The organism is Stackebrandtia albiflava (assembly GCF_007994225.1).
In the GTDB taxonomy this organism is placed as follows: Bacteria; Actinomycetota; Actinomycetes; order Mycobacteriales; family Micromonosporaceae; genus Stackebrandtia; species Stackebrandtia albiflava.
On record NZ_VLLL01000010.1, the window covers coordinates 115,344 to 172,654 of the forward strand.

Genomic DNA, 57,311 nt, shown 5'->3' on the forward strand with positions numbered 1-57,311 from the left:
GTCGCAGCCGCCGTCGGCGGCCCACCCGATGGGTACCGACACGCTCGGCCGGGACCTGTTCGCGCAGACGCTGCGGGGACTGCAGCAGTCGCTGCTGATCGCCACCACCGTCACCGTGGTCGCGTGCCTCATCGGTGTCACCCTCGGCGTGATCGCCGGCTACTTCGGCAGATTCGTCGACGCCGCGGTGATGCGCCTGGTGGACCTGACGTTGACCCTGCCGACCATCGCCATCGCGGCCTTCCTGGGATCGGTGGTCCCCACCGGCGGCGTCAACTGGCTCGCCCTGTCCCTCGTCCTCGGTGTGCTGATGTGGACGCCGGTGTCGCGGCTGGTGCGGGGGATCGTGCTCAGCCTGCGGAGCCTGCCGTTCGTGGACGCCGCGCGGGTCATGGGCGCGGGGAACCTCCAGATCATGACGCGGCACCTGATCCCCAACGTCGCCGACCACATCATCGTCGCCGCGACCCTGCTGTTCGGTACCGCGATCCTCGCCGAGTCCGGGCTGTCCTTCCTCGGGTTCGGAGTCCAGCCACCGGACACGTCACTGGGCCTGCTGGTCTCCAACGCGCAGTCGGCCGTGCTGACCCGGCCATGGCTGTTCTACTTCCCGGGACTGCTGATCGTGGTGATCGTGCTGGCCGTGAACTACGCCGGTGAGGGACTGCGCGACGCGGCGAACCCCAAGGCGGCGCTGGCGAACCCGCTGCGGACCGCGCGACGCCGCCGCGACGCCGACACCCCGCCCGACGACACCCCGCGCGGCGTCCTGGACGTGCGCGGCCTGACCGTCGACTTCGGCGACCAACGGGTCGTCAAGGGCGTCGACCTGCACATCGACGACGGTGAGGTCCTGGCGCTCGTCGGCGAGTCCGGATCCGGCAAGTCGGTGACCGCGCTGTCGGTGGTGGGCCTGCTGCCACCCGACGCGGTCGGCGGCGGATCGGTCAGGTTCGACGGCCGGGAGTTGACCGGCCTGAACTTCTCACAGTGGCGCGAGTACCGGGGCCGCCGCATCGCGGTGATCCTGCAGGACCCCTCGACCACGCTGAACCCGGTGCTGACGATCGCGACCCAGTTCAAGGACTCGATGCGGTTGGCGGGGCCACTCCCCGCCGACCACCGCGACCGGATCGTCGCACTGCTCGACGGTGTCGCCATCAAGGACCCGGCGCGCCTGCTGGACTCCTACCCGCATCAGCTGTCCGGCGGTATGCGGCAACGCATCGCGATCGCCTTGGCGATGGTCCACGATCCCGACCTGATCATCGCCGACGAGCCGACCACCGCCCTGGACGTGACCGTACAGGCCCAGGTGATGTCCACACTGGCGTTGGCGAGGGAACGCACCGGCGCGGCGATGCTGTTCATCACCCACGACCTGTCACTGGTGGCGGGCATCGCCGACCAGGTGGCGGTGATGCGCGCCGGTGAGGTCGTGGAACACGCCGACGTCGACACCGTCTTCTACCGGCCGCGCCACGAGTACACCCGCAGCCTGCTCGCACTCGCGCCCAGCCTCGCGCTGGCCCCGGCGTCCCGGTCGGCCGCCGCCGACATCGAGGAGGACTCATGAGCGAACCACTGCTGCGCACCGTGGACCTGGTCAAGCACTACCGGCCGCCGCGCCGCGCCCGCCGGGGCGGACACGAGGTCGTCCACGCCCTGTGCGGGGTGAGCGTCCAGGTCGCGCCGGGACGCACCCTCGGCATCGTCGGCGAGTCCGGTTCCGGGAAGACGACGCTGCTGCGGACCCTGCTGGGGCTGGAACGCGCCACGGCCGGAACCGTGGAGTTCGCCGGCCGGGACGTCACCGCCATGCGCGGCGACGCGGGCCGCATGTTCCGCGCCGACGTCTCGGTGGTGTTCCAGGACCCCTACACCTCGCTCGACCCGCGCATGACCGTCTCGGACCTGCTGAGCCAACCGGCGAGGATCCAGCGGCGGCGTTTCCCCGCCTCGCGGGTGTCGGAGCTGCTGGACCAGGTGAGGCTGCCGCGCGTGAGCGCCGGGAAGTTCCCGCACGAGTTCTCCGGTGGGCAACGCCAACGCATCGCCATCGCGCGGGCACTGGCCCTGGAACCGCGCCTGATCGTCCTGGACGAACCGGTCTCGGCGCTGGACGTGTCGGTGCAGGCGGAGATCGTGACCCTGCTGCGTGAACTCCAGGAGCAGCGGGACGTCTCCTACCTGTTCGTGGCGCACGACCTGGCGGTCGTCGCCGACCTGTCCCACGAGGTGGGGGTGATGTACGGCGGCCAGATGGTGGAGCACGGAGCGACATCGCGCGTCCTGTCCGAACCGGCGCACCCCTACACCCGGGCGCTGCTGGCGGCCGTCCCGGTGCCCGACCCCCGTATCGAACGGGCGAAGCCGCCGTTCCTGCGGCCGCTGTGGCCGACCGAGGACGACCGCCCGGAGCCCTGCCCGCACGGCAATCTGCTTTGAGAGGCCGACTGTTCCGCCGCGCGTCGCCCGGTCGGCGCCTCGCGGCGCCGGCGGAGGCCCCGACGTACCACCCGGTACGCACGGACCTTCCCAGAACATCGCCCCCTCCGCCTCGCGAACGCACTCGACCGGAACACCGCTCGCGACGAACGAGGCCCGAAGACGGCCTCCAACCCCGATGACACCTCCCGGTGTCGGAAAGGTCTGTGATGACCATCGATTTCGTGGTGGCCACCCCCCACGACGCCGTCGAGTTCAACGACGTCTACCGCAACACCACCGGAAGCGCCGGATACCTGGCGTGCAACAACATCTACAACCGGGTCGTGCTCAACGAGTGGTACGACATCAACCCGCACGCCGACCTGGCGACCCACTGGGAGTGCCTGGACGGGGCGCGGCGGTGGCGGTTCCACCTCAACCAGGCCGCGCGCTGGCAGGACGGCACACCGCTGACCGCGCACGACGTCGCCTACACCCACCGCCACGCCAAGGAGATGGGCTACACGGGTGGGATGTTCCTCGGTGACGTCGAGGAGATCGTCGAGGTCGACCGGTACACCGTGGACTATCGACTGTCCGCGCCGAACTCGGGTTTCCTACTCATGCTGGGGAACTTCATCTTCGCGCACATCCTCCCGGCGCACCTGTACGAGGGCACCGACTGGTCCACCAACCCGCACAACCTGAAACCGGTGGGTTCCGGCCCGTTCCGGTTGGTGGACTGGGTGCCGGGCGACCGGGTCGTGATGGAGGCGGTCAAGGACCACTGGGGGCCGCGCCCACAGATCGACCGCTTGATCCTGAAGATCGTGCCCGACCGTGACGAGTGCGTCCGGATGGTCGCCCGCGGCGAGGCGCACATCGTCACCCAGGACACTCTGACCCGCGATCGGTTGTCGCTCATGGACGACGCGGTGGACGCGGAGGTCCTCACCCGCCGCGGCCCCGGCATGGCGTTGCTGGACTTCAACCAGTCCCGGCCACTGTGGCAGGACGCGCGGGTCCGCCGCGCCGTCGCGCACGCGATCGACCGCTCCGCCATCGAGGAACTGGGCGACCCCGGGGTGTCGCAGGCGTGGCCGCACTACCTGCTCGCCTCGACCGAGTGGGCGTTCAACCCCGACGCGAAGGCACCCGGACACGACCTCGCCAGAGCCGAGGAACTGCTCGACGAGGCCGGCCTCCGCCGGGACGGCGACGGGACGCGGGCCGCGCTGCGACTGTACTACATGGACACGTTCCACGGTCACCTTCCGCTGGCGCGGATCGTGTCGGAGTCGTTGGGGCGGCTCGGTTTCGACGTGACCTTCGAGGGCCTCTCCTCCGTGGACTGGGCGCGACGGGTCCGTACCGACGGTGACTTCGACCTCATCGTCGTCGGCGGCGCCATGGCGCCCGACCCCGAGATCACCCGCACCAAGTACTCCAGCGGCGGCAGGAACAACATGGCCGGGCACCGCAATCCCGACGTCGACGCCGCCTACGCCGCCGCGCGCGCCGCCACCGGCCTCGCCGAACGCGGTGAGCACTACAAGCGGCTCCAGGAGATCTGGGCGCGCGACACCGAGTGGGTGCCGCTGTTCTGGTACGGCACGTACTACCCCCGCAGCACCCGCTTCTTCGGCTGGGCCGACCAACTCGGCTACTCCATCCCCTGGTGGCACTGGGGCCGGATCCGTCCGGTGGCCGCCGACGCCGCCTCTCCTCAGCAGTAGTATCCCCGACCGAAAGTGATGATCCGATGCGAGAACTGATCGTGGCGACGCCCGTCGACGCCGTCGAGTTCAACGACGTGTACCGCAACACCACCGGAAGCGCCGGGTACATGGCGTGCAACAACATCTACAACCGCGTGGTGTTGAACGAGTGGTACGACATCAATCCGCACGCCGACCTCGCCACGCACTGGGAGTGCCTGGACGGGGCGCGGCGGTGGCGGTTCCACCTCAACCAGGCCGCGCGTTGGCAGGACGGCACGCCGTTGACCGCCCACGACGTCGCGTACACGCACACGCACGCGAAGGAGATGGGCTACACCGGGTCCATGTTCCTGGACGACGTGGAACGGATCGTGGAGGTCGACCGGCACACCGTCGACTACCATCTGTCCACACCGAACTCCGGGTTCCTGGTCCTGTTGGGCAACTTCATCTTCGCGCACATCCTCCCGGCACATCTGTACGAGGGCACCGACTGGTCCACCAACCCGCACAACCTCAAGCCGGTCGGCAGCGGCCCGTTCCGGCTCGTCGACTGGATCCCCGGTGACAAGGTCGTCATGGAGGCGGTGAAGAACCACTGGGGGCCGCAGGCGCAGATCGACCGGTTGATCCTGAAGATCGTGCCCGACCGTGACGAGTGCGTCCGAATGGTCGCCCGAGGCGAGGCGCACGTCGTCCCGCAGGACACCATCACCAAGGACCGCCTCCACCTGTTGGACGGCGCCACCCACGCCGAACTGGTGACCTTCGAGGGCCCCGGCATGGCGCTGCTGGACTTCAACCACTCCCGGCCACTGTGGCAGGACGAGCGGGTCCGCCGCGCCGTCGCGCACGCGATCGACCGCGCCCCGATCGAGGCGCTGGCCGACCCGGGCGTCTCCTACGCCTGGGACCACTACCTGCTCGGCTCCACCGAGTGGGCCTTCAACCCCGACGCCAAGGCACCCGCCCACGACCTCGGCAAGGCCGAGGCGCTGCTGGAGGAGGCCGGCGTGACCCGGGACGCCTCGGGCCGGCGTGGCGCGCTGCGCATGTACTACATGGACACGTTCCACGGTCACCGGCCGTTGGCGCAGATCCTCTCCGACGCCCTCGACCGGCTCGGATTCGACGTCACCTTCGACGGCCTGTCCTCGGTGGACTGGTCGGCGACCGTCCGCCGGGACCACGACTTCGACCTGATCATCGTGGGCGGTTCGATGGCGCCGGACCCGGAGATCACCCGCACCAAGTACTCCAGCACCGGCAAGAACAACATGGCCGGGCACCGCAACCCCGACGTCGACGCCGCCTACGAGGCGGCGCGGCGCGCCACGACGCTGGCCGAACGCGGTGAGCACTACAAGCGCCTCCAGGAGATCTGGGCGCGCGACACCGAGTGGGTGCCGCTGTTCTGGTACGGGATGTACTTCCCGCGCACCACGAACCACTTCGGGTTCTCCGACCAGCTCGGCTGGTCGGTGCCGTGGTGGCACTGGGGCCGGGTGCGCCCGACGGCGTGACCGGCCGGTCTCGGCGGGCCGCCTCCGCGGAAGCGGCCCGCCGGGCGTGAACGACCCGGGTGGCCGACACGGCCGGCCCGGGAGGGGCGATCGCCGTCGGTCGGCGTCCCCGGGCCGGATCCGCCCCCGGCCCGGCGACGCGCCGCCGAGGACGCCCCGACGATCCGGCTCCGACCCCTCGGGGGACGGAGCCGGATCGCCGTCAGCCCCGTTCCGCCAGGTAGTCGGCGAACCGCTCCAGCCCGGTGACGTTCCTCGGGCCGCTGATCCCCTCGTTGTAGTCCAGGACGAAGAAGTCGTCCTCGACGACGGCCGGCAGGCCGGACGTGGCCGGGAAGGTCTTCAGGAAGTCGATCTTGTCCTGTGCGGACTGATCACCGTAGTCCAGGATGACGATGACCTCCGGTTGCGCGTCCACGACCGCCTCCCAACCGACCTGGGTCCACCGTTCGTCGAGGTCGTGGAAGATGTTGCGCCCGCCCGCGAGTTCGATGATCTCGTCGGGCGGCACCTGGTTCCCGGCGGTGAACGCCTGGTCGGTCCCGGAGTCGTACAGGAACACCGGCACCCGGTCCTCGTCGGCCACGTCGGCGGTGGCGGCGGTGACCCGGTCTCGCAGCGAGTCGATCAGCGCGGTGGCGGTGTCCTCGACCCGGAAGATCCGTCCCAGCCGTTCGAGGTCGGCGTACAGCGCCTCCATGGGACGCATCCGCTCCGGGAAGCCGGGGTAGTTGTAGCAGGACTCGGTGTGCATGAAGCTCTGGATTCCCAGGCCGTCGAGGATCTCGGGTGTGATGCCGCGTTCGTCGCTGAATCCGGACTGCCAACCGGCGACGACCAGGTCGGCGCGGGCGTCCACGACGAGTTCCCGGTTGAGGAGGTCGTCTCCGAGGAACTCGACGGCGGCGTAGTCGTCCGCCCAGGGGGACTCGGTGACCGGCGGGTTGGCGGGCGGCATGACGTACCCGTGGACGTGGTCGGCGAGACCGAGCGCGAACAGCTTGTCCGCGCTGCCGCCCTCGTACGCGACCGCCCGTTCGGGTACGCGGTATTCGACCTCCTCGCCGCACCGCGCGACGGTCACGGTGGTGTCGTCGGCGGTGTCGACCTGCGCGCCGCACGCGGAGACCGTGACGAGGACGACCGCGGACGCGGCCACCCGGTGGATTGGGGACGTCGGCATGGGATTCCTTAGGGGGTGAGTGAGTACAGCAGTTGTGGGACTCCGGTGTCCGGGTGGGCGACGACCGTCGCCTCGACACCGAAGACCTCCCGGATCAGGCCGGGGGTCAACACCTCGGCGGGGGTACCGGTGGCGACGATCCGCCCGCCCGACAGGACCGCGACCACGTCGCAGGCCCCGGCGGCCAGGTTCAGGTCGTGGAGCACGGTCAGGACGGCGAGTCCGGTGCGGCGCAGCAGTTTCAGCAGGCCGAGTTGGTGACGCAGGTCGAGGTGGTTGGTGGGTTCGTCGAGGACGAGCAGCTGGGGGCGTTGCGCGAGCGCCCGGGCGACCAGGACCCGTTGCCGTTCGCCACCGGAGAGGCCGAGTACGCCCCGCTCGGCCAGGCCGGCGACGTCCATGGCCTCCATGGCCTCCCGGCAGATCCGCCTGTCCTCGTCGGTCAGTGCGCCACGAGGCCGGTGCGGTGACCGGCCCAGCGCCACCATCTCCGCGACCGTGAAGTCCAGTTCGGACCGGTTGTCCTGGGTCAGTGCGGCGATGATCCGGGCACTGTGTGCCACCGAGACGGTTGCCAGGTCGGTTCCGTCCACCCGGATCCCACCCGAGTCGGGCCGCAGCGCCCGGTAGACGCACCGCAGGACGGTGGACTTGCCGGAACCGTTGGGGCCCACCAGTCCCACCACCTGCCCGTCGGCCACCTCGAGGTCCACCGCGTCGACGACCGTGCGGCCACCCAACGCGACGGACACGCCGTCGATCCGCAGTGTCATCGGTGTCCTCCGAACAGGTAGGCGCGGCGGCGCAGCAGCGCGATGAAGACCGGGACGCCCACCAGCGCGGTGATGACGCCCAGTGGCAGTTCCCGTGGCGCGAACCAGGTGCGGGCGGCGAGATCGACCCAGACCATGAACAGGGCGCCGACGACCGGTGCGACGGTGAGGACCCGGCCGTGCGAGGCACCGAAGACCATCCGGATCAGGTGCGGGAGTATCAGCCCGGCGAACCCGATCGCGCCGCTGACCGCGACCATCGCACCGGTCATGACGGCCGTGAGCGCGAAGACCAGGTTGCGGAGCCGCCCGGCGTCGACACCGAGTCCGGCGGCGGCCTCGTCGCCGAGGCTCAGCACGTCCAGGCGGCGGTGATTGGCGGCGAGGACGGCGATTCCGGCGACCACGATCGCCGCCACGGCGGGCAACTCCGTCCACACCGCGCCACCGAATCCGCCCATCAGCCAGAACAGGACCGTCGCGGTGGACTCTCCCGAGGGCATCAGGTAGACGACGACGCTCATCACCGCCTGGAAACCGAAGGACAGTACGACGCCGACCAGCACCAGCCGCAGCGAGGTGAGTCCGCCCCCGGACCTGGCGAGCAGGTACACGAGCGCACCGGCGAACATCGCGCCCGCGAAGCCGCCGACGGTGGGGCCGTGTCCGGCGAGCATCGGCAGTCCACCGAGCACGGTGACGGTGGCGGCGCCGGAGGCGGCTCCGGAGGAGATCCCGAGGACGTAGGGGTCGGCGAGGGCGTTGCGGACCAGGGCCTGCACCGCCACACCCGTGACGGCGAGTCCGGCGCCGACGACCGCGGCGAGCAGGACCCGGGGTGTCCTGATCTGCCAGATGATCTGGTAGTCGGTGATCTCGTCGGGGGTGATCCGGCCGCCGGTGATTCCGGCGAACAGGTACCGCGCGGTGTCCAGCGGTGCCAGTTCCGCGCCGCCGCTGCCGATTGCCAGGATCGCCGATCCGCACAGCGCCACCGTCAGGACGACGGTGGCCGTGGTGACGGCACCTGGGCGGTCCAGGCGTCGGGTCCGGGGTGGGGTGGTCATGTGGAGTCCTTATCGCAAATGAAAACCGTTGCCGATTAAATCGGTCATCTGCGATCCCGGCAAGCGGATGAGACGTGTCTCTCAACGCGCGACACTCGACATGCAGAAGTCGGCATGTGTTGGCCGCCATCGGTTCCGGGGGTGCCTGCCGCACGTCGTCCGGGCCCGGTTAGGGTCCCGAGGTTATCGAACTCGGGAATCGTTTTCAACAAAGGAGCGGCATGCCGGACAACCCGTGGCGTGACCCGGCCTTCCTGCGGCTGTGGGTCGGCACCACCGCGTCCGGGCTCGCCACCTGGGCACTGCCCTTCGTGCTCGGACTCGGCCTGCTCACCGGCGACCTCACCGCCGGCTTCCTCGGCGTCGTCCTCGCCGCCCGGACCGTCGGCTTCCTCATCGCGGTACCCGTCGCCGGAATCCTCGCCGACCGGTACTCCCGGCGCGGCGTCGTCGCCGTCGCCGGACTCACCGCCGCGGTCGCCGCCCCGGTCATGACGATCGGCCTGGCCGTACACCCCTCCCTGGTGCTCGCCGCCGCCGCCGTCACCGGCATCGGCCAGGGCGCGTGCCGTCCCGCGTTCCAGGCGCTCGTGGCCGAAGTCGTACCGGAGAAGGCCAGACAGCCGGCGAACGCGGCGATCACCCTGGCCGTCCGGGTCACCGTGCTGGCCGCGCCCGCCCTGACCGTCCTGGCCTCCCGGTGGTGGGAGGTGCCCGGCCTCATCCTCGCCACCGGAGTGCTGTGGTTCCTCGCCGCGGTCGTCCCGCCACGCGGCGCGCGGACACGTCCGGCGGTCCCCGCGCACCGCCCCGGCATCGTGGCCGACTTCGTCGCCGGCCTCGCCGAGGCCCGCCGCCACCCGTGGTTCCTCGCCGGACTCGGAGCGCTGGCGATGGTCACCACGACCGGCTACTCGGTGACCGCCATCGGACTCCCCATGGTCAGCCGCGACACCTTCGGCGGTGAGGCGCTGCTGACGGCGGCCACCACCGCCTACACCCTGGGAGCGGTGGCCGGTGCGGTGCTGTTGAGCCGGTGGCGCCCGCGCCGGGCGGGCAGGGCCGCGTTGACCGGGCTCGCCTGCTACGCGCTCGCACCCCTGAGCCTCGCGACCTCACCGTGGGAGTGGCCCGTCGTCACCGCGTACCTGGTGGCCGGACTCGGTATCGAACTGTTCAACGTCCCGTGGTTCACCGCCACGCAACGGGAGGTCGCACCCGACAAGCTCGCGCGGGTGTCCTCACTGGACTTCCTGCTGTCGTACGGGCTCGCCCCGGTCGGCCTGGCGCTGCTCGCGCCCGCGATGGCGGCGTGGGGACTGGTACCGGTGCTGATCGGTTGCGCGGTGTGCTGCCTCGCCGGTCCGCTGCTGGCCTCCCTCGCCCCCGGAGCCCGCCACCTCGCCACACCCCGCACGGCCGCGACACCCGCCGACAGGGTCCCGTGACCGCCCGGAGCGGAATTCCGCAGAAATCCTCACCGCGGATGTCGAGAAACCCGGCCCGGCTCCGTCACCGGGGTGTCGGCGGCGGAACCCGCCGCCCGAGACGGAGGATGACACCATGGCCAAGTACCTGTTGCTCAAGCACTACCGGGGCGGACCGCGACCGCACCCCAACGCCGAGGCGTCCATGGAACAGTGGACACCGGAGGAGATCACCGCGCACATCGACTTCATGAACCGGGTCGCCGACGACCTGCGCGAACGCGGCGAGTTCGTCGACGCCCAGGCCCTCGCCCCCGAAGGCGAGTTCGTGCGCTACGGCGGCGAGGGCAGGCCACCGGTCACCGACGGACCCTTCGCCGAGACCAAGGACCTCATCGCCGGATGGATGATCATCGACGTCGACTCCAAGGAGCGGGCCCACGAGGCCGCCGCGTACCTGTCCTCGGCCCCCGGCCAGGGCGGGAAGCCGCTGCACGAGTGGATCGAGGTCCGGCCGTTCCACGGAGGACCGCCGGTCGTCGAATGACGACAGCCCCTCGGAGGTGAGAGCGTGTGGCCGGTACCGGCCACACGCTCCGCCCGTTCGTCCGACCGTGACAGGAGACCGACCCCGATGATCACCCCTCGACTGCTGCGAGAACTGGCACCGCAGGTACTCGGCGTCCTGGTGCGGCGCGGCGCCGACTTCGCCACCGCCGAGGACGCCGTCCAGGAGGCACTCGTCGAGGCGGTGCGCCGTGACGCGGCCCCCGACGACCCCAAGGCCTGGCTCATCACGGTGGCCTGGCGCAGATTCCTCGACATGCGGCGCTCGGCGTCGGCCCGGGCGATGCGCGAGGTGACCGTGACGAGCCGCCCACCCGCCGGCCCCACCGAGCAGACCGACGACACCCTGCTACTCCTGAGCCGGTGCTGCCACCCCGACCTCACACCCGCGTCCGCCATCGCGTTGACCCTGCGCGCGGTCGGCGGCCTCACCACGGCGCAGATCGCGCGGGCGTTCCTGGTTCCCGAGGCCACCATGGCGCAACGCATCTCCCGCGCCAAACGGACCCTCGGCGGCGCGCGATTCCAGCGGCCCGGTGAGGTCGGGGCGGTCCTGCGGGTCCTGTACCTCATGTTCGACAACGGATTCGCCGGCGCCCGCGACCGGGGCGACGGAATCGGCGACACCGACCTGGCGGCCGAGGCCATCCGCCTCACCCGGCAACTGGCCGCCGCCGAACCGGGCGACCCCGAGATCGCCGGACTCCTCGCGCTGATGCTGCTGCACCACGCCCGCCGCGCGGCACGTTTCGACGCGGCCGGCGACCTGGTGCCGTTGCCGCGCCAGGACCGCTCCAGATGGGACACCGACATGATCGCCGAGGGCGTGGAGGTGCTGCAACACGCGCTGGCCCGCGACCGGCTCGGTGAGTACCAGGCACAGGCCGCCATCGCAGCCCTCCACGACGACGCGCCGACCGCCGAGGAGACCGACTGGCCGCAGATCCTGGAGTGGTACGACGAACTGGTGCGGCTCACCCCGGGCAACCCGGTGGTCGCCCTCAACCGCGCCGTGGCGGTCGGGCACGTCGACGGGCCGCTCGTGGGACTGCGACTCGTCGAAGAACTCGACCCCGGCCTGCCCCGCCGTGACGCGGTCGCCGCCTACCTGGAGGAACGCGCCGGAAACCACGCCGCCGCGGCCCGCCGGTACGCCGTCGCCGCCGAGACCGCCGCGAGCGTCGCGGAACGCGCCCACCTGCTGAAGCAGGCGGCCCGCCTGAACCGGCCCGCTCACTGACGGTCCGCCGTCTCCCGGGCGGCCTGCTCACACGTCGCATGTGGACCGGCCGCGCGGGCGGGCTCACGGGACCGTTCCGGTTCGACCGGGACCATGGGCAGCTCACATGTGACGTAGGTCACGGGAACCGTATCGGCTCCGTGGACAGGTACAGATGTGGAGACAGGTATGCGCGCGAGGCTTCGCGCCGGCGACTACGACGCGTTCGAAGAACTCTTCAACGAACACCTCCGATCGGTCTACCACCACGCGTATCGGCTCACCGGGAACCGCGCGACGGCCGAGGACGTCGCCTCGGTGACGTTCCTGGAGGCGTGGCGACTGCGCGAACGACTGGACGCCGACGACGACGCCGGGCCCCCACGCGCCTGGCTGCTGGGCATCGCCACCAACGTCGCACGCAACGTCCGCCGCTCCGCCCGCAGATACGGCGACGTCCTGGCGAGACTTCCGAAGCCCGAGGTCGCGCCGGACCACTCCGAGGAGGTCGTGGCGCGCATCGACGACCGGGAGAGGCTGGCGGCGAGCCTGGCCGCCCTGAAGAGACTACGAAGGCCCGAACGCGAGGTGCTGACGCTGTACGTCTGGTCCGAACTGGACTACGCGCAGATAGCGGAGGCGCTCGGCATCCCCGTCGGCACCGTGCGCTCCCGGCTGTCGCGGGCGCGCCGCAAGCTGGCCCGAATCGTCACCGACCGTGCCGCCACACCTTCAGAAAGAAACCGGGAACTCGAACCCCGCCCCGGACAGCTAAAGAGTGACCGCGCCACCGCGGTCCGGCCCGCCCAGGAGATCGCGCGATGAACACCGACCCGCAACACACAGACCGGCCAGACCGGGAGGAACTACTCCGGATGCTTCCGGGACTGGCGGAGCACGACCTGGGCCGGGGCCGCACAGACCAGCTACAGGAGTTCCTGATGAGTGAGATCAAAGATTCGGGTACCGCACCGAAACCGCGTAGGGGGTTGACGCCCCGATTCGGCTTCGCCGCCGCGGCGACGGCCGGCGTCGCCGCCGTGGCCGTGGCCGCCGTGGTGATCGGCACCGGTGCCCTCGGCACGGACGAACCGGCGCAAGAGGCGCAGGAGTCGTCGGACACCGCACTGACCCCCGTCGGTCAGACCTTCGAACTGGCGGCCTCGTACGCCGCCAACCAATCGTTCGAGACACCCGGCGAAGACCAGTGGATCTACGTCAAGACACGGGGCCTGGCCACCGGATCCGTCGCGCAGGACAAGGGACAGGACCCGGACACCGTCTTCGAGGAGTGGACCTCGGTCGACGGCACCGAGCTCGCCGCGATCGACCCCGAAACCGGTGAGCTGTCCGTGTGGGAGCAGGAGAACTACTACCCGTTCCTGTCCACACTGCCCACCGATCCGGAGCAACTGCTGGAGGTGTTGCGGGAGGACATCACGCAGAACACCGGAGACAAGGGTGATTCGCCCGCCGACTCCGGGGAATCGCCGGAGCCCGGGATCGACGACGGATCCGGTGGCGACCAAGAGGGCGCCGACGTGGGCGAGGGCACCGGCGAAGAGGCGCCGATGACCGAGGAGGACATCAACGCGGAGCTGTTCAGTCGTGTCATCGGTGCTCTCGGCTACAACCTGTTGTCGCCGGAGGTCACCGCGGCGCTGTGGCAGGCTGCGGCACTGATCCCGGGGGCCACCGAGATGGAGACGGTGACCGTCGACGGTCGCGAACTCCTCGCGGTCGGCCGTATCCAGGAGGGCTGGCGTTTCGAGCAGCTGCTCGTGGACCCCGAGAGCTACGAGTTCGTGGGTATCCGTTCGGAGGCGGTGAAGGACCACACCTTCGACGGCGGCAACGGACCGGTCGAGATCGCCGAGGGGGAGGTGCAGTTCGAGATCATCCGACTGGACGCCGCCGTGGTGGACGAGCCCGGCGAGACCGGCTGACCTTCGTGACGAGTGGCCGGTGAGTGGAATCGCCCACCCACCGGCCACTCCCCGTTCCGCCCCGGCTTGGAGAAAGCGGCCACCGGTGGGCGGCTCGTGTACGGCGTCCAAACTGTCATCCACAGAGGAACCCGGTTCCGCCTCGGCCACGCCCGGTCACCACCCCGGTCCGGAAATCCCCTGAGCGCCACGACCCGAGCGCCCGGGCGCGACGCCGGCGGAACGCGGCGCGTGAACGCCCCGGTACGGTCTCAGCCCGAACCCGGCCCGTCACCCGTATCCGGGTTCGGTGAGAGGGTAGGCGCGACAGTGACCGATGGATGCCATCCTTTGGATCTGAAAGCGGTTCTCCGGAACGGAATGGCCTGATCGGCTTTTCCCTCGTCGTGAAGACTCCGCTTGGAGGGCGGATCCGATGGTTAGAAACTCTGAAGTTCTTGACGTGATGGTGTCGGTGATTCTTGACCGGCGCCCATCGAACCGTGCCGTGGAGCTCGCCGGCCGTGGCATCACTGCGGAGGCGGCGAGCACTCAATGGATGCTAGCCGAAGGAAAGCCGTTGTTGAACGGCCATGAGTTGGCCGACGTCTTGATAGCCCAAGGTGAGATCGTGGACCGGTTTGTCGAGCTATGGCGGAAGTTCGACCAGGGAGAAATCTCCTTGAAAGGCTTCGAAGCCGATCTTGAGAATGTGGTGATTTCGTTTGAGGATTGGCTCCGTTCCGCCCGCGTCATGACGGCAGGAAGACGTTTACCAGCACGTGGCGACGCTGGAACGGTTGCCATAGGCAGCCGTCTGTTCAGAGAAGTATCCAAAGGCCGCACGAATGACCCACTCGGACATCGGGGGCAAGCCACGCGTTGAGCCGGTACCAGGACATCCCCAGGTGGGGCTATACCGCCACGCGGTCAGCGCGGTATACCCGGTACGGTGGCTCATGAGTTATCGGTTGTCTTCGGAAGGTGCCGTTCTGGGGCACTTCGACGAGGTGGACGGTTTCTTCGTCGGTCGTTCGAGTCCTTATCGGCCCTTCGATGAGTGGGAGGGCGAAGGGCCGTGGGAACGGGTCGTGACGTTGAGAGGCTTCACACCGGCACCTGGCTTCGACCCCGCCTCCCTGCTGGAAGAGGTCCGACTGGAAGTACTCGACTCCGCAGGCGAACTCATGGGTGGCTACTTGCTTTGGGGCGTCACGTTGATCGAGGCGGCCGGAGACGTCACCTTCAGCGGAATCAAGAGTAGATTTCCCGCTGCGGGCTGTCGCGATATCTGGGATCGCTGGAGAACCGAGCCCCGTGATGAACTGGGTGGGTGGGAGGCGCTACCCCTGAGTCGTCAGTCGGATTGGCTGGACAATGTCCGGGTCAGTGCGATGACGCGGCCGGGATTCTCAAGGCGGCCGGACTCCACCGACGCCGTATCGATCGATGGCGCATCGATCAGCGAGTCGACCAGTTTCTTTCTGGCGCTGGGTGAAGCGGTCAACGGGCCGCGCGGGTACTTCGGGGGCTGCCTGATGGCGCTGCGTGAGTGCTGCCATGGTGGTCACGGCGCTCCCCGTGGCTTTCGACTGGTGTGGCGGCGGGCTTCCCTGTCTCGTGCGCGAATGGTAGACCTCTTCGACACTGCTAGTGGCCCGACGACCGAGTTCGACATCCTGGTCTCCAACCTCATGACGGACGGGGTCGATCTTCTGCTGGAATAGACGGATTCAAGAAGGCGGCACATGCCCTGTGCAGTGTGGCGCATGATTCCTTCACTGCAGAGGAGCTCACGTGGACAGGGCGCGGTTGTCGCAGCTGCTCGTCGGTGATCACGAGGCCTATTCGATGGCGGTTGCGGCGCTGGAAGCGGGAGCGGCCTTCAAGGTCTGGGATATTGGGATGCCTCCTAAGGACCTGCTTGCCGTGCTCGTAAACAGGGAACGAAGGGCTCGGCGCTCACGGCAACCGACCATCGGCCTATCTGAAGCCATCGCCGCGCTCCGTGAATATTCCGGTGCTGAAGTCTTCCTCGGGTTCATAGATGACCGTGACCGGGATGGCTACCGCTACCAGGTGGTCCTGGATGAGACATCGAGCAGGGTGATCTGTTGCGTTGGAGTGAAGTTTTCGGACTCCGGTTCGATGGCTCACGGTCAGCGGTCGGACCTTGACGAATGAGACAAGAGACCGATCGGCATGACCGGGAGCAGGTTGCGCGATCATCTCGGCCGACAACGAGGCCGCAGCTGAGAGCCGCAACCCTCGGCATTCGCTCCGACGTCATCTGAACGGCTTGACTCGCAACGGAAGTCGAGTCCGCCGCTGCGCCGGTGTCCACGTACCATCTCGCAGGTGGCGGATCGGCGGTCCGGTACCCGGGCGTGTCGGGGAAGCGAGTGGCACCGTCGGACGTGAAAACGACTGGGGACGGGGGCTGGATTGGAAATGTTCAATGACGACATAACCTCATGGAGAGTGGTCAGGCCGTGACACCTAGAGGCCGGGAGTGTATTTTGTCCTTGGTCGTATACCCGGGAGGAAGGAAGCCTGGTAACGGAGAGGATATACTGAGGCATTTCGGAGTTGAGGACGGAAAGTCCTTGGGCAAGGAATTGCTTAGGGACGCGATCCTGAACAAGGATGCTATCGACGTCGAGTTGGCGCTGATTGTTGTTAATACGTTCGGATTTGAAGATGCGCATCGAGAGTTCTTGGTGGAGCTGAGTTATGCCGATTGGCATCATAGCCACGAAGACGTGGTGTCAGTGCTTGGTAGGCTCCGCCATCCCGATACGATCGATGCGATTTTTCGAGCGACTCAATGGATTCCCCGGTATCTTGATTACGATGAGAGTCGCGCATTGGCGACTAAGGCGATATGGGCGCTCTCGTATATGCCTGGAACACGTGCACACAATGCGTTGTGTAGCTTGTTGGAATCAGAGGATCAGATACTTCGGAACAGGCCGAAGCTCGGCTACGCGATCGCGCTAGGCGTGGCGTCGTTTAATGGAGTAACATAGCCGACTTTATGGTTTATTGCATATGCGGAGAGTTGTCTGTGTGCCTGGAGCTCCTGGTGTGCAACGCCACGCGCAAACGGTAGGTGGACGACCTGTTGAAAAGACACGGACCTCTCTTTGAGACGGAGTCCGCGCGAGCGGTCAATGGGCCACGCTAGTACTTCGCCTGGTCTCCAACCTCACGACGGACGGGGTCGATCTTCTGCTGGAATAGACGGATTCAAAAAGACGGCACATGCGTCCGCGGTGGGCGTACGAGTGCCTCACTACAGAGGAGCTCACGTGGACAGGGCGCGGTTGTCAGAGCTGCTCGTCGGTGATCACGAGGCCTATTCGATGGCGGTTGCGGCGCTGGAAGCAGGAGCGGCCTTTGATATATGGCATGGCGGGATGTCTCCTAAGCACCTGCTCGCCATTCTCGAACGTAGGGAACGAACAGTCCGGCGCTCACGGCAACCGACCATCGCCCTGCCCGAGGCCATCTCCGCGCTCCGTGAATATTCCGGTGCTGAGGTCTTCCTCGGGTTCATAGATGACCGCATTAGAGGCGGGTACTACTTCCAGGTGGTCCTGGATGAGACATCGAGCAGGGTGATCTGTTGCGCGGGTGTGAAGCCCTCGGACCCTGCTGCAAGGGCTCACGGTCAGCGGTCGGACCTCGACGAATGAGACAAGAGACCGATCGGCCTGACCGGGAGCAGGTTGCGCGATCATCTCGGCCGACAACGATGGCGCCGTCCAGAGCCGGAGCCGTCGGTAGTTCAAACCGGGGCTTGGCTGCGTACCTCCGCCGGTACCTGGGTCCAGGCCACTGCGATCGGCGCCTACGAGACCCGGACCCACACCTACAATCTCACCGTCGCGACCTTCCACACCTACTACGTCCAAGCCACCGACGACACCGCACCCTAGTCCACAACCGCGGCGACGGAGCAGAGGACCGTCTTAGTGCCATTGCCGGATAGTATCCGGGAAAGCATTATCAAACGGAAGCGTCTCGGGACGGTGAGTGAAAGTTTAGGTGGTCGGCCGTCTGGACTCTTGGTTGCGGTCCATCCGCCGTCTGGCGCGCCTGGGCCGATCCCGGGAAGGCCGGCCTGGTGTCGGCGTTGACAGCCTGTGGGTCTAAGCATGCCGGCCGTAGTGAGGCGAGTGGTGCCGAGAGCTCATGAAACTTGGCACGACCCGGTTTCGGTTACAACGGTCGGTATTCATTCCAACTGTATTGGTGCCATTGGCATAGGTAGGTCATGGCGCCATGTTCATCGAGTAGCCTTCTCCTTTCGGCTCTCGGCATGACATCGAGAGGTGGCTGATGAGCGTTACGGAAGGTCTATATATCGTTGACCGGCCAATGGAACTGTCGGAGCGAGCGCGTTCTTTCCTTCGTGTTTCGTCGCGAAGAGTGAACTTCGAAAGGGGATTGACGGGCCAAAGCCTCCAACGGGAGATTATCAAGGTCTATGGTCGTCCGAATGACGTAATGGTCAACCTGTTGGATCGCATACAGGAGCGATATGGCGGCCTCTCATACAAGAGTGGCTTCTTTGATTCCCCTGTCACCTTCGCACCGGTTTGTGACCCGGAAGATCCGGGCGATGACGTGGAAATACTGTATGCGGTCGAAACGGGAAGTCCATTGGGTGCTTCGGTTAAGCTCGATGGAGAGGTTGAAGTAGGTATCGACTTCCTTGGCATTAGGGAGTTCAGCGATCTCGACTCGTTGATCGAATGCGACGCGATGTTCTCAGCAGCTGAAGCTCTAGGCGAAGGTGCGCAGAGATACATGAGACGAAATACGGCGCGCGCTGCCGTAGACGCACTTCGGGTCGACCAGGAGTTGGGGCTCAAACTGGTGCCAACTGCTTGTGGGTACCATACTTTCTGGCTTGCGAGCGACTCGACGATGGTTTATGCGACGGACATATGGAGCATGTTGAATGGCATAATGCCACCGCTGCTGAAGGTCTGGACGACCAGTGCCGGCGCTGATGAAAGAATCACACGCATAGTGGGGTCTTTTGCGTAAGGTGGTCGGGCGCTCCCGGACAAACCGTATGAGCCTCTCACAGTAATGCACGTTTCGATACCAGAAAGTCAATGGAAGAGCAGGAATATTTCAATGGGACGTAGACCGGACTGGGACGCTCGTGCATGAGACATTTGAGGCGAGTCGAAGATAGTCGAGGGGTGTAGCAATGCGAGAGGTTTGGGCCAAACTCTATCCGGAGTCATTCTTTGAGTTCGGCTTTCCGTATTCGGGAGAGCTATCGTATGGATGGCGTACCGGCTTGATGGACACAAGTACGCTCATGCAGGTCGTTGATGAGCTGAACCGGAGAGGGCTGCCTCTGACCCGCGAGGAGTCGGAGATCTGCCTTCTGCTTTCGGAAGATATCGATTCGGCTAGAGGGTTTGCGGCTGACTTGCGGCGGCATGAGACAGGTGAATCCGGCGATGTCTGGCAGTACTATGTTTGTGTGACTATCGTCAGCGCTGTCGCCCACTTGCCGACTCGGTTCGATCTTCTTGACTCGGCGTGGGCAGACCTCGATTATCCCGAGGGGATGAGAGAACTGATCTATCCGGAAGGTGACTTGCCTTCTCATCTCCATGTGAGCGCGGGCAGTAGGGCGCTATCTGAATTCATGGACGCCTGGCAGAAGAGGCTGAGTGGGCGAATGCCGAGTAACCGAGTTCCGAATATTGAGTTACTGCGCAAAGGTGTCCATCTACCATCCCGGAGGAGCGGATCGGCGGCCCGGTATCGGTCGTGTCGGGGAAGCGAGTGGCACCGTCGGACGTGAAAACGCCCGATGAGGAACGGAGGATTGCGCGAAGGGTTGCCCTTCCGGGCGGGGACCAATCGGGCGAACCATGTGAAGCTGGACATTCCCGCATGTGATGGAGTCGGCCATGCACGACCATCGTGAGTCGTCGGAGGCGACGCACCGCTCTCCCCTGGGGAAGGGAACGTCACCGGCCGCCGATCCCGTCAAGAGCGAGATCCTGGCGTTGCAAATGCGCGCCGGAAACGCCGCCGTGCAGCGGTACTTCGGCGATAAGGGGTTCGAGAATCCTCCAACCGTCAATCTGGGTGCGGAACGCAAGTCGGTGGCGGGTTGGACGACCACTGCCGGGGCGAGCCTGTCTCAGAAGGACGTCGCGAACCTGTCGGCGGCGGTGGTGCGCCACGTGGGACAGTCGAGACAGACCGAGGCGGAGACGATCGTCACGGTGACGATCGCCGTCGACGTCAGTGGTAACCCGACGATGTCGGACGGGAGACCCCGCTACGTGCCCAAAGGGAGGTCGGTGACACGCCGGCCCAAGGAGCGGTGCGACTGCGCCGAACCGAAGACCTTGGCGCGGGTGAGGAAGCGTCTAAGGGAGATCCAGGCGTCATCCGGACCGAATCCCCGCCCGGTGGTTTATCTCTTCACCGAACACGGGCCTTGCAAATACTGCCGTAGCGCGTTTGACGAGTTTCGGGCTGGATATCCCTGGGTTGATCTGCGGGTGGAATGGAACCGCTGGTTCTACGCCGACTTCAGAGAGGCGGACGACTGGGCGGGGACAAGCGCTGACAACGGCGGAACTGCGAGCTTTGCCCACACGGCCGAGTTGTCTCCGCGACCGTGGCCCGATCGTCGCTCCGCCTCTCGCGAATCCGTGGCGGACCCACAAACGTTCAATCCTTACGCGGCCTTGCGGTTGCTCCGCGGGGAGCCCGGTGAGCCCGAGCCCTCCGGCCACGCACCGGACCAACCGGTGCAGGAGGCGAGCGCGAGGCAACTCGCAGAAGAGCTTGGAGCGCGCAGGCAGCAACAGGGGAAGCGGAGGAAACGGGAGGCGATCGACCGCCGGGCCGCCGCCTTGGTGAGTGAACGGAAGGGCCGTACCTACGTGGACGGTAGGGGCTTCATCGCGGCTGCCCTCGCGGTGGGGGCCATCACCCTGCTCGTCGCGGTGCTCCGCGCGATGTTCTACTCCGGTGGCACATCGGACTAGCGACTCCTGCGCCCGGCTGACTGGAAGGCACCGATCGTCCGGCATCCGGTGGTGCGAAGCCCGCCGGCGTCGCTATTCGGACGGCGGCCGGGAATCGGTGAGTGTTGTAGATTCGGTGTCCCGTGTGATCATCTCGGCAAGTGGTCATCGGTGGAGTTCCGGTGCGCGTCGGTTTCCGGAGTTCCACCGCCGTCGTGTCCGCTGCGAGCCGTCCCCTTCGCCAGTACAGATGAACCAGCCCCCGCCGATCCTCGTCAGGACGGCAGTCGGGAAGGAAGCCGAATGGGTGTCGCCTCCTCGTCGGTGCACGAAGTGAACCGACGAAGCAGAACGACATATGACACGGTATCGAGGTCACCGGCACGTGGTGTCGGAGGGAGTACTGATGGATGTACTGGCGACCGTGTTCGAGTCGATGCCGGGCCGGGTGGATACGCGAGTGGTTCCGCTTCCGGCTCCCGCCGGGATCGCGGGTCGCGTCGAACGCATGGCGGAGACCGGTTCTGCTTTGGTGGAGTGCGACGCGACAACCGGTGACATGCGGCCGTACTCGGGTGAACTGGGCGGTGAGCGGCTGATCGCGACCGCCGACGGCGCATCGATGTTGTGGATCACGCCGGACGGGTACGCACTGCTTCGGTTCCGCGCCGACCTGACGCCGGTGTACGCCCCGTCTGGTGTGGACGCGCTCAGGGCCGGCTTCGGTCGATACGCGCGGAAGGTGCGACGCGCCTTCCCGGAGGTCTCTCGAATCGCGGAAACGTACCCGCCCACGAACCACGCATGGCGGCATGTTGCCGAGGTCCCGGCCGAGTCGGGCGTCGGTCGTCAGCTTGCCGCGATTCGGAATCTGCTCGACGGGAGGATGACGTTGCCGGAGTTCAGCCGTGCCTGGTGGCACGCTCGTCGGGTTGCCGCGCAGAACGGTGAACGGACCATGGACCCGCTGGCATGGTTGCTGAACGAGGTCTTCCACTTGATGGACAACTATGCCGCCGATCCGGAATTCCGGAGTCCGAACGACCTCTCCGAAGAAGTGATCATCGAATCAATCAGGGCTCTGATGTCCTCCGAGGCGATGCGGTAGAAGTCCGCGTGAGACCGGCCGACGTATAGGAGCCAGCCATCTATCGGTGCGTGTTGTAGATTCGGTGTCCCGTGTGATCATCTCGGCAAGTGGTCATCGGTGGAGTTCCGGTGCCGTGTCGGTTTCCGGATCTCCACAGCCGTCGTGTCCGCCCCCGCTTGCCGCCGCGAGCCATCCCCTCCGTGAGTACAGATGCTCCCAGCCTCCCCGCCGATCGTCGTCACGACGGCAGTGGCCGCCCGGCCACGGCCGTGTGGCTTGTCGTACGAGTCTTCAGCGCTGATTCGACCACTCCTGGCGGGACGACGGATGTGAAGCAGGTGCGAAGGCGCCGACTGACGCCGTTCGGGGTCGTGCTGGCGTCATTTCTGGTAATCGTTCTGTCCGGGTGCGGGGCGTCCCCGCCACGGCTGGAAGCGGACCTGTTGATCGGTGAGTGGGATTCGGGGTCTGACGCCACCCTTATTCTCACTGAGAGACGGACATTCACGCTCGACAACTTTCCCGCCGATCTCTGGGATTACGGCGACGGAAAATTGAGCGATCGACTGACTGTCACAGGCACCTGGCAACTCTGCGCGAACGAGCCCAACACCTCCTTCCGCTGTGAACCGTCGAAGAACGGTGAGTTCTCTTCCGTGAGGCTTCGCTGGAGAGGGGTGTCCGTCAACGGTGGCGAACCACTGAGAGAGAACGGCACGATGGACAACATCGAGGTCACCGAAGAGAGTGGTGTCCTGGTGATATGGCTCAATCCGCACCCCGACATCCCCGAGGACGTTCGTACCAGGTTCGTGAAGTCGTAAGGCGATGACGATCAGACCGTTCCCGTCGCGAGTACAGATGAACCAGCCCCCGCCGATCGTGCCATGTGCATGAGTTCCGACTTCGCGGCGAGCTGCGCGCGTGCCGATGTGGTCGCCCGCCGATGCGTCGGGGCGGTCGTGGACCGGCTCGACGTCTCCGGGGCAGCCGGGAGCGGCGTCGTGGATCTGCACCTGGCGCAGGTGGCGGATGCCGGCGGGGTGGTGTTCCGGTTCGAGAGCGTGCGTGTCTTGTCGGTGTCGGACCTCGCACTCGTCGGTGAGGCGTTCGTGGACGAGATGTCCGTGATGCATCTTCCGAAGACGGGTGCCTGGCCACCGGGAACGGGATCGATCATCGACTTGCACGACGAGATGGGCGAGCAGGCGTGGGTGCGGCTGCATGGTCCGCTCGTACTGGCCCTGGTGTGCGGTGCGATCACCGTTGACGCGGCATGAGAAGTGGAAGGAGATCCGACGGATGACCGACGTGCGTGCGGGTTGGATGGCGGACGTCGGTTTTCAGGAGCTCGTGGCGAGGGCGCGACCGTTCCATGTTCGAGACGACATCGAGGGCATGATGCAGGCGGTCCGTGGCGCCGGCGGTGGCATGTTCGATTCGGTGAAGGTCCTCATGGTGCTGCGGGAATGTGGGCACGGTGAGGCACACCGCCTGATGCTGGACAGTGATGTGTGGTCGGACCGGCGCGAGGCGCACATGAGGTTCAACGAAGAGTTCTTCGACATGCTTGCGTACATCGCGGAACACCCGGAGCTTCTCGACGAGGTCGACGATTTCCGGATGATCCCGACCGGCCGGGAGAAGCGCAGCCGTTCGAGCCGGATGCGCAGTGAGGGCGTGACGGTTCGGCCGAAACCGGAAGTCGAGGCGGGCACGCCGACGGACCACGATGCCGGATGGAGTATGCCGCGAATGCCGTCTCGGGCTACTGAACTGGCCCTGATGCGCGGTGGGATGACTACGACACGGGTGACGTGATGAAGAGGGCCGACGTGTTGCGTTTGAGGAAGCGGGCCGCCGCAGTGTTGATGAGCGGTGCGATCGCATTGTCCGGTTGTGGTGCGGTCGCGGATCCGGATTCGCTGCATGAGTACGGCGAGTCGGTGTGGTGGGCGTCGGACGGCTCGTTGTACTTCACTGCGATGCCGGTGGATGACGAGCCGAATTCGTATGCGGCTTTCGAGGGCGTGAAGATGCCGTATGTGGTGTCGGGAGACGATGAGATGTCCCAGATCGACTTCCAAGCGCAGCGAAACTGTTGGGTGGCGGACACGGTGCAGGTGGTCGGTCCTGACCACATCGTGCTGGCGGGCGAGTGTGTCCACGACATGCGCTACATGGTGGTCTCGTACGACACGGCGTCCGGTGTAGCCGACGTGGTGGCGGAGTGGAACAAGGTCTTCGGCCTCGCCTATGGACAGATCTCGACGGCATGGGTGCCCGAACCGGACGGCGAGGTGAGGGACGGCTGGTTGTCCTATGACAGTGGCGACTGTGCGTCGGTGGCGTGGATCGAAGACGGTCGTTTCGTGCCCTGGGACGGGCTCGACGACGACATCGAGGTCGACGGCGAGGCCGATTTCGGCTACCAGGAGGTGGAGTGCTGGGCCGCGTTTCACGCCGGTCAGGTGGTCGTGTCCCCGGACGGGGTGATGGCGATGGTGGCGACGCATTTCGGCACGCCGTTCGTGTACGTCCATTCGCGGGAGGACGAGACGCTGTGGGAGTACGAGCTGCCCGCCGAGGCCACCGGCGTTTCCTTCTGCGGCCCTGACGGGAACCTCGCGGTGGCACTGCAAGGCGACGACCCGCGCATCGTGTTGCTGAATCCCGACGACGGCGACACTCGCGTCCTGGCTCAGGGCGCTTACGACGGAATCTCCTGCGCTCCCGACGGCGGGTCGATCGCGGTCGTGGAATCCGGCACCGGCTCCATGGTGCGAACCCTGAGCATCTGAGGCGCCGCCCGTAAGGCGGTTGGCGTGATGCCGGATGATTGCTGCCATGTCCGAAGACGGGAGCACGACCATGGTGCAGTTGAAGGTCACTTACGACGCGCAGGCGGACGCCGCCTACATCTACCTGACGGACGATCCGGCAACACGGTCGGCGCACACCTATCTCTGTGACCCGAACGGTGTCGACGGCATGATCAATCTCGACTTCGGGGCCGACGGGAGACTGCTCGGAGTCGAGGTCCTGGGGGCCAGCGAAAAGCTCTCCGCCCATCTGTTGAACGCCGCCGAACGCCTCGATGTGGTCGATTCCTGATGACGCCCGTCTCGAGGCGAAGAGCTCCGGGGGGGGAACCGGTGCGGGTCCGCGGTCACATCCGGGAAGCGGCGTCACCTCGATCCGAACGGGAACGTCATCGCCAAGAGGAGAGTCCGGTATGAGCTCACCTCGTGTGGAGGCGACGCTTCGGTCGACGCCGTCCGGGTCGGTCCGGGGTTCACGCCGCGGACACGGACGTGGAGCCGCGGTTCGACGACCGGGCGGCGTTGTTCTCCACCTGGGCGCACCGTCCACGAGGCGAGGGCATGCTCGTGGCATCGGGAAGGTCCGGCCGGTTACGCATCAACATGGAGTCTCGTCCGCTTTCGATGGCGACCGCGCCTGAATGGCGGCGGGTTCGTGTCGATCAGGCGTAAGCCGATACATGTGGAAAGGGGGCTGGCATGACCGATGCGCTTGGGGAGCTCGCCGAGCTGACCGGGATGCGGGAGAACTCGGGGAATCCGGTGGACTGGGCGGCGTTCGCTAGGACGTCCAGCGTCATTCCGCCGGAGGACTATCGCGAACTCGTCGACCGGTACGGGTCGGGCATGTTCGGTCTCTACCTCCAGGTGTTCGGCCCGGACGACGCGATGCACACCCTGAAAGACGGCGGTCTCTTCGGCGATTTCAAGACCGAATGGGAGGCCGAACCGGAGTTCACCGCCGCGCGTCCGGGTGTCCGAGACGCCGAGGTCGTGTGGTGGGGTGCCACGGAGGACGCTCACACCCTGGTCTGGCTGGCGGAGCCGGGTAGGCCCGCCGAAGAGTGGCTGATAGGTCTGCAGGGGCATGACGGTCCCGAGTGCGAGTTCTACGAGATGAGCACCGCGGAGTTCCTGCTCGCGTTCGTCAAGGACGAACTGGACAGCGACCTGTTGAGCTCCTTCGACCGGATCGAGGACGCCGCCTACCTGCAGTGGTCGCTGATCAGATCGATGTCGCCGTGAGACGTACCGTCGGGCCGGGACCCCGAGCTTCCGCAGAAAAGCGCTGTGAACACCCGCCGCGCCCCGACCGTCTGGCGGGATTTCGACCCGATTCAGTCGCACGTCCCGTACTGGCCCACTGGCGAAGTCCTCCCCGGTTCCGATACGGCGCGAACCGTGTGGAAGGTGCAGACGCTCGCGGACCTTCCGGACTCGACCGCGCCTCTCATCGCCTGCGTGGGGCGGACATCGCCGTCGTCGCCCATGTCGTTCACCTTCACGCTCACCGGTCCACGCACCTTCGACATGACGTGCGACGGCGCGAAGGACATCGAAGGTCCGTACCGAATCGGCATCGCCTCGGTGGTGTGGAGGCGCATCGACGAGCGGGTCGCTCGGATCTGGATGGCCGGCAGGTACCCGAGGTCTTCATTTCCGGCATTCATGACGCAGCGACGTGAGTTGATACGTCTCATCCCGCGCCGACTGCGTGCGCAGTGGCTCTGGCTCGCGTTGATCAGGTGCGCACCTCTACTGAGCAGGGTGTGCGGCGGCCGAAGTGAGGTCGGCGTGTTGTTGGACGGCCTTCAACGTGGCGATGAGTCCGGGCTACGCGAACACTTCGCGCGATATGCGTCGGTCCCGTCGATGTCGGTGCGTGAGTCGCCGGAACCGATCGAACGGCTTCTGCGTGCTGCGGTGGCTCACGGACTGCACGGCGTGGAGACGGGCGACGTGTCGTCGACGGCATACGCCACGGAGAGATTGCTGGATGCGCTGCTCCTTCCTCGCGGCTCGTCGCGAGAGCGTTTCGTGCGCGCGGCGATGGACGAGGACCGGGCGTGGTTCGAGGATGCGGTCTGTCTTGCCACGTCGATGCGGTCGGCGACCCCGATGACCGACCGTACGCGGCGGATCGGGATGCGGCTCGAAACGATCGTGGCGGCGTGGAACCTGGCGACTGACTGACGACCGGCGCCCCGGCGGGGTGTCGGGTGTGCGATGTCTGTTTGGGTCTGTTTCTTAATTCTGGTTCCGTTCGCGCCCGTTTTCTTGACCCTTGTTCGAGGTGGCTGGTAGTCATGCCAAAGGAAGCCATATATTCGGGCGCAAACGGGTGTCCGATGTCGACGGCCTGGCGTGGAACGGTTGTGCGCTGAAGGGAGAGACCGATGGGAACCATGGCGGAGCTACTGGCGAACCTCCACCACAAGGTGTACTCGCCCGATGGACAACTGGAGGCCGAACTGCGTGGGGACCGCGTGGTGAACCTGGCGTTCCGCGCGGGCACGTACCGGCACTACACCGAGCGGACCCTTGAGACCCAGCTCGCGCGCCTGGCGTTGCGGACCTGGACTGCCTACCAGCGCGGCTATGACGCCGCCCTGTCCGAGGCGACCGGTCGCGTCGTGGAACGCGGCCGGGAGACATGGGACGCCGGCCGACGCCGCTTCCGGGATGCGCAGGCCGCCATGGTCTCGAAGGGCATGTCGCCGGGTCGTCTCGTCTACGTCGAGACGACCGGGATGACGTCCTGGCACTTCGTGATCCGTGACGGGGCACTGAGGACGACGGAGGAACCGGCCTTCGTCGCCGAGGTGCTCGGCGCGTACCGGGCGGTGAGCCTCGACTACCGCGTGAAGGTCGGGCGGCTGCGCACCGCGCACTTCGGCAACGGCTTCCGACCGACACATGCCCCGACGAAGGAGGACCGGCATGAGTGACGACATACCCACCGATGTCACCGGTGGGGACCTCAACACCCTGTGGCGGGTGGCGAACATCCACTTCCCCAGGGTCGAGAACGCCTACAACGACCCGTTGACCGAGATTCACAAGGTCAACGGCACACCCGACGACCGGAAGTACGGCAGATGCCATCCATGGTGGACCACCGTGGCATGCCTGCTGGAACGGTCGATGTTCTCCACGGTGGGTTCGCTGTACGCCACAGAGGTGGCCCTCAACCGGGCCATCGACGCCTACACCCGCGTGGACGGTAACAACGCGAAGAATCTGACCGCGCTGGGCCAGGACATGCAGGCGATCATCGACAGCGAAGGCGGCGAGGCCGTCGATTGGGAGCTTCCGGGCGAATACGACGGCCCGAACTTCAACCAGCCGGACTCGTGGAGCGAGGTGCACGATGACTGATCCCGACGACGAGGCGATCCGGGACGCCGTGGAGAAGATGCTGAAGGCCGCCAAGGAGAAGGCCCTCGACGAGGCGACCGACAGCTGGATCGACGGCAACGGGCAAGGACACCACGAGACCCCCTCGGACGAGACGAAGCAGCGGATCGACGAGGAGATGGAGTCGCTCAGGAAGCGCTTCGAGGACGTCCTCACACCCCATCCCGACGACTTCGACTCCGTCATCGGCACGACGAAACGGGTCGAGGGCGCCCTGGGCGTGTTCGCGGCCTCCAAGGACCTCGACGAGAACTCCGACCGGATCGGCGGAGACGCCGACTTCGGCCTGATCGACACCGCCAAGGGGGAGATACAGAACGACTGGGACGGTCGACTGCGCAACGAACTCGTCGACAACTATTTGACGCCGCTGTACCCGAACATCATCGCCACTCAGGGAAGCCTGGCACGCTACCTGCGACAGCACGCGGAGATCATGCAGATGATCTACGTGCGCCGGCGCCGGGACGCGAAGAAGATCGCAGAGGACGCGGTCGCCGCGTTCGAGGCCATCAACGACAGCAAGGGAAGCGACCTGAAGATCCTGTTGTCGGTCATCAGCGGATTGATCGGCCTGGGCGCCGCGGTCGCGGGGCCCTTCGCCTCCGGGGTCGCCGGTCCGCTGGCCATCGGACTGTCGTCGGCCGCGTGGTCGGCGGGGAACGTGATCGGCGGCAACTTCATTCCGGACGACAAGAAGGACGTTCCGTTGGGGGCCGACACCGTCCACGGTGTCGTCGACAACGTCTACAAGGCGTTGGACGAGTCGGACAAGACGATGCAGGACGAGGAGGACGAGGTCCTGACGTCGCTCCAGAACGTCGAGCAGGTGGTCTACCCGTTGGTGATGGGTTCGAACGCGGAACTGGACAAGGGGAACGACCTGGTACCGATGCGTCCCGAGATCCTCGACGTCTCCGACCCCGAGGAGCTTCGGGACGGCATCACGGTCTACGGCGGTTCGGACGACGACCGTGGCGGACGCGGCAGTTACACCGGCGACGACCCTCCGGACGACTGGGACGGTGCGGTGTTCGATCCGCCGGGGGAGAACGGTTCCGTCATGCTCACCGGTCGTCTCGGGGTGAGGCGGCCGTGATGCGGCCGGGCGAGGTTCCCGGTCTCTCGTGAGGCGCGTCCACCGGTCGGTGTGTCCCCGCCGGGGCACACCGACCGGTCCGGTGGAGTGACACCCGTCGGGTTCAGGCCGGGGTGGCGTGGTTCGCGTTCTCCCAGGTGAAGCCGTCCGGGTCGGTGAAGGCACCCAGGTCTCCGCCGACGACGATCCGGTGTGATCCGCTGCCCTCGGGCGACACGCCGGCGACCTTGGCGAGTCCCTTGCGCTTGTACAACGCGAGCTTGACGGGGCTTCCCGAGGTGTCGAACTCGACGTACTTCTTCCCGAAGCTCTTGGCCACCGGGATGCCCCGCTCGGTGTAGAACTGTTTGGTCGCGGCGACGTCCTCGACGCCCAGCAGCAACACGATCTCGTCGACGTTCCGGCTGACCGGCGCGGTGTCCTTCTTGTTGGAGGTGCTGACCTGCCAGATCGTGCCGTCGGGCGCCTGCACGACCCCGCCGAACCCCCACAGTGACTTGGTGGCGGGCTTGAGTGAGGTGGCACCGGCCGCCAGCGCGGTGTCGATGAGGCTGACGGCGTTGGCCGGTTGCGAGACGATGAGCGACAGTGTGAAGCCCCGGAACCCGGTGCTCGCGGCGTCGGAGGCCCGGAACCGCAGCGGAGCGACACCGTCGAAGGCGTCGGCGTAGAACTTCTCGGCGGCGGCGGTGTCGGTCACCTCGAGGGTGATGTGGTCGATTGAAGTCATGCGATCCACGCTATGCGCGTGAACCGTCCCGGGCTTCTCGATTCGTGATCGATGCCGGACGAGTCGCGTCGCAGGTGCGGGCGAAGGCCCGGAATGGCAAGCGCTTGCCATACCGAGTCGCCTCCACCCTGCCTCGCCGTCAGCGCCGACCGGCGCGACTGTCACCGACACACGAGCACCACCCGCACGCATCCGGACACCGTTCACCCCGGGCCGGGAACGGGCCGACCCCTTAGGATCGGGGCTCGCCGTCGTGTCGAGGAGTTCGCGTGTCCGTTCCGGAGAAGAACCCGCCCCGCCCCGACGGTCGTGCGCTGCGGATCGGGATGTTCGCGATCTACCTCGTCCTGCTCACCTGGATCGTGCTGTGGAAGCTCGAAGTCCCGTACATCGGCGGTGGTGAGCTGCGCCTGGTGAAGTGGGTGCCGTTCGTGCCCGGCTCCGGAGCGGACGGCAGCGCGCCCCTGGAAGCCGTCGCCAACGTCCTGTTCTTCGTCCCGTTCGGTCTGTACCTGGGACTGCTCGCCCCGTCGTGGCGGTGGTGGCGGACGGCCGCGACCGTCGCGGGCGCGAGCCTGCTCCTGGAGGCGGCCCAGTACGTCCTGGCGCTGGGAAGTTCCGACGTCACCGACCTGATCACGAACACGGCCGGGGGACTGGCGGGGTTCGGACTGTTCGTACTGGCACGGCGGCGGTTGCGGGCCAGGACGGTGCCCGTCATGACCCGGGTATGTGTGATCGGGACGGTGGTGATCCTGTTGTTGAGTGGGATCGTGGTCGCCTCTCCGTTGCGGTACGCGCCGCCTCGGGACGCCGCGTCGACGTCCGAGGCGTACGGTGACCCGCTCGCGTCGTCGTTCCCGTCACGCGCGGCGTGACAGTCGCGCCAGGTCGGACTTCGCCCGCTCCAGCCAGCTCACCGAATCGTGCCGGGTGAACACCTCGATCACTGCGGTCAACACCTCCCGCGCGGTGTCGAGGTCGCCGTGGGCCTCGGCGACCAGCGCCAGGCCGCGTCGCCCGGTGGCCACGCCGACCGGGTCGCCCAGTGCCTCGAACGCCGCGACGGTGTCGGTGTAGTGGCCGGTGGCGGCGGTGAGATCGGCGCGCAGCAGCGCGATGTCACCGAGCCCTCGGAGCGTGTACGCGACCGCGACGCCGTCGCCCTCGTCGCGGGACACCGCCAGCGCCTCCCGGAACCTCTCGTCGGCCAGCGCGAAGTCCTGCCGCAGTTCGGCGACCCGCGCCAGGCCACGCAGCACGTAGGCGACCCGGCGTCGTTTCCCGGCGGCCTCGTATGCGGCGATCGCCTTCCCGTATCGGTCCTCGGCCGCGGCGTCGTCGCCGCGTAGTTGTGCGATCTCGCCGAGGCCGCGTTGCGCGTTGCCGATCCCGGGATCGTCGCCCACCGAGGTGGACACCTCCAGGGCGGCGCGGTAGTGGCCGTCGGCGGCGTCGAGGTCGCCGCGCAACCGTGCCGCCTCGCCCAGTCCCCAGTGTGAGTGGGCGACCCGGGTCCGGTCGCCGTGTTTCTCGTCGATGAGCATGGCGTGCCGGAACCCGACTTCGGCGGCGTCGCACCGGTTGTAGAGCACACCCCGGTACCCGAGGTAACGGGCGAGCCTGCCGTGTGCGGGGCCGGTCCCGGTCAACGCCAGGTCCCGGATGCTGTCGGCCTCGACGCCGAACCAGTCGTTGAAGTTGTCGCGGTTGTCGTCCAGCAGCCGTTGGAAGTGGTCGATGAGGGCGGCGCGGATCGCGGTCTTCTCGTCGGTGTCGCCGGCGGTCTCCTGTTCCGCGAGGTGGAGGCCGTAGGCCCGGATGAGGTCGTGTGCCCGGTAGCCGCGCAGGGTGCGGTCGCGGTGGCCGGTGTGGTTCCGTTCCGCGAATCCGGCCTTGTCGAGCCGTTTCATCCGGCGTTCGGCCTCGTGGGTGTCGCAGCCCATTCCGGCGGCGAGGCTCGCGAGGGTGGCGTCGTATCCGGGGTGCGCGCCCAGTACCCGCAGCGCGAACCGGGCGTCGGGGTCCAGTCGCCGGTAGGAGCCGGCGAGCCGGTCGAACAGGTCGCGTTGGTGATCGACGTGGGTGAGGACGTGCCGGGCCGACGACGGTTCCGGCAGGTCCTCGATGATCTCCTCCAGTGAGGTCTCGTGGTTGGCGACCTCCTCGGCGTGGGTCCCGATCAGCACCGGGACGTACAGGTCGCGCCGCACGAGTTCGGTCACGAGCGCGAGGGGGTGGTCGTCGCCGGCGATCATTCGGAACATCGCGATCGCGTCGGCCTCCTCGAGGATGCCCAACCGCATCGGCGGGATGTTGCCCTCGACCCGCAGCAGTTCGCGGCTGGTGACGATGGTGGCGCAGCCGTCGCCGCGGACGAGGAGCCCGTCGAGTTGGGTGACGCTGTCCACGTTGTCCCAGATCATCAGGAGGCGGCGTCCGGCGGCGGCGGCCTGCCAGCGGTCGACACGGGCCCGGTGGTCGAGTCTGCCGATCTCGTCGGCGGGGACGGCGCCGACCCCGACCAGCACGGAGCCGAGTGCGTCGGTGGCGGTGTCGGAGCGGCTGTCGCGGTAGGAGCGGAAGTCGTGGAACACCCGGCCGTCGGGGAACCCGGCCTTGAACCGGTTCCCGAAGGCCACGGCCAGCGCGGTCTTGCCCACGCCGCCGAATCCACCGATCGACTGCACCACGGCCAGCCCGCCGGCCCGGTCGAGCTGTTCCCGCAGTTGGGACAGCTCGTCTTCCCGTCCGACGAACCGGGTGCCGCTGTTGTCGGGGGCCCAGTAGTCCTGCCAGCCGTCGTCGTGGCGGCGGGTGAACGCGGCGTCCCACTCGGGGAACGCGGTCGTATCGGTGTGGAGCGCGATCACGGTTTCGGCGGGCAGGGTGGTGGCCAGCGCCGACAGGGGCGTGGCCACCGCACCGGAGGCGTGCCGCCTGTTGTTGACGACCGCGACCACCGTGCCGGTCTCGGCGTCCAGGAGCATCCCGCCGGACATGCCGCGTTGCGCGTGGCCGGTGGTCAGCCACCAGAATCCGTGGTCGTCGACGGTCTCCCAGATGAAGTCGACGCAGCGGAACCGTGGCGCGGACCGGGCGTCGTCGGGGTTGGGGCGGACCGCGACCACCGCGCGGTGACGGCGCGGTCCGGTGGGCGGTGACGGTGACAGGTCGACCCGGGGACACGGGTGCGTGGTGTGTGGGGCGCCGCCGGGGTCGCGTACCTCGATGAGCGCCAGGTCGGGCCAGGCCCACAGTCCGTCGGCTCCGGGCGCGGCGGGGGTGCGGCCCCGCACCACGCCGCGTAGTTCCCGGGTGGAGGCGCCCGGGCCGGCTGCCAGGTTCACGGTCGCACCGTCGGGCAGCTTCGCCACGACGTGCGCGCAGGTGAGGGCGTAGCCGGGCGCGACGAAGAAGCCGGATCCGAGGAATCCGGTGGCGGGCGATTCGATCCGGACGGCGAATCGGTACAGTCGCAGGTCGTCGATGGCGGTGGGAGACAACGGGAACCTCCCGTCGAGGTCATTGACCGTCTGGTATGGACGTCCATTTGAGAGTGATCTTCAGCGACGCCGACGCGCCGCCGCCCACGAGCAGCCCCGTCAGTCGTCCCGACTTCACGTCGGCGGTGACGCCGAACTCGACGGTCGCCTCCTGGGGCTTGACCCGCTCCCACACCGTGGTCAGTTCACCGGCGACGGCGGCCACCATGTCGCGGACCCGGTCGAAGGACTCCGGCTCCAGCGATCCGCTGATCGGCGTCAGGCCGTCATAGGTGTCCGAGGGCGACGCGACCGTCTCCATCAGGAACTCGGTGTCACCGATCTTGACCGGAACCACTTCACGCACGGGCGACTCACAACGGTAGGTGGGGACGGGATGCCTCCACGGTAACAAGTCGCCGCCAACACCGGAAGGGATCACTTGGCGATCAACAACACCAGCGACCTGCCGTGGACGTCGTACCCGGTTCCGGCGCCACCGATCAGGTCCTCGGTGCCCGGCGCGGCCACCTGGTCGCCGCCTTCGGCCCAGGCGGCGGTGTCGGTCACCCGGTACCACTGCCTGCCCGCGCCGGGATCGGGCAACGTGAAACCGACCTGCCCCGACCAGCCGTTGTAGGCGACGTACAGCGCCGCCGCCGGGTCACCCAGCTCGGTGCCGTCGAGCCGCCAACCGAGCGCGTGGTTGCCGGGATCGTTCCAGTAGGCGGCGTCGGGTGTGACTCCGGCGGGGGTGAACCAGTCCAGTTGGCCCATGCCGTTGCCGTTGCCGTCGGTCGAGGTGTAGAAGCCGCCGGGCCGCAGCGCCGGGTGGTCTGCCCGGAACGCCAGCATTCCGGCGGTGAACTCGGCGAACTCGGTCTGGTCGGTGTCGGGGGACCAGTCCAGCCAGTTCGCGGAGGAGTCCAGATTGTACGGATTGTTGTTGCAGCGCAACGACCGCAGGTGCTCGTCGCCACCGTTGAACATCGGGGTCCCCGCCGACAGCGCCGTCAACGCCATGCCGTTGCGGGCGGCCTGGCGCTGCGCGGCCGGGTCGCCGCCCTGGTCCCAGGACAGGTTGTGGTCGCTGCCGCCGTCGGAGGGACCGTACGGCCACGGCTGGGTGTTGTGTTTGGCGTTGCAGGAGTACAGGTCGGAGAGGGTGAAACCGTCGTGCGCGACGATGAAGTTGACCGAGGCGGCCGGAGTGCGGCCGTCGTCGCCGTACAGGTCGGACGACCCGGCGATCCGGGTGGCGAGCTGCCCGGGCGTCACGGCGGTCACGCCGAGCTTGTTCTGGTCGGCGCGGAAGGTGTCGCGGAACGTGTCGTTCCATTCCGACCACTCGGCCGGGAAGTTCCCGACCTGGTAGGTGCCGGGGCCGATCGCCCACGGTTCGGCGATCCAGTCGGTGCCGGTGCCGCCGCCGGTCGGCCGTGGTGGTAGGGCGGCGGTGATGGCGTTGAGCGCGGTGGCCGGGTCGTCGCGGTCGAACCGGAAGCAGCCGTGTTGGCAGGTGTTCCCCAACACCGAGGCCAGGTCGAGCCGGAACCCGTCGACGCCGAGCGTGTCGCGCCAGTGCCGCAGCGATTCCACGATGAGGTCCCTGGCGACCGGGTGGTAGGTGTTGTAGTTCCCGCCGACGCCGGTGTTGTCGAAGGAGTGCTGCCGGTCGGCGGTCAACGAGTAGTAGGTGGGGTTGTCCAGTCCCCGCCACGACAGGATGTTGTAGGTGCTCGCGTCGCCGGCCCGCCAGGCGTAGCCTTCGCCGGTGTGGTTGTAGACGACGTCGACGAACACCTTGATCCCGTTGTCGTGGAAGGACTTCACCATCGCCTGGAACTCCGCGGTGGGGCCGCCGGGGCTCTTGTCGGAGGAGTACCGGCGGTCGGGGGCGAAGTAGTTGAGGGTGGCGTATCCCCAGTAGTTGTCGCCTTCGGTGCCGGTGGCGTCCACGTCGTTGGCGTCGTTGGGGGTCTCGGCGACCGGTAGCAGTTCGACGGCGGTGACACCGAGCGCGGCGAGGTGCCCGGCCTTCATGCCCGCGCCCCGGTAGGTTCCCCGGTACTGTGCCGGGACGGCGGGGTCGTCGGCGGTGAAGCCCCGGACGTGGACCTCGTAGACCACGTCGTCCTTGAGCGGCCGGGTGGGTTTCACACCGGTGTCGGCAGTGGATACCGGTAGCACGATGCTCTTGGGCGCGACGAGTCCGCTGTCCTTGAGGCGGTGCAGCGGTCCGGAGGCGTAGACCGTCTGGTCGGTCATGCCGGGCCGCAACGGATCGTGGCTCAGTTCCCGGGAGTACGGGTCGGACAGCAGTTTGTTGGGGTTGAACCGGTTCCCGGCGGCGTCCACGTCGGAGACGAAGCCGGCCGCCGAGCCGGGCGTCCACTGCGGATCGTGTCGCCAGTTCGGCCCCCACGCCCGGTATCCGTAGTAGACGGTTCGGGTGATGCCGGCCGCCGCCAGTTCCGCCGTCGTGAGGGTCGCGGTGAAGACGTCGCCGGTGTCGGTGAGGGTGCGGCCGAGCCGGTGGGCGGCGCCGGTCGGATCACTGTAGAGGTAGACGTCGATGCGTTCGGCGGCGGAGGAGTACACGGCGAAGGTGACGGCGTCGCCTGCGGCGGTGTAGTGGCCGCCCAGCGGCACGCTGGACGCGGCGTGTCCGGCGGAACCGGTGAACAGGAACGCGGTGACGAGAAGCAGGGCGCAGGCGGCGACGGCCGCCCGCCGGGGGAGGCGGGGCGACATGGCGATGTCCTTTCGGGCATGGGGACTGCCGTAGCGCGGACGGTACCAACCTTCGCATTCGGTGGCAAGACGCCGGAAACGGAACGGTCTACGACACCGCGGTGAGACGCCGGTCACAGCGGGAACCCGGGCCGGTCGGCCAACGACTTCTATGGCACGTAGAAGTTCGGGCTCGTGCCCGGAGACGAGGAGAACCAGTGACCATGTTCCGACGCCGGACCGCGTTGCTCACCACGGCATTCGCGGGTGCCCTGCTGCTGACCGGATGCGGTGGCGAGACCGCCGCATCGCCGCAGACGACAGACACCGGAGAAGCCGAGACCACCACCGCGCTGACCGTCGAGGACGGTTGGGTCAAGGCCGCCGACGAGGGGATGACCGCCGTGTTCGGCGTCCTCGGAAACCCCGGCGACACCGACGTCGTCATCGTCTCGGCGGAATGCGCGGTGTCCCCGATGGAACTGCACGAGATGGCCATGGCCGACGGCGAGATGATCATGCGGGAGAAGGCCGACGGGATCGTCGTCCCCGCCGGCGGCGAATACGTCCTCGAACCCGGCGGCGACCACCTGATGCTCATGGACCTCGCCGAACCGGTCCTCCCCGGCGACGAACTTACCGTCACGCTCACCTTCGACACCGGCGACGAGTTCGAGTTCACCGTGGTCGCCAAGGAGTTCGCCGGCGCCGACGAGGAGTACCAGGGCGACGGGCACGCCGAGTCGGGGACGCACCGGTGACCGATCGTCGCACCCGGGTGCCCCGCCGAACCCTGCTGACCGGTGGACTCGCCGCCGTCGGGGGAGCCGCCGCGACCGCCGCCGCACTGTGGGACCGGAATCCCGAGCCGACACCGCCCACCGCGCCCGACACCGTGGAACCGTTCCACGGCGCCCGTCAGGCCGGCATCGCCACCCGGCCACAGGGGCACGCGGTGTTCGTGGCGTTCCGGCTGCGCGACGGTGTCACCGCGGACCGCTTCGCCGCCGTCCTCCGGCTGCTCGGCGACGACGCCGAACGGTTGACGGGCGGCGTCGCCGCCCTGGGAGACACCGAACCGGAACTCGCCCCGTACACCGCGCGCCTGACCGTGACCTTCGGCTTCGGGTACGGGATGTTCGACGCCCTCGGCGTGGCCGACCGCAGGCCGGAGGGCTTCCGGCCGCTCCCGGCTTTCGAGACGGACCGGCTCGACCCCGCGTTCAGCGGTGGTGACCTGCTGATCCAGGTGTGCGCCGACGACCCGACCACCGTGGCGCACACCGTGCGGATGCTGACCAAGGACGCCCGGTCGGTCATGACGGTCGCCTGGGCGCAACGCGGGTTCCGGCAGACGACACCGGTCATAGGGGAGGACGCGACGCCGCGAAACGTCATGGGGCAGTTGGACGGCACGACCAACCCGCACCCGGGCGAACCCGGATTCGAGGACGTGGTGTGGCGGCGGGACGGGTCGTCCCCTGGCTGGTCGACACTGGTGGTCCGGCGGATCCGGGCGGAGATGGAGACCTGGGACGCCGTCGACCCGCTTTCCAAAGAGATGGTGATCGGGCGGCGGCTCGACACCGGGGCGCCGTTGACGGGGGAGAAGGAGAGCGACGAGCCCGACTTCGACGACGTGGACGGCCTCGGGCTGTCGGTCATCGCGCCGAACGCCCACATCAGACGGTCTCGGTTGGACGACGGCCGCCGCATCTTCCGGCGCGTCTACAACTACGACGACACGCGCGCGGCCGACGGCACCGCCGACATGGGGCTGATCTTCGCGTCGTACCAGGCGGACATCTCGACCTTCGTCGACATCCAGCGGCGGTTGGACGAGGCCGACATGCTGAACCGCTGGGTGACCCCGGTCGGCTCGGCGGAGTTCGCGATCCCGCCGGGTTGTGAGGCCGGCGGCTGGATCGGCGAGACCGTCTTCACCTGACCCTCCTTTTCCGCCTTGGGTGGCCTGGGGCCGATCGACACGCCTCGAATAGGCCCTGATGTCCGGTTTTCGGCGGCCTCAGGCCACCCAAGCCGGGCCTCAGACCACCCAAGCCGGGATGTGAGGTCGGGGTCAGGTGGCGGGGGGCACGGCCGGGGCGGCGGCGGTGACGGGTACCTGTAGCTCGACCACCGGGTCCCGGCCGTCGCCGCCGGGATCCAGTACCTGCTCGCGCGCCGGCCTGGTGAACCGCATGCCGTGATCACCGGCCCACCGCACCACCTGGCGGGCGACGTCCAGTAGGCCGTGGGTCAAGCCGGGATAGACGAGCGTCGCGGCTTCGACGGGCGGCAACTCCGTCACGGTGCAATCGGTTGGCTCGGCGGTCCTCAACACCGGTAGGCCGACGTGCACCGTGACACACTCACCCAGTTCCGTCGGCGTCTGGAAGTATCGCGTCTCCGGCCCGGAGACGACGCGACCGGTTTCGCCGAGCAGTCGGCGCAGTCTCGCGGACAGCTCGGTCACTGTCCGGCGCATGACGACCGGGCCGAATCCATAGTGCCGCAGCATGCCGACCGACACGTGTCGAACTTGGGAACTCCCCGATGGTGAACATGATGGTCCGAGTATGCGACCTACCACGGTGTCAGGGTTAAACCCTCGGGCCGTGATGGTCGCTCTGCCGTTGTCGCCCGCACTGCGATCCCCACGATGTCCTTGGGTTGCAACCCGTTGCGCCGGAAGCGCGTGACGTTGAATGGTCGGTTCTCCGGCCCTGCCCACTCGACCTGACCGAAGGTGCCCAATGCGACGATATCCCGTCCTTCTGCCGGTCCTGCTGTTCGCTGCCACATCGTTGGCGGTGGCGATCGCGGGCCCGGCGCACGCGTCCAATTGTCTCACGAGCTACGTCGACTTCGACGGTGATGGTTTGAGCGACTCCTTCTTCGCCGATGCCACGGCGGAGGTTGAGGGCCACCGCTCCGCCGGCGCCGTATACGTGGAGTACGGAGACGGTACTGTTCAGGTACTCACACAGGCGACACCGAATGTCCCGGGTAATCCCGAAACCGTGGATCGGTTCGGTGATGAAGTGGCAGTCGCGGATTACAACATGGACAATTGCGAAGATCTCATCGTCGCTGCACCCAACGAGATGATCGATGGCATGCCCGCCGCAGGTGCCGTATGGATCTTTCTCGGCGGACCGGACGGATTCGCCTCACAACCTGGATCGGTGCTTAACATCGATCAGGATTCGCCCGGCATCCCCGGTGCGGTCGAAGCCTATGACGAGTTCGGGTCCGCAGTGGCATCCGGTTTGGAGAACGGCAAGAGCGGCGTCATCGCGATCGGATCGTACGGCGAGAACGAGGATGGCGGCGCCGTATACCTGTTGCACCGGGGTGAGGTGACGCTGATCAACCAGAACAGCTCCGGCATACCCGGTGACCGCGAGAACGGCGACAACTTCGGACGATCGCTGGGAATGAGCCAGCGTCACTTGATCGTGGGCGTGCCTGGTGAGGGCGTGGGCGACGAGGTGCAAGTGGGCATCGTCCAGGTGATCGAGTACCGGCTGGATGGCTACAAGCCCCAGGTGGTGTCTGCACAAACGATCTCCCAGGATACCCCGGGGGTTAGCGGAGCCTCCGAGGTGCACGACTTCTTCGGTACGACGGTCGTCGCCAATTCGTATGCGATCGCCTCCGGATTCACGGAGACCTACTTCGCGGTCGGTGTCCCCTCGGAGGATGTGGGCGATGTCAATTGGGCCGGAATGGTGCACACCTTTACCACCTCGGGTGACTCCGTCACAGAACTGCATGCCTTTCACCAGGATACGACCGGGGTCAACGGGGTACTCGAAGCCAGTGATGCCTTCGGATGGGAACTGGACCTCGACACGCGTGCGCCTCGAATCCAGACCAGGATTACGGACCTGTCATTGATCGTCGGCGTGGACGAGGACGGTTCTGACGGCGAGGGGTTCTCCGGTGCGTCACTGCACGTGTTTCCGGCTTCCAAGTCGCCCGGTGCTGGCGTCTGGGTCGGTTCGGGAGCGGTCGGCATTCCGTTCACCAATCTGGAGATTCACCAGACCTTCACATCCAAGACCTGGCTGTGGATCGATTCTCTTGAAGGTGAGCGTTATGCGGTGCCATGGGTGAACATCTTGGAAGGTGCGGACGAGCCGGTACGGACCGTTCCCTGGCCGTAATGAGGAGCGGCCGTGCCGGTCTCGGGAGGAGGACCGGCACGGCCGCGGGGCCTCACGCGACCGCATGGCGGTGCGGGGGCGTGAGGCGGCCGCCGGGCGGAAGTCCGGCGGCCGGTCTCCACCGGGGTCAGCGGCGGAGGGACCGGAACACGGCGCGCGCTCGTCGCAGGGTGAGGAATCCCGTCCCGCCGCAACGATCGCAGCCCGTCGGGTCACCGGCGGGCCTGCGGCATCCACAGCGGACGGTCGGTGTGGTCGTCGGTATCGGCGCGGTCATCCGTCGCACACCTTCGCGTCCCGCCACCGCCGGTACACGGCCAGCGCCTCCGACTCGATGGTCCGGCGCCAGTCGGCCGGATTGTCGACCCAGCCGGAACCCCACCTGGCCTCGGGACGGTGGTCCGGGCAGGCGATGGTGAGCAGCAGGGCGCGTCGTCCCCGCCATCTTCCCCAGACCCGGATGGTGTCCGTCGCGGTCGGGGCGGAGGTGACGGTCAGGACCTGCCGTGCCGTGTCGAGCATGAACGTTCCGTAGACGGTGAGGCCGAGGAAGCTCACGTCGGTCATCGGTTGGCGGCCGGTCATGACGGCCGCCGCGACAGCACGACCCGGCAGGGCCAGTCGGTGCGGCACACCTGACACGTCACTCCCCGGATCACGTCCGGGAAGTGCGGCCGTCGATCGGTTTCCGTCGGGGCGGCCGTGCGGCTACCAACCGTCACGGCGTCGGCGCGTATCCTGTCACTGCCATCCATAACTGCCTCCAAGCGTGTGGACGGTCATCGGGAGCCGGGGCGCGCCGCAATCGCGCCCCGGCTCTTCTCGTGAGACCCCATCCCCCTACGGAACCGCCTCACACCATGACCGTAAGGCGCGGGCAGTCCGATGTGAAGCTGACACGAGTCATCAGTATTGAAGCCTCAGATTGAATCTTCAGATTCTGAAGGAGCAGAGTGACGGTTATGTCACAGCCGACTCTGCCGATGATCATTCTGGGGCGGAATATCCTCAAGTTGAGACGGGCTGCGGGCCTGTCCCAGGCTCAGCTCGCCAAACGGTGTCGAGTTAGTGAGGCTAAGATTTCCAATATGGAGAACGGCAAACACCGTATCTCCCTATTCGACATTGCCGGGCTTTGCCGGGTTCTGAATGCCTCCCCCGAACTGACCCGGCAGTTGGAACGTATGTCAGGCGAGGCGGAGGGACCGGGATGGTGGGAGCCCTATACCACGTACATGCTTCGCGACTTCTCCATGTGCTTGGAGCTTGAGGCTATCTGCGCGCGCCTGGACATCTACGAGTCCGAGCTCATCACGGGGCTGTTGCAGACCCGCGAGTATGCGGCGGCGGTCAATGCAGTCGTGCCGTCATTCGATGCTGAGCAGATTGCCGAGGCAGGTGATTTGCAGGCGAAGCGGCAAGAGGTGTTCTGGTCTCGTGATCCCATGCCCGAAGTTCGGATCGTCTTGCATGAATCGGCGGTGTCCCGTTCGATCTGCGGTGCTGAGGGCGATAGTGAGCAACGCCAACACCTCCTTGACGTTGCGAGTAGAGCCAACGTCGACATGCGAGTTCTTCCGTCAAACGGCGCTCATCCGAGCATGAAGGGGTCGTACATGATCTTGGGATCGGGTGTTCCGGAGATCGCCGACACCGTTTACACGGAGACCGTGACTGGCGCGAGGTACGAGGCTACGCAGGATGCGGTGACTCAAGCGCGTAGATTCTTCGAGGCCACACTTGCACATGCTGTACCAGTGAAGGAGTACTCACATGAAGCCCAGCTCTTGGCGCAAAGCACGTAGAAGCCAGGGCGGTGGCAACTGCGTGGAGGTCCGGTTGAGTGGGCCGGTGGAGGTTCGCGACAGTAAGGCCCCGGCGCTCGGCAGTCTCGCCGTGGACCGCGCCGACTTCACGGCTCTGCTCGACGCCCTCCGTTAGTTGCCGTTCGGGTCGTTCCCTTGCGACACTTGGGGAGCGGCCCGGTTCGTTCCACCGGCGGGGCAGGTGGTCCCGGCGTGGATCGCGGTCGCTGAAGCCGAAGGAGCACCGAGATGACCGGCGCGTGGCGGAAACCTGCCCGAAGCCATGGAGCGGGCGGAAACTGTGTGGAGGCGCGGTTGTGGCATGGGCAGCCGCAACTGCGGGACAGCAAAATGGGCGATGCCTCGCCTATTCTGAAGCTGGACCGCGCCGACTTCACGGCTCTCCTGGTCCAGATCCGCTAGTTGACTCGTGGCTCGTCCCCTCGGGAGAATGAGGGGACGGCCCGAACCTCCGAGTGATCATCGTGGTGGTTTCACGGTCAGGGCCGTGTCCGGCACCCGGATGAAGGGACCGACCGATGACACCTGGTAGATGGCGCAAGTCCAGCCGAAGCGGTGGCCACACTGGCAACTGCGTGGAGGTCCGGTGGAGTGGGCCGGTGGAGGTTCGCGACAGTAAGGCCCCGGCGCTCGGCAGTCTCGCCGTGGACCGCGCCGACTTCACGGCTCTCCTGACCGCCCTCCGTTGATCGGCTTGGTTGGGCATAATGTCGGCTTGGTTGGTCATACGACCCCGAAAAATCGGACATCCGGGCTTATTCGAGGCATGTCGATCGTCGTGCGGCCAACCAAGCCGCGTGAATGAGGGGTCGGCGGTGGGGGACGCCGGGTGGGCTCAGGCGGTGTGGGACGCCGTGAACGCCGCCACGAAGGCGGCCTGTGCGTCGGTCTCCACCGCGGTCCTGCGGTAGCCGGCGCGCACGTACTCCACCGCCTCGGATGCCGGAACCCCGTCCAGGACGGCGATGCAGGACAACGCGGTACCCGTGCGGCCGTGACCGCCCGCGCAGGCGACCTCCACCCGCGCGGTCGCGGCCCGTCGCAGCGCGTCGTGGAACGCCTCGGCGGCGACGTCCGAATCGGACGGTAGACCGAAGTCGGGCCACGGCACCCACACGTGTGGCCAGGTGATCCCGGTGGGCGGTGCGTCCAGCATGTAGTACCCGAACTCCGGCGCGGGCCCGTCGGACATCGGCGCCATGACGCCCCGGCCGCGAATCGTTCTCCCGGAGGGGAATCGCAGCAGTCCGGTCGTGTCGGCGGTCCAGGTCTCGGTCACCGGCGAAGCCTAACCCGCGGTGCCGACGACCCGAGTCCCGGTCGTGCCGCGAACCCGGCGCCGACCCACGCGATTGTGGCTTGGTTGGGCAGAATGCCGGCTTGGTTGGTCATACAACGGTGAAAAATCGGACATCCGGGCTCATTCGAGGCATGTCGATCGTCGTACGGCCAACCAAGCCGCAGAAATGAGGGCCGGGTGCGGGGGAGGGGAACCGCGGACCCGGCCCTCTGCTCACGGTGGCGGGTGGCCGGATCGGTCCGGCCACCCGCTCAGCCTGCGACGCCCAGTACCGCGGCGGTCGCCGTGGCGCTGTCGGGGTGGCGTGCCACCAGGGCCGCCACCTCCGGGGCCGCGTCGGCGGAGCCGCCCGCCGCGCCGGGGGTGAACTCCGGCATCGCCGGGTCGTGCCCGAGTGCCGCCGCGATCGCCTGCGCCGCCGTCGAATGCCGGACCGCAAGTTCCGTCACCGGACCCGACGGCGCGACCGTGACGGCCTCGCGCGGCGTGTCCGGGATCGACCACGGTGGCGTCCACGTGTCCACCCCGGCGAGGTTGCCGGGGAAGGTGCGCCCGGCCTCCCGGACCAACACCGGCACCAGTTCCGCCGCGTTGGCGCGCAGCGTGGTGATGAGGTTGGGCAGCCACGGCAGCAGCACCGTGTCCGGCAACCGCCCGAACGCCTTCGACAGCAGCTCGACGACGAACGGCGTCAACGTCGGCACCGGGTCGAGCGCCTGGATGAACCCGCTGAGGTACTGCGGGAACGACGGAAGCACCAGCGGGTTGCCCAACAGGTCGTCGCAACGCTCCCGCAGGCCGCTCATCGGCAACTGCGACAACTGGAACTGTGCCGCCCACCGCAGCGCGAGTTTCGCGGGCGTCTCCGGATGCGACTGCTTGACCGCCAGCTCCAGCTGGGTCCGGTCGCAGCCCAACGCGATCGCGACGCTCTCCATGGTGAACAGGAAGCCCAGCATCGCGCCGACCTGCCGCAACCCGGTCTGTTCGTCGGTGAACGCCGTCGGCAGCAGGGTGCAGTAGTGCGCGTACCCCGTCGTCACGAAGGTCTCCGCCCATTCGGGCAGCTTCGGGTCGACACTGCGGTAGTACGCGACCAGCGCGCGGATCCGGCGCAGCACCTCCGGGGCGTCGTCCACGGTGCGTTCGGCCTTCAACAGGTCGATCGCCCGCGCCCCCAGTTCGTTGGTGAACCGCCGGCTCCCGAGGTAGAGGATCGAGTCCTCCACCGCGCGCAGCGCGATGGCCGCCGTCGCGTCGGGTGACCAGACCTTGCGGCGCAACCGCTGCTCCAGCACCTGTTCGACGGTGACGCCCTCGTAGCCCAGTTCGATCAGGTCGCGCTGCCGGCTGCCGATGGAGACGTCCCAGCTCTCTTGAAGGGACTCCTCGCCGAGCTTCTTCACACCCATGATGGGCCGCACCGAATCGGAGGGCAACAGATGACGGAGAGTCCACAGCAGACGTGAACCCTGCCGCTTCTGCGGTTCCGCCGACAGATCGATCAACACGCGCTGCACCGTGCGCTTGCGCAGGTCGATGCCGAGCGGCTTGAGCCGGTCGTAGACGTCCTGCGCCAGTGGCGGAAGCGCCTCGTAACCGACCTGGCCGACGCGGTCGCCGCCCAACAGGATCTCGCACAGCCGCCGCACGTCCCGGCGACCGGGCACCGTGTCCTTCTCGATGCAGGTGACCGCCGCGTCCTGGAAGTCGTACGGTGTCGGGCGTGCCCGGTTCCGCATGCCCGCCAACAGGATCGAAGTCTCGAACACGGCGATGGCGTCGGCGGTGCTCGACAGGTAGCCGTTCTTGCGGGCCAGCCTGACGATGTCCACACTCCACGCCAACAGTTCGGCCTCGTCGAGTTCCCGCGTGGCCGGAGGCGTGCTGAGGAACCCCGACAACCGGTTGGCGTCGCCGGACACCGGGTCGGCCGGTACCGGCTTGACCTTGCGGGGCTTGCCGCCCTTCTGGCCCGAGAGCCGGAACGGGGTGAGCCCGCTCGCCTTCAGCGCCTTCTCCCAGGAGGCCGCCGCTATCGACACCGACCCGCCCGCGAGACCGAACTGCGCCTCGATCGACGAGTGACTCGACGGGATGAGCCCGTACAGCCAGTTCGACCCGGACGGCGGGGTGATGTCGAACCCGGCGGTGGAGTCCAGCCCGAACTGTTCCACCCGGCTCGCGGCGTGCGCCGCGCCGCAGACGTACATGCAGTCGTCCGCCTCGACGCCGGCCTTGCCGAAGTGTTCGCGGATCCGGGTCCACATGTAGCGTTCGCGGTCCTCGTCGGTCCGCAGCCGCCGGTCACCGACCGGGGTGAGCCGCCGGAACAGACTGCCGATGAGCATCATGACCTGCCGGTAGGTGGCGTAGTCGGCGCCCGCGAGCGGCTGCTCGACGTACAGGTCCCACCACTCCGACCAGTGCCGCACCTTGCCGTGGTGCAGCAGGTGCCCCTCCAGCTCCCGGAACCGGGGCCGCAGGTCACCGATCTCGACGCCCACGGCGTCACCGTGCATCCCGGCGTCCTCGTCCGGGTCGCCGCCGCCCGCCTCGGGCTCCGTCGTCTCCTCGGAGTCATCCCGTGGGAGCCACTGGAACACGTGGTCGGCGGAGCGGTCGACGAGCACCAGCTCCACGCCCGGCGTGTCCAACGCGTAGGCGATCGCCTGGTACTCGGCGGACGCCTCAGTGATGGGGGCGACCACGCTCAGCGGCCCCCAGTCGGGCGGGAAGCCCTCGATCTCACCGGCGAACGCCTGCAACGCCACCGGGAGACGGCAGTTGCGCAGCTCGGTCAACAGTGGACGAAGATCCTCGCACAGCTCCAGGTAGATCACCTTGGGCTGCTTCTGCCGCAGCCGCCGCGCCATCGCCAGCGCCGAGGCGGGCGAGTGGTGGCAGACCGGGAAGATCTCCAACCGCTCGGCCATGCCCCGGTCGACGTCGTCGACGATGCCGGTCAGGATCTCCGACACCGTGTCCGGCGCCTCGGCGAAGGTCTCGGCGGCCTGCGTGAGCTGGTCGCGGAGTGCCGCGAAGGTGCCGTCGATCATGACAACGTCGCGATCGCCTGCCGGCCGCCCTCCAGGAAGTCCGGCCACTCACCGCCGTCCTTCTTGCTGCGCGGCTCCACCACCCCGTGCAGGTACTTGTTGAGGATCGCCAGGTCCTCCGGGCTGCGCCTGGCCAGCGAACCCACCAGCGAACCCGCCAGGGTGGCGGCGCGCAGAGTGCTGTCACCGAAGAAGTTGCTGTGCAGGATGGCGTCCTCCAAGACACCGATCTGCTCGGCGGTCGACAGCGCCGACTCCAGCTTGTCGTCGTCACTGGTGGCCGAGGCCGCCGCCGCCCGCAGGTCGGCGAAGCTCTGCAACAGGATGTCGAGCAGGTTCGGCGGGACGTCCAGTTCGATCCGGTGGCGGCGCAACAGTTCCTCGGTACGGAACCGGACGATCTCGGTCTCGCTCTTCTTGTTGCTCACCACCGGGATGCGCACGAAGTTGAACCGCCGCTTCAACGCCGAGGACAGGTCGTTGACGCCCTTGTCGCGGCTGTTGGCGGTCGCGATGATGGAGAAGCCGGGCTTGGCGAACACGATGTTGTCGTCGTCCAGCTCCGGAATGGACACGTACTTCTCCGACAGGATGGAGATGAGCGCGTCCTGCACGTCACTGGTGGAACGGGTCAACTCCTCGAACCGGCCGATGACGCCCGCCTCCATCGCGGTCATGATCGGCGACGGGATCATCGAATCGCGGGACTGTCCCTTGGCGATCACCATGGACACGTTCCACGAGTACTTGATGTGGTCCTCGGTGGTGCCCGCGGTGCCCTGCACCACCAGCGTGGAGTTGCGGCAGATCGCGGCCGACAGCAACTCGGCCAGCCAGCTCTTCCCGGTGCCGGGGTCGCCGATGAGCAGCAGCCCGCGGTCCGACGCGAGGGTCACGATGCTGCGTTCCACGAAACTGCGGTCGCCGAACCACTTCTGCGAGACCTCACGGTCGAGACCGTCGGACCGTTCCGATCCGAGGATGAACAGCCTGACCATCCGGGGGCTCAGCCGCCAGGTGAACGGCTTGGGGCCGTCGTCGATCGACTCCAGCCATTCGAGCTCTTCGGCGTACTTGACTTCGGCGGGTGCGCGCAACATCTCGTTCATGGGGATACTCCTGGAGTGTGTGAATGGTCGTGATCGGTGTGTGCGGGGTCGTCCACACACGGCGCGGTGGTCGTCCCGCCGCCGACCGACGCGGCACGGTGGCATCGTGCCGCGCGGGGCGACGCGACGGCCGTCACGCGAGGAACTTCTTGAGCTCGAAGACGAGTTTCTGGATCTTGCCCGACAGGACCGGGGTTCCCATGGCCTTGAACCGTTCCCGGAACCACGGGTTGACGAACTGCTGGCCGCCGCTGGTGACCGACCCGACCGGGATGAGCCGGGCGCCCGAGCGGTGGATCGCCTCCAGGCCGCTGAACACCTCCGCGGACTTCCACTCGTAGAAGTCGGAGATCCACACCACGACGGTGTTGCGGGGGTCGGTGATCTTCGGGCGTGCCAGTTCCAGCGCCACGGTGCCGTCGGTGCCGCCGCCCAGGTTGGTGTGCAACAGCGTCTCGAACGGGTCGTGGACCCACGGCGTCAGGTCCACCGCACGGGTGTCGTAGGCGACCAGGTGGACGTCGACCTTCGGCAGGCCCGTGAAGATCGAGGCCAGGATCGTACAGTTGACCATGGAGTCCACCATGGACCCGGACTGGTCCACCACCACGATGAGCTTCGCCGGGGTGGTGCGACGGGCGGTGTGGTGGTAGAACAGCTGGTCGACGTAGAGCCGCTGGTCCTCGGCGTTCCAGTTCGTCAGGTTCTTCCAGATGGTGCGGTCGATGTCGAGGTTGCGGAACACCCGCTTGGGCGGCACCGAACGGTCGATCGTGCCGACGCTGGTCTTCTCCACCTGGGTGCGCAGCACCTCGGCGACCTCGTCGACGAAGCGGCGGATCAGCTTCTTGGCGTTGGCCAGCGCGACACCGGACAGGTTGTTCTTGTCGCGCAACAACTGCTCGATGAGCGACATGCTCGGAGTGAGACCGGCGGCCAGCGCCGGGTCGGCCAGGACCTCCCGCAGTCGCATCCGCCTGACGAGGTCGCCCTCCAGCCCGGCGAGCACGCCCGCCAGTTCCTCGCCGCCGGGCGTGGCGCGCAGGCCGCCCGGCTCGACGCCGAGCGCCCGCTGGAACCACTCGGAGTCGGACTGCCAGGCCGCCAACTGCGTCGCGCTCACGTCACCCGAACCGGTGGCGAACACGTTGAGCAGCAGTTTCGACACCAGCGCCGCCCGGCGCACCTCCTCGTCGCCGACCGGCGCCGGATCGGCCTCGGCGGCCTGCCCGGAGGACTCCGCCGACAGTGAGATCATGCCGTCGAACTCCTCGGCCAGCTCGGGGAACCGCTGTACCAGCGTGTTCACGGTGACCGTCGGGTTCAATAGTGCGGCGGGAAGCCCGATGTCCTCCACGATGGACACACTGGCCGACTCCAGGCCGGCCTGCTCGTCGGCGGCGAACACCCGTGACAGCAGCCGCCAGTACAGCACCTGCCGCCGGTTCTCGGCCGGATTGATCGCTGACTCGGTCATTTGCGCAACAACCGTCCCGCCCGTTCCCGCAGCACGTTCACCGACTCGGCGGCCTTGGCCTCCGCCTTCTGCGCCTTGGGATCCGTCGGACCCTTGGCCCAGTCTCCGGTATGGACTGCCGTGCCCTTGCGCTTGGCGAGCACCGCCAGCGGTTGCAGCAGCCACTCCCCGTCCCAGCGCAGCAGGCCGATGCACGCCGCCGAGCCGCTGACCAGCTTTCCGTTGAGCGGGCCGGAATCCGGCAGGCGGTCGACCGCCACCGGAAGCGACACGTCGCCCAACTCGAACACGACCGGGTGCCGTTCGTCGCCGCCGACCTTGTAGCCCTCCAGGAACACCGGGTGCGCCAACGCGACCGGATGCCGTTCCAGCGGCGGCACCGCGGCCGGCACCGACTCCGCCAACCGCACCCGCGCGGTCGCGAACGGATCGGCCTCGTCACCGATCGCCGCGTGGTCCTCGTCCCACAGCAACTCGCCGCCGGGGAGGATCGGCATGTCGGTCAGTGTCACCGCGCGGTGCTCCGCCAACGCGGTCAACAGGACGCCGTGCGCGCTCAACAGCCGCCAGCAGGCCGGACCCAGGATCGTGTCCACCTTGGAGGCCGCCACCGACGCCCTCACCTGGATGGGCGGGCCGTCCTTCGTCTCCAGCAGGCCGTGCACCCGGACCTGGAAGACCGTGCCGTGCTCCAGGATCTCGGTGCCCAGCGGCAGGAACCGGCCCGTCACGGTGCCGGCCTCGGCCGCCGGGTGGCCGGAGGCGAGCAGTACCGCCCGCGTCCACAGGTCCGCCCACCGGCGGGTCGGGATCCGCTCCAACGTGGCGATGGGCAGGCAGGCGCGCAGTTCGGCGGCGAAACCGTCCAGCAGCAGCCCGAGCCTGCGGTGCTCCGGGGACGCGAGCAGCGTCTCCACCGGCTGGTTCACCGCCGATACGACCTCGTGGTCGAGACCGTTCCAGCCCAGCACCGCCAGGTCGTTCAGCCAGGAGCGGGCCGCGGTCACCGCGCTGATCGGTGTATCGGCGGAGTGCGCGACGGTGATGTCCGGCCAGTCGGGACGCCGGCGGCCGGCGGCCTCGTCGGCCTGCGCCGACAGGGCGTCGTGAACGGCACCCCACAGGGCCGCCCGGGCGCCCGCGAGTACCGACAACTGCTCGAAACCGATGGGGCCGCTGGTCAGTTTGGCGACGGCCTCGGCGACCGGTCGTCCCAGCGGGGTGCCCGCCAGGCCGGCGACGACGCCGTCGAGGACGTCCGCGCGGCGGGCGTCGGGGCGGGCGAAGCCCTGGGTGAGGTATTCGTCGAAGTCGCCGATCAGGGTGACGGTCTCGGTCACTCCGGCGGGCGGCTCGTTCAGGAGCGGTGCGATGGCGGCCGGTTGCATCAGCGGGCTCCCATCGCCGGGAACCACTGCATGTCGGGGAGTGGTTCGTTGGTGCCAGGCTGCTCCAGGTACGCCAGGTGGCGCAGGAACCGGGTGAACACCTCGGCGACCTGGGCGCGCCGCGGGCCGCCCTTGAGGCCGTGGACGATGTCGGTCGCGGTGCCGTCGGCGGGCGCCTCCACGCGCAGGAACCGCACCACCCGCGCGTAGCCGTACTGGACGACCGCCTCGGCCACCATCGACTGGAGGTGCTTGCACGGACGGGATCCGAGACCGCCGCAGGGGCGGTTGTTGTTGGTGCTGCAACTGAACTCGTGCGAGTCCGCCACGATGGACGACACGTACACCCGTGCGATGTCAGAGCCGCTGGACACGACGCCCTGCAGCCTGCCGTCCGCCAACTCCACGAACGGCACCTTGGCCAGTTTGCGGGGGTTGACGGGCGGAACGACACGGGTCACGCTGCGTCGGCTGAACTCGTCAGGTTCCGGGTTCACCGCTGTGACCTCCAAACAAAACGACACGTGGACGTCACCGCAGGTGACGCCCACCGGAAAACGGGGAATCGTTCGATCGAGGTTTTTTATACAGTGCCGGTGCGACAGTTCCGACCGAGCCGCCGGTGCCACCGCAACCCACCATCAAGGACAGTCCATTATGGCCTTAGCTGCCTTCGTATCGCCTTGGGTGGCCGGGGGCCGATCGACGTGCCTCGAATAGGCCTCAATGTCCGAATTTCGGCGGGCCTCAGACCACCCAAGGCGGGCCTCAGACCACCCAAGGCGGTAAAAGGGGGAACGGAGGTGGTCAGCGGCGGCGCAGCGCCACCCACCACAGCAGCGCCGCCTGGAGCAGACCGCCCGCCGTGACCACCGCCCAGGCGGCCGGCCCCGTCACCGGCAGCCACGTGGTCAGCAGCGACGACGGCAACGCCGACACGATGAGCCACACCGCTCCCAGCCCGGAACCGTCGGTGAACATGGCGAACAGCGTGAACGCCGACGCCGTGGCGAACACCGCCGTGTACGCCACGGCGATCCAGAACCAGACGCGGTGGGTGAGCGATCGGTTCGTCGACATTCCCGGGTCCTCGGCTGTCACGTCGCTCGGAGACCGCGCGACTCGGTGGGGTGCGGAACGGCCCTCCGGTGGAATGGCGGCCCGTCGGGCACCCAGCGTACGTGTGTGTCGCTCAGTTCCGGGGATACACGGGATCGGGCGTTGACGGCGGTCCCCGAACCGGCGACGGGTCGGATGGAGCAGCCACGCCCGTGGCGGCTCAACCGCAACCGATCTCCAGGTCCTCGACGCGGCCCGCCGTCAACGACTCACGGGCCAGCCGGAAGTCCCCGTTGGCGGTCATGGTGTCCGGCGGCAGGTGCACCCCGGTCACCTCGGTCGGCAGCCACTCCCGCAGTTTCCGCCGCAGTTTCCGCGGGTGCCGGACCGCCACACCGCGGCCCGGTGGGCCGTCGACGTGGCCGAACGCCAGTACGTGGTCGCGCGCGACCGACGTGGAGAGGTCCGGCGCGTCGCCGGTGTGGCAGTCGACCCCGGGAATCGTCACCACGTCCGGTTCCAGCGGCGCGTACCAGAACAACACCGGATGGGCCGTCACCGGTTCCCGGTTGTCGAAGCAGCACAGCACCACCACGTGATCGGGGAACACGTCGGCGTAGAACCGCCACAGGTCCGGTGACAGCCGGGGGCGTCGCCCCGGAGGCACCCGTTCGAGGGCGCCCGGGATCCGAGTCGGGTCGGGGGCGACCACCACGGTGTAGGCGCCGTAGGGGAAGACGGTGGGTTCGTCGCCCGACATCGTCATCCAGTCCACCTCGCCGGGATAGGGCACCTGCGGAACCGCCATGGCCATGCGCTCCAGCAGATCCGGGTAGCCCGTCACCGGCAGGAAGTGCGTCGGGGTCAACTCCCACGCGGGGACGTGCAGCACCATCGCGTTCCCGCCCTCGCCCAGATCGGTGACGACGTTCTGGTATCCGAGCAGGTGCACGAGGCCGTGCTCCGGGTGGTTGCGGATCCCCGCGAACGCGATCGTGCTCGTGAATTCGGCCGGCCCCAGGCTCACACACATGCCCGACATCATGCACCCGCGAGGCGAATCGGCGTCCTCCGATCGAAGCCGGCAGCCGCCGTCACTCGGCGGCGGACTCGTACACGTGCGGGCTCACCACCGCCACCGGCACCTCGGCGTGCTGCACGACGGCGTGACTGGTGGACCCCAGAACGAGACTGGCGAACCCGCCCCGGCCACGTGACGCCACCACGAGCACCGCCGCGCCCTGCGCCGCCTCCAGCAGCCTGCGGCGCGGGTCTCCGTTGACCAGCGTCGGGATGACCGTCACCTGCGGGTACTCCTGCCGCCAACCCGCCAACGCCTCCGACAGGTTCGCCTTCTCCCGCTCCTCGGTGTACTCCTGGTCGAAGGCGATCGGCACGGCCGCCGCGTCGATCGTGGGGATCTCGTACTGCCACACCCGGACCGCCACCAGGTCCGCGTCACGCAACGCCGCGGACTCGAACCCGAACCGCAGGGCCGCCTGCGACAGTGGTGAGTCGTCGACGCCCACGACGACCCGGCCCGCCTGCGGAGTGTCCTGCTCCGGCGGTCGCCGCGTGATGACGACCGGGCAGTGGGCGTGCGCCGCGACCTGGGCGCTGGTGGAACCCAGCAGCAGGCCGGTGAACCCGCCCCGGCCACGGCTGCCCAACACCACCACCGACGACTCCCGGGAGCGCTCGATCATGGTCCCGCCGGTCGTCATGGAGTCCACGACCTCGCCGCGCACGTCCACACCGGACGTCTCCCGGGAGGTGACCTCGACGATCTCGTCCATCATCTCCTGGATCGCCTCCCGCACGGTGCCCGACTCGTACCAGGTCGCGCCCGAGAAGTGCCGGCCGCCCGCCAACGGGATGGGCGACGCGTACACGATGTGCAGCGGGCACTCGCGCAACCGGGCCTCGCCGGCGGCGAACCTCACCGCGAAACGGCTCTCGTCGGAGCCGTCGTAGCCGACGGTCACCGGTCCCCTCATGGCCGTACCTCCTTCTACGCGGGAGCTTACGGCCAACCGCCGTCCCGGGGAGCCGGTTTGCGGGGGAGCCGGGCGACGACGGTTATCCTGTGGGGATGCAGCCGGTCGATCTCTGGTTCGATCCCTCCTGCCCGTACACCTGGGTCACGTCCAGGTGGCTCGTGGAGGTCACGCAGGTGCGGCCCGTCGAGTTGCGGTGGCACGTGATGAGCCTGTCGGTCCTCAACGAGCACCGCGAGGTGGACCCCGAAGGCGACACCGAGGGCTACCTGTGGATGCCGGTGCGGATCTGCGCGGCCGTCGCCCACGACCACGGGCAGCGCGGTCTAGGCGACTTCTACACCGCGCTCGGCAGGCGGCTCCACGAGGGAGGCGAGTGGGACCCCGACGTGATACCCACCGCGCTCGCCGAGGCGGGCCTACCGGTCGAGCTGGCCGAGGCGGGCACCTCGGAACGGTACGACGCGGCCGTCCGGCGGTCGCACGCCGCCGGAATCGGCCTGGTCGGGGACCACGTCGGCACTCCGATCGTCGCGACCGAGCGACCGGACGGCACCCGGGTGGCGTTCTTCGGGCCGGTCATCTCACGCAGCCCCCACGGCGAGGCCGCCGGCCGGTTGTGGGACGCGGTCGTGGAGGTCGCGGGCACGCCGGGCTTCGCCGAGCTGAAGGGACCGCCGCCGGAGCCGCCGCAGCCGACGTCGGCCTGATCACCGCCTCGGAGTCGTGACCGCCCGCCACGACGTCCACAGCAGGTCGATGACCCAGATGACCAGCCAGATCCGCCAGGCGGCCACCACCACGGCCACCGGGTCCTCACCGACGGCCTGGAACGCCTCCAGGATCCCCCGCGACTCCGGTCCGATGCCGAGCATCGCCGGGGTCGGCGGCCACGCCAGCCACGTCACGACCACGGTGACGACGCCGAAGAGTCCGGTGTGCCGGGCGAGGTCGCGCCACAGTTCCCGGCGGGACTTCGCCGGCGAATCCACCGAGGCCGGGGAGGCGTCCGTGCCGGCCGAGGCACCGGTCCCGGGGTCGTCCGCCGGGCCGGTACCGCCCGCCACGACCGGTGTCGGCGCGGTCGTGCCGGGCGACACCGGCGGCGGGACGTCGGCCGGTTCCGGTGCCGCCGGGCGGTCGACCACGCCGAGCCGCCGGACGGCGGTCGGGACGACGACAGCCCCCGACAGGATCACCCCGGCCGCCACCAGGCAACCCCACTGCCACGAGCCCGCCTGGTAGAGGCAACCGGCCCCCACCGTGCCCAGTAGCCCGCCCGCCAGGCACGCCGCCTCGTACAGGCCGAGGCCCCGGCCGAGCCGGTGCCGCCCGGAGGCCTCTGCCACCACCGCCTGCTGCACCGGGATCACGATCGACCAGGCCGCGGCGGCGGCCACCCACAGCGCCGCGATCACGAACGGCCCGGGCGCGGCGGCCAACCCGGCCGCGAAACCGGCGCTGGCGAGCGAGGCGGCGGCCAGCATCCGTCGCCGCCCCCACCGCACGACCCACCGGTGCAGGTACTCGGGGAGTACGCCCATCACGATCGCGCCGGGAAGGAACACGTACGCGATCTGGAGCGGTTCCATGTGATGACCGCGCTGCAGGTGCAGCAGGATGAGCAGTCCGATCGCGGCCTCGGCGGCCATCGTGGCGACGACGGCCAGCAGCATCGGGCGCAGGCGACGGCCGACCGCGCCGAGGCCGCCGCCGTCCTCGTCGGACTCGGGGGCCGAACGGGGACCGGTGAACAGCCACCCCGCCGCGACCACGCAACACGCGGCCAGACCGACGAAGACGCCCCGGTAGTCGATCACCGCCAGCAGGCTCAACGCCGGGACGAACACCAGCCAGCCGCCGGTGGACTCCGCCGCCACCAGGGCGGCCAACGCCCCGGAGTCGTGGGGGAGGCGTTCGGCCGCCATCGCGCGCAGCGCCACCCACAGCAGCGCACCCGCCGCACCCGCGACCGCGGAGGCCGCCATCGCGGCCGACAACGTCGTCGAGACGGCGAAACCCAGGCACGCCAGGGCGTACAGCGCCGCGCCGATGCCGGCGACCAGCCGCCGGTCGTGCCGGTCGGACAGGACACCGGCGAACGGCCGCACCAGCAGGGACACGCCGATCTCGGCGGCCATGAGCACGCCGACCTGACCGGCGGGCAGTTCCAGCGCGGCACCCGCGTACAGCGGTAGGAGGAAGTCGACGACCTCGATGGCACCCGCGGTGAGGGTGGCACTGACGGTCGCCCTGCGCAACCGGGAGGCGGTGAGGGCGGGGGTGTCCGGCATGGACCGATCCTAAGAGGCCCCCGAGTCGCCCCCTTCCCGTGGCCGAGGACCGGGGCATCGACGTCATCCGGCCGGTGCGACGTCGGTCCCCGGCCTCGGCGGCGACGAGAAGCGGTCAGCCGACGAAGGTCCGCACCGCCGCCGTCAACGCCACCAGGCCCTGCTTGGCGTCGGTGAAGTACATGCCGGTCTGGGGCGCCGAGTACAGCTCGTTGTCCATTCCGGCGTACCCGTGTCCCATCGATCGCTTGATCACCACGACGTTCCGCGCCTTGTCGACGTCCAGGATGGGCATTCCCGAGATGGGGTTGCCGGGTCGCCGGGCCGCCGGGTTGGTGACGTCGTTGGCGCCGATGACCAGCGCCACGTCCACCTGCGGGAACTCCGGGTTGACGTCCTCCATCTCCCGCAACGCCGGATAGGGCACGTTCGCCTCGGCGAGCAGTACGTTCATGTGTCCGGGCATCCGGCCCGCCACGGGGTGGATCGCGTAGGTCACCGACACGCCGTGTCCCTCCAGGAGCTCCGCCAGCCCGGCGAGCTCGTGCTGTGCCTGCGCGGCGGCCAGGCCGTACCCGGGCACGACCACGACCTTGCGGGCGTACGCGAGCTGGAGAGCGACGTCGTCCACCGACACCGGGCGCACCGGCGCCGATTCGCCGCCCGGCCCCGCCTGCTCGTCTCCGGTGCCGAAGCCACCGACGATGATGTTGCCGATCGAGCGGTTCATGGCGTCGGCCATGAGCTTGGTGAGGATCGCCCCGGACGCGCCGACCAGCGCGCCCGCCACGATCAGGGTGGTCTCGCCCAGCACGAAACCCGCCATGGCGACGGCCGTCCCCGTGAACGCGTTCAGCAGCGAGATCACCACCGGCATGTCCGCGCCACCGATCGGCAGGACCATGGTCACCCCGAACACCAGGGCGGCGGCCGCCAACACCAGCATCGGCGCGGGGTGGAGCGGTGCCAGCACCAGCCACACGACGGAACCGGCGAAGACCACGCCGAGCCCGGCGTTGACGAGCCGCGCGCCGGGGAACACCAGCGGCCGGCCCGGGATGAGTCCCTGGAGCTTGCCCGCCGCCACCAGCGAACCGGTGAAGGTGACCGCACCGATGAGGACGTCCAGGCCGGCCGGTATGGACACCGCCGCCGTCACGTGGCCGGCGTCGGCCTGCCGGAGGTGTTCGACCGCCAGGAGTACCGCGGCCCCGCCTCCGACGGCGTTGAACAGGCTCACCAGTTGCGGCATCGCCGTCATCGCGACCGTGCGGGCGAAGTACAGCCCGGCGAGCGAACCGACCGCCAGGCCCGACAGCAACACGACCCACCCGGTGGTGGTGATGGCGCCCTTCTCGGCGATGAGCACACCGGTGGCCACGATCGCGACGCTCATCGCG

At 68.0% G+C, this 57,311-nt stretch carries 56 protein-coding genes (2 of these 56 cut by a window edge); 36 read left to right on the plus strand and 20 right to left on the minus strand.

Annotated features, from left to right (window positions below; genetic code table 11):
- The 4 genes from LX16_RS24185 to LX16_RS24200 form a co-directional block, all read left to right on the plus strand.
- On the plus strand, window positions 1–1,576 hold the 3' portion of the coding sequence (locus LX16_RS24185; protein WP_147143922.1) for a dipeptide/oligopeptide/nickel ABC transporter permease/ATP-binding protein. It extends 191 nt beyond the left edge of the window; 1,576 of the gene's 1,767 nt are visible here — the last part of the coding sequence; the start codon falls outside the window, past its left edge; it ends in the stop codon at window positions 1,574–1,576.
- The gene (locus LX16_RS24190; protein ID WP_147143924.1) at window positions 1,573–2,448 is read left to right on the plus strand and encodes an ATP-binding cassette domain-containing protein; all 876 of its coding nucleotides are present in this window, start codon (window positions 1,573–1,575) and stop codon (window positions 2,446–2,448) included. The genes LX16_RS24185 and LX16_RS24190 overlap by 4 nt, the downstream gene beginning before the upstream one ends.
- Before the next feature lie 209 nt (window positions 2,449–2,657).
- Window positions 2,658–4,166 carry an ABC transporter substrate-binding protein gene (locus tag LX16_RS24195; protein ID WP_147143927.1) on the plus strand — a complete coding sequence of 503 codons (1,509 nt, stop codon included), beginning with the start codon at window positions 2,658–2,660 and terminating at the stop codon, window positions 4,164–4,166.
- A gap of 26 nt (window positions 4,167–4,192) precedes the next feature.
- Window positions 4,193–5,674, plus strand: coding sequence for an ABC transporter substrate-binding protein (locus LX16_RS24200; protein ID WP_147143931.1), 1,482 nt, complete (start codon window positions 4,193–4,195; stop codon window positions 5,672–5,674).
- A gap of 202 nt (window positions 5,675–5,876) precedes the next feature.
- On the opposite strand, the gene LX16_RS24205 is transcribed toward LX16_RS24200, so the two are convergent.
- The 3 genes from LX16_RS24205 to LX16_RS24215 are packed head-to-tail and all read right to left on the minus strand — an operon-like array spanning window position 5,877 to window position 8,697.
- Complete coding sequence (locus LX16_RS24205) at window positions 5,877–6,857, minus strand: ABC transporter substrate-binding protein (protein ID WP_147143934.1); 981 nt, start codon at window positions 6,855–6,857, stop codon at window positions 5,877–5,879.
- 8 nt (window positions 6,858–6,865) lie between these two features.
- A complete protein-coding gene (locus LX16_RS24210; RefSeq protein ID WP_147143937.1) occupies window positions 6,866–7,630 on the minus strand; it encodes an ABC transporter ATP-binding protein in 765 nt (254 codons plus the stop codon).
- The gene (locus LX16_RS24215) at window positions 7,627–8,697 is read right to left on the minus strand and encodes a FecCD family ABC transporter permease (RefSeq protein WP_147143940.1); all 1,071 of its coding nucleotides are present in this window, start codon (window positions 8,695–8,697) and stop codon (window positions 7,627–7,629) included. The genes LX16_RS24210 and LX16_RS24215 overlap by 4 nt, the downstream gene beginning before the upstream one ends.
- 221 nt (window positions 8,698–8,918) lie before the next feature.
- Here LX16_RS24215 and LX16_RS24220 point away from each other — a divergent pair, with 221 nt between their 5' ends.
- The 23 genes from LX16_RS24220 to LX16_RS24330 all read left to right on the plus strand — a co-directional run bounded on the left by LX16_RS24220 (window position 8,919) and on the right by LX16_RS24330 (window position 29,282).
- Window positions 8,919–10,145, plus strand: coding sequence for an MFS transporter (locus LX16_RS24220; protein ID WP_147143944.1), 1,227 nt, complete (start codon window positions 8,919–8,921; stop codon window positions 10,143–10,145).
- A gap of 115 nt (window positions 10,146–10,260) precedes the next feature.
- Window positions 10,261–10,671, plus strand: a complete 411-nt coding sequence (locus LX16_RS24225; protein WP_147143947.1) for a YciI family protein — start codon at window positions 10,261–10,263, stop codon at window positions 10,669–10,671.
- An 87-nt stretch (window positions 10,672–10,758) separates the two neighbouring features.
- Complete coding sequence (locus LX16_RS24230) at window positions 10,759–11,931, plus strand: RNA polymerase sigma factor (RefSeq protein ID WP_211354745.1); 1,173 nt, start codon at window positions 10,759–10,761, stop codon at window positions 11,929–11,931.
- A gap of 168 nt (window positions 11,932–12,099) precedes the next feature.
- Window positions 12,100–12,735: an RNA polymerase sigma factor gene (locus LX16_RS24235; protein ID WP_147143950.1), complete on the plus strand. Its 636-nt coding sequence runs from the start codon at window positions 12,100–12,102 to the stop codon at window positions 12,733–12,735.
- 116 nt (window positions 12,736–12,851) lie between these two features.
- Window positions 12,852–13,856, plus strand: coding sequence for a hypothetical protein (locus LX16_RS26790; protein WP_158645722.1), 1,005 nt, complete (start codon window positions 12,852–12,854; stop codon window positions 13,854–13,856).
- Between the two features lie 415 nt (window positions 13,857–14,271).
- Complete coding sequence (locus tag LX16_RS24245; RefSeq protein WP_147143953.1) at window positions 14,272–14,721, plus strand: hypothetical protein; 450 nt, start codon at window positions 14,272–14,274, stop codon at window positions 14,719–14,721.
- Between the two features lie 73 nt (window positions 14,722–14,794).
- Entirely contained in the window at window positions 14,795–15,562 is a 768-nt protein-coding gene (locus tag LX16_RS24250; protein ID WP_147143956.1) for a barstar family protein, read from the plus strand.
- Between the two features lie 70 nt (window positions 15,563–15,632).
- A complete protein-coding gene (locus LX16_RS24255) occupies window positions 15,633–16,019 on the plus strand; it encodes a hypothetical protein (protein WP_147143958.1) in 387 nt (128 codons plus the stop codon).
- Window positions 16,020–16,441: 422 nt separating this feature from the next.
- The gene (locus tag LX16_RS24260; RefSeq protein WP_147143961.1) at window positions 16,442–16,864 is read left to right on the plus strand and encodes a HEAT repeat domain-containing protein; all 423 of its coding nucleotides are present in this window, start codon (window positions 16,442–16,444) and stop codon (window positions 16,862–16,864) included.
- 282 nt (window positions 16,865–17,146) lie between these two features.
- Window positions 17,147–17,533: a hypothetical protein gene (locus LX16_RS24265; protein WP_147143964.1), complete on the plus strand. Its 387-nt coding sequence runs from the start codon at window positions 17,147–17,149 to the stop codon at window positions 17,531–17,533.
- Between the two features lie 685 nt (window positions 17,534–18,218).
- The gene (locus LX16_RS24270; protein ID WP_147143967.1) at window positions 18,219–18,893 is read left to right on the plus strand and encodes a hypothetical protein; all 675 of its coding nucleotides are present in this window, start codon (window positions 18,219–18,221) and stop codon (window positions 18,891–18,893) included.
- A gap of 887 nt (window positions 18,894–19,780) precedes the next feature.
- Entirely contained in the window at window positions 19,781–20,875 is a 1,095-nt protein-coding gene (locus LX16_RS24275) for a hypothetical protein (protein WP_147143970.1), read from the plus strand.
- Between the two features lie 487 nt (window positions 20,876–21,362).
- On the plus strand, window positions 21,363–21,962 hold the full coding sequence (locus LX16_RS24280) for a hypothetical protein (protein ID WP_147143973.1): 600 nt from the start codon (window positions 21,363–21,365) through the stop codon (window positions 21,960–21,962).
- A gap of 311 nt (window positions 21,963–22,273) precedes the next feature.
- Window positions 22,274–22,768: a hypothetical protein gene (locus LX16_RS24285; RefSeq protein ID WP_147143976.1), complete on the plus strand. Its 495-nt coding sequence runs from the start codon at window positions 22,274–22,276 to the stop codon at window positions 22,766–22,768.
- 69 nt (window positions 22,769–22,837) lie between these two features.
- A complete protein-coding gene (locus tag LX16_RS24290) occupies window positions 22,838–23,224 on the plus strand; it encodes a hypothetical protein (RefSeq protein WP_147143979.1) in 387 nt (128 codons plus the stop codon).
- 22 nt (window positions 23,225–23,246) lie between these two features.
- On the plus strand, window positions 23,247–23,765 hold the full coding sequence (locus LX16_RS24295; protein ID WP_147143982.1) for a hypothetical protein: 519 nt from the start codon (window positions 23,247–23,249) through the stop codon (window positions 23,763–23,765).
- Window positions 23,765–24,745, plus strand: coding sequence for a hypothetical protein (locus LX16_RS24300; protein WP_158645724.1), 981 nt, complete (start codon window positions 23,765–23,767; stop codon window positions 24,743–24,745). Before LX16_RS24295 ends, LX16_RS24300 begins: the two co-directional genes overlap by 1 nt.
- 70 nt (window positions 24,746–24,815) lie before the next feature.
- Window positions 24,816–25,058, plus strand: a complete 243-nt coding sequence (locus LX16_RS24305; RefSeq protein ID WP_147143990.1) for a DUF2283 domain-containing protein — start codon at window positions 24,816–24,818, stop codon at window positions 25,056–25,058.
- Between the two features lie 407 nt (window positions 25,059–25,465).
- Window positions 25,466–26,011 carry a hypothetical protein gene (locus LX16_RS24310; RefSeq protein WP_147143993.1) on the plus strand — a complete coding sequence of 182 codons (546 nt, stop codon included), beginning with the start codon at window positions 25,466–25,468 and terminating at the stop codon, window positions 26,009–26,011.
- 45 nt (window positions 26,012–26,056) lie between these two features.
- Window positions 26,057–26,959 carry a hypothetical protein gene (locus LX16_RS24315; RefSeq protein WP_147143995.1) on the plus strand — a complete coding sequence of 301 codons (903 nt, stop codon included), beginning with the start codon at window positions 26,057–26,059 and terminating at the stop codon, window positions 26,957–26,959.
- A gap of 203 nt (window positions 26,960–27,162) precedes the next feature.
- Window positions 27,163–27,714, plus strand: a complete 552-nt coding sequence (locus LX16_RS24320) for a hypothetical protein (protein ID WP_147143998.1) — start codon at window positions 27,163–27,165, stop codon at window positions 27,712–27,714.
- Window positions 27,707–28,144 (plus strand): hypothetical protein, encoded by a 438-nt coding sequence (locus LX16_RS24325; protein WP_147144001.1) that lies wholly within the window; start codon window positions 27,707–27,709, stop codon window positions 28,142–28,144. Before LX16_RS24320 ends, LX16_RS24325 begins: the two co-directional genes overlap by 8 nt.
- Window positions 28,137–29,282: a hypothetical protein gene (locus LX16_RS24330; protein ID WP_147144004.1), complete on the plus strand. Its 1,146-nt coding sequence runs from the start codon at window positions 28,137–28,139 to the stop codon at window positions 29,280–29,282. Before LX16_RS24325 ends, LX16_RS24330 begins: the two co-directional genes overlap by 8 nt.
- A gap of 103 nt (window positions 29,283–29,385) precedes the next feature.
- On the opposite strand, the gene LX16_RS24335 is transcribed toward LX16_RS24330, so the two are convergent.
- Window positions 29,386–30,012: a VOC family protein gene (locus LX16_RS24335; RefSeq protein WP_147144007.1), complete on the minus strand. Its 627-nt coding sequence runs from the start codon at window positions 30,010–30,012 to the stop codon at window positions 29,386–29,388.
- A 269-nt stretch (window positions 30,013–30,281) separates the two neighbouring features.
- Between LX16_RS24335 and LX16_RS24340 the strand changes: the two genes are divergently transcribed.
- Complete coding sequence (locus LX16_RS24340; protein ID WP_211354746.1) at window positions 30,282–30,890, plus strand: VanZ family protein; 609 nt, start codon at window positions 30,282–30,284, stop codon at window positions 30,888–30,890.
- On the opposite strand, the gene LX16_RS24345 is transcribed toward LX16_RS24340, so the two are convergent.
- From LX16_RS24345 to LX16_RS24355, 3 genes are all read right to left on the minus strand, one after another.
- Window positions 30,876–33,518, minus strand: a complete 2,643-nt coding sequence (locus tag LX16_RS24345; RefSeq protein ID WP_147144010.1) for a tetratricopeptide repeat protein — start codon at window positions 33,516–33,518, stop codon at window positions 30,876–30,878. The two genes, LX16_RS24340 and LX16_RS24345, sit on opposite strands and share 15 nt — an antisense overlap.
- 19 nt (window positions 33,519–33,537) lie before the next feature.
- Window positions 33,538–33,864, minus strand: coding sequence for a CU044_2847 family protein (locus LX16_RS24350; RefSeq protein WP_147144013.1), 327 nt, complete (start codon window positions 33,862–33,864; stop codon window positions 33,538–33,540).
- Window positions 33,865–33,935: 71 nt separating this feature from the next.
- Window positions 33,936–36,251, minus strand: a complete 2,316-nt coding sequence (locus tag LX16_RS24355; protein ID WP_147144016.1) for a glycogen debranching protein — start codon at window positions 36,249–36,251, stop codon at window positions 33,936–33,938.
- A 203-nt stretch (window positions 36,252–36,454) separates the two neighbouring features.
- Here LX16_RS24355 and LX16_RS24360 point away from each other — a divergent pair, with 203 nt between their 5' ends.
- Complete coding sequence (locus tag LX16_RS24360; RefSeq protein ID WP_147144136.1) at window positions 36,455–36,991, plus strand: copper chaperone PCu(A)C; 537 nt, start codon at window positions 36,455–36,457, stop codon at window positions 36,989–36,991.
- Window positions 36,988–38,178 (plus strand): Dyp-type peroxidase, encoded by a 1,191-nt coding sequence (locus tag LX16_RS24365; protein WP_147144019.1) that lies wholly within the window; start codon window positions 36,988–36,990, stop codon window positions 38,176–38,178. The genes LX16_RS24360 and LX16_RS24365 overlap by 4 nt, the downstream gene beginning before the upstream one ends.
- Window positions 38,179–38,310: 132 nt before the next feature.
- Here LX16_RS24365 and LX16_RS24370 read toward each other — a convergent pair whose 3' ends face one another.
- Window positions 38,311–38,763 carry a GyrI-like domain-containing protein gene (locus LX16_RS24370; RefSeq protein ID WP_147144022.1) on the minus strand — a complete coding sequence of 151 codons (453 nt, stop codon included), beginning with the start codon at window positions 38,761–38,763 and terminating at the stop codon, window positions 38,311–38,313.
- 223 nt (window positions 38,764–38,986) lie between these two features.
- On the opposite strand from LX16_RS24370, the gene LX16_RS24375 reads away from it, so the two are divergent.
- Window positions 38,987–40,402, plus strand: a complete 1,416-nt coding sequence (locus LX16_RS24375; RefSeq protein ID WP_158645725.1) for an FG-GAP and VCBS repeat-containing protein — start codon at window positions 38,987–38,989, stop codon at window positions 40,400–40,402.
- Between the two features lie 273 nt (window positions 40,403–40,675).
- Here the strand turns inward: LX16_RS24375 and LX16_RS24380 are convergent, their stop codons facing one another.
- Window positions 40,676–41,035, minus strand: a complete 360-nt coding sequence (locus tag LX16_RS24380; RefSeq protein WP_147144028.1) for a hypothetical protein — start codon at window positions 41,033–41,035, stop codon at window positions 40,676–40,678.
- Window positions 41,036–41,385: 350 nt separating this feature from the next.
- Here LX16_RS24380 and LX16_RS24385 point away from each other — a divergent pair, with 350 nt between their 5' ends.
- The 4 genes from LX16_RS24385 to LX16_RS24400 all read left to right on the plus strand — a co-directional run bounded on the left by LX16_RS24385 (window position 41,386) and on the right by LX16_RS24400 (window position 42,917).
- A complete protein-coding gene (locus tag LX16_RS24385) occupies window positions 41,386–42,207 on the plus strand; it encodes a helix-turn-helix domain-containing protein (protein WP_244615966.1) in 822 nt (273 codons plus the stop codon).
- Window positions 42,176–42,343, plus strand: coding sequence for a DUF397 domain-containing protein (locus tag LX16_RS24390; RefSeq protein WP_147144035.1), 168 nt, complete (start codon window positions 42,176–42,178; stop codon window positions 42,341–42,343). The genes LX16_RS24385 and LX16_RS24390 overlap by 32 nt, the downstream gene beginning before the upstream one ends.
- A 113-nt stretch (window positions 42,344–42,456) precedes the next feature.
- A complete protein-coding gene (locus tag LX16_RS24395; RefSeq protein ID WP_147144038.1) occupies window positions 42,457–42,630 on the plus strand; it encodes a DUF397 domain-containing protein in 174 nt (57 codons plus the stop codon).
- Between the two features lie 116 nt (window positions 42,631–42,746).
- Entirely contained in the window at window positions 42,747–42,917 is a 171-nt protein-coding gene (locus LX16_RS24400; protein WP_147144041.1) for a DUF397 domain-containing protein, read from the plus strand.
- Window positions 42,918–43,063: 146 nt separating this feature from the next.
- On the opposite strand, the gene LX16_RS24405 is transcribed toward LX16_RS24400, so the two are convergent.
- The 9 genes from LX16_RS24405 to LX16_RS24445 form a co-directional block, all read right to left on the minus strand.
- A complete protein-coding gene (locus tag LX16_RS24405) occupies window positions 43,064–43,507 on the minus strand; it encodes a protein-tyrosine phosphatase family protein (RefSeq protein ID WP_147144045.1) in 444 nt (147 codons plus the stop codon).
- 272 nt (window positions 43,508–43,779) lie between these two features.
- Entirely contained in the window at window positions 43,780–46,587 is a 2,808-nt protein-coding gene (locus tag LX16_RS24410) for a DUF5682 family protein (RefSeq protein ID WP_147144048.1), read from the minus strand.
- Window positions 46,584–47,696 carry an ATP-binding protein gene (locus tag LX16_RS24415; RefSeq protein ID WP_147144051.1) on the minus strand — a complete coding sequence of 371 codons (1,113 nt, stop codon included), beginning with the start codon at window positions 47,694–47,696 and terminating at the stop codon, window positions 46,584–46,586. The genes LX16_RS24410 and LX16_RS24415 overlap by 4 nt, the downstream gene beginning before the upstream one ends.
- A gap of 133 nt (window positions 47,697–47,829) precedes the next feature.
- Entirely contained in the window at window positions 47,830–49,173 is a 1,344-nt protein-coding gene (locus LX16_RS24420) for a vWA domain-containing protein (RefSeq protein ID WP_147144054.1), read from the minus strand.
- Entirely contained in the window at window positions 49,170–50,561 is a 1,392-nt protein-coding gene (locus tag LX16_RS24425; protein WP_147144057.1) for a hypothetical protein, read from the minus strand. Before LX16_RS24425 ends, LX16_RS24420 begins: the two co-directional genes overlap by 4 nt.
- Window positions 50,561–51,058, minus strand: a complete 498-nt coding sequence (locus LX16_RS24430; protein WP_211354748.1) for a hypothetical protein — start codon at window positions 51,056–51,058, stop codon at window positions 50,561–50,563. Before LX16_RS24430 ends, LX16_RS24425 begins: the two co-directional genes overlap by 1 nt.
- A gap of 310 nt (window positions 51,059–51,368) precedes the next feature.
- Window positions 51,369–51,641 (minus strand): SCO4225 family membrane protein, encoded by a 273-nt coding sequence (locus LX16_RS24435; protein WP_147144059.1) that lies wholly within the window; start codon window positions 51,639–51,641, stop codon window positions 51,369–51,371.
- A gap of 199 nt (window positions 51,642–51,840) precedes the next feature.
- Entirely contained in the window at window positions 51,841–52,653 is an 813-nt protein-coding gene (locus LX16_RS24440; protein ID WP_147144062.1) for a hypothetical protein, read from the minus strand.
- 61 nt (window positions 52,654–52,714) lie between these two features.
- Entirely contained in the window at window positions 52,715–53,617 is a 903-nt protein-coding gene (locus tag LX16_RS24445) for a universal stress protein (protein WP_147144065.1), read from the minus strand.
- Window positions 53,618–53,712: 95 nt separating this feature from the next.
- Between LX16_RS24445 and LX16_RS24450 the strand changes: the two genes are divergently transcribed.
- Window positions 53,713–54,327 carry a mycothiol-dependent nitroreductase Rv2466c family protein gene (locus LX16_RS24450; protein ID WP_147144068.1) on the plus strand — a complete coding sequence of 205 codons (615 nt, stop codon included), beginning with the start codon at window positions 53,713–53,715 and terminating at the stop codon, window positions 54,325–54,327.
- Here LX16_RS24450 and LX16_RS24455 read toward each other — a convergent pair whose 3' ends face one another.
- A complete protein-coding gene (locus LX16_RS24455) occupies window positions 54,328–55,911 on the minus strand; it encodes an MFS transporter (RefSeq protein ID WP_147144071.1) in 1,584 nt (527 codons plus the stop codon). It abuts the gene before it with no gap.
- Between the two features lie 115 nt (window positions 55,912–56,026).
- Window positions 56,027–57,311, minus strand: the 3' portion of a protein-coding gene (locus LX16_RS24460) for an NAD(P)(+) transhydrogenase (Re/Si-specific) subunit beta (protein ID WP_147144074.1). 122 nt of this gene lie beyond the right edge of the window; only the last 1,285 of its 1,407 coding nucleotides appear in the window; its start codon lies beyond the right edge, outside the window; its stop codon occupies window positions 56,027–56,029.

Bases quoted from the DNA above. Each gene is read 5' to 3' on its own strand.
- LX16_RS24235 (WP_147143950.1), top strand. From the start codon at position 12,100: ATGCGCGCGAGGCTTCGCGCCGGCGACTACGACGCGTTCGAAGAACTC.
- LX16_RS24200 (WP_147143931.1), top strand. From the start codon at position 4,193: ATGCGAGAACTGATCGTGGCGACGCCCGTCGACGCCGTCGAGTTCAAC.
- LX16_RS24450 (WP_147144068.1), top strand. From the start codon at position 53,713: ATGCAGCCGGTCGATCTCTGGTTCGATCCCTCCTGCCCGTACACCTGG.
- LX16_RS24330 (WP_147144004.1), top strand. From the start codon at position 28,137: ATGACTGATCCCGACGACGAGGCGATCCGGGACGCCGTGGAGAAGATG.
- LX16_RS24220 (WP_147143944.1), top strand. From the start codon at position 8,919: ATGCCGGACAACCCGTGGCGTGACCCGGCCTTCCTGCGGCTGTGGGTC.
- LX16_RS24415 (WP_147144051.1), bottom strand. From the start codon at position 47,696: ATGAACGAGATGTTGCGCGCACCCGCCGAAGTCAAGTACGCCGAAGAG.
- LX16_RS24410 (WP_147144048.1), bottom strand. From the start codon at position 46,587: ATGATCGACGGCACCTTCGCGGCACTCCGCGACCAGCTCACGCAGGCC.
- LX16_RS24275 (WP_147143970.1), top strand. From the start codon at position 19,781: ATGCACGACCATCGTGAGTCGTCGGAGGCGACGCACCGCTCTCCCCTG.
- LX16_RS24420 (WP_147144054.1), bottom strand. From the start codon at position 49,173: ATGACCGAGTCAGCGATCAATCCGGCCGAGAACCGGCGGCAGGTGCTG.
- LX16_RS24325 (WP_147144001.1), top strand. From the start codon at position 27,707: ATGAGTGACGACATACCCACCGATGTCACCGGTGGGGACCTCAACACC.
- LX16_RS24375 (WP_158645725.1), top strand. From the start codon at position 38,987: ATGCGACGATATCCCGTCCTTCTGCCGGTCCTGCTGTTCGCTGCCACA.
- LX16_RS24390 (WP_147144035.1), top strand. From the start codon at position 42,176: ATGAAGCCCAGCTCTTGGCGCAAAGCACGTAGAAGCCAGGGCGGTGGC.
- LX16_RS24215 (WP_147143940.1), bottom strand. From the start codon at position 8,697: ATGACCACCCCACCCCGGACCCGACGCCTGGACCGCCCAGGTGCCGTC.
- LX16_RS24280 (WP_147143973.1), top strand. From the start codon at position 21,363: ATGGCGGAGACCGGTTCTGCTTTGGTGGAGTGCGACGCGACAACCGGT.
- LX16_RS24360 (WP_147144136.1), top strand. From the start codon at position 36,455: ATGTTCCGACGCCGGACCGCGTTGCTCACCACGGCATTCGCGGGTGCC.
- LX16_RS24290 (WP_147143979.1), top strand. From the start codon at position 22,838: ATGAGTTCCGACTTCGCGGCGAGCTGCGCGCGTGCCGATGTGGTCGCC.
- LX16_RS24310 (WP_147143993.1), top strand. From the start codon at position 25,466: ATGACCGATGCGCTTGGGGAGCTCGCCGAGCTGACCGGGATGCGGGAG.
- LX16_RS26790 (WP_158645722.1), top strand. From the start codon at position 12,852: ATGAGTGAGATCAAAGATTCGGGTACCGCACCGAAACCGCGTAGGGGG.
- LX16_RS24400 (WP_147144041.1), top strand. From the start codon at position 42,747: ATGACACCTGGTAGATGGCGCAAGTCCAGCCGAAGCGGTGGCCACACT.
- LX16_RS24300 (WP_158645724.1), top strand. From the start codon at position 23,765: ATGAAGAGGGCCGACGTGTTGCGTTTGAGGAAGCGGGCCGCCGCAGTG.
- LX16_RS24395 (WP_147144038.1), top strand. From the start codon at position 42,457: ATGACCGGCGCGTGGCGGAAACCTGCCCGAAGCCATGGAGCGGGCGGA.
- LX16_RS24250 (WP_147143956.1), top strand. From the start codon at position 14,795: ATGAGTTATCGGTTGTCTTCGGAAGGTGCCGTTCTGGGGCACTTCGAC.
- LX16_RS24435 (WP_147144059.1), bottom strand. From the start codon at position 51,641: ATGTCGACGAACCGATCGCTCACCCACCGCGTCTGGTTCTGGATCGCC.
- LX16_RS24270 (WP_147143967.1), top strand. From the start codon at position 18,219: ATGGAACTGTCGGAGCGAGCGCGTTCTTTCCTTCGTGTTTCGTCGCGA.
- LX16_RS24335 (WP_147144007.1), bottom strand. From the start codon at position 30,012: ATGACTTCAATCGACCACATCACCCTCGAGGTGACCGACACCGCCGCC.
- LX16_RS24295 (WP_147143982.1), top strand. From the start codon at position 23,247: ATGACCGACGTGCGTGCGGGTTGGATGGCGGACGTCGGTTTTCAGGAG.
- LX16_RS24445 (WP_147144065.1), bottom strand. From the start codon at position 53,617: ATGAGGGGACCGGTGACCGTCGGCTACGACGGCTCCGACGAGAGCCGT.
- LX16_RS24320 (WP_147143998.1), top strand. From the start codon at position 27,163: ATGGGAACCATGGCGGAGCTACTGGCGAACCTCCACCACAAGGTGTAC.
- LX16_RS24190 (WP_147143924.1), top strand. From the start codon at position 1,573: ATGAGCGAACCACTGCTGCGCACCGTGGACCTGGTCAAGCACTACCGG.
- LX16_RS24440 (WP_147144062.1), bottom strand. From the start codon at position 52,653: ATGTGTGTGAGCCTGGGGCCGGCCGAATTCACGAGCACGATCGCGTTC.
- LX16_RS24195 (WP_147143927.1), top strand. From the start codon at position 2,658: ATGACCATCGATTTCGTGGTGGCCACCCCCCACGACGCCGTCGAGTTC.
- LX16_RS24305 (WP_147143990.1), top strand. From the start codon at position 24,816: ATGGTGCAGTTGAAGGTCACTTACGACGCGCAGGCGGACGCCGCCTAC.
- LX16_RS24425 (WP_147144057.1), bottom strand. From the start codon at position 50,561: ATGCAACCGGCCGCCATCGCACCGCTCCTGAACGAGCCGCCCGCCGGA.
- LX16_RS24385 (WP_244615966.1), top strand. From the start codon at position 41,386: ATGATCATTCTGGGGCGGAATATCCTCAAGTTGAGACGGGCTGCGGGC.
- LX16_RS24245 (WP_147143953.1), top strand. From the start codon at position 14,272: ATGGTTAGAAACTCTGAAGTTCTTGACGTGATGGTGTCGGTGATTCTT.
- LX16_RS24225 (WP_147143947.1), top strand. From the start codon at position 10,261: ATGGCCAAGTACCTGTTGCTCAAGCACTACCGGGGCGGACCGCGACCG.
- LX16_RS24210 (WP_147143937.1), bottom strand. From the start codon at position 7,630: ATGACACTGCGGATCGACGGCGTGTCCGTCGCGTTGGGTGGCCGCACG.
- LX16_RS24355 (WP_147144016.1), bottom strand. From the start codon at position 36,251: ATGTCGCCCCGCCTCCCCCGGCGGGCGGCCGTCGCCGCCTGCGCCCTG.
- LX16_RS24230 (WP_211354745.1), top strand. From the start codon at position 10,759: ATGATCACCCCTCGACTGCTGCGAGAACTGGCACCGCAGGTACTCGGC.
- LX16_RS24205 (WP_147143934.1), bottom strand. From the start codon at position 6,857: ATGCCGACGTCCCCAATCCACCGGGTGGCCGCGTCCGCGGTCGTCCTC.
- LX16_RS24455 (WP_147144071.1), bottom strand. From the start codon at position 55,911: ATGCCGGACACCCCCGCCCTCACCGCCTCCCGGTTGCGCAGGGCGACC.